The 56290-nt window shown below is 74.2% G+C and carries 50 protein-coding genes and 4 tRNA genes (2 of these 54 cut by a window edge); 31 read left to right on the forward strand and 23 right to left on the reverse strand.

Annotated features, from left to right (window positions below; genetic code table 11):
• The 8 genes from FJR00_RS02260 to FJR00_RS02295 form a co-directional block, all read right to left on the reverse strand.
• A protein-coding gene (locus FJR00_RS02260) for an ABC transporter ATP-binding protein (protein ID WP_141337376.1) crosses the window boundary here: on the reverse strand, positions 1 to 150 show its 5' end (the start). 951 nt of this gene lie to the left of the window's left edge; only the first 150 of its 1101 coding nucleotides appear in the window; its start codon is at positions 148 to 150; its stop codon lies off the left edge, out of view.
• An 8-nt stretch (positions 151 to 158) separates the two neighbouring features.
• The gene (locus FJR00_RS02265) at positions 159 to 1736 is read right to left on the reverse strand and encodes an ABC transporter permease (protein ID WP_141337283.1); all 1578 of its coding nucleotides are present in this window, start codon (positions 1734 to 1736) and stop codon (positions 159 to 161) included.
• 38 nt (positions 1737 to 1774) lie between these two features.
• Positions 1775 to 2887, reverse strand: coding sequence for an iron ABC transporter substrate-binding protein (locus FJR00_RS02270; RefSeq protein ID WP_141337284.1), 1113 nt, complete (start codon positions 2885 to 2887; stop codon positions 1775 to 1777).
• 226 nt (positions 2888 to 3113) lie between these two features.
• Positions 3114 to 3187: transfer RNA gene (locus tag FJR00_RS02275), tRNA-Phe, on the reverse strand.
• A gap of 59 nt (positions 3188 to 3246) precedes the next feature.
• A tRNA-Asp gene (locus FJR00_RS02280) sits at positions 3247 to 3320 on the reverse strand.
• 22 nt (positions 3321 to 3342) lie between these two features.
• A tRNA-Glu gene (locus FJR00_RS02285) sits at positions 3343 to 3415 on the reverse strand.
• 111 nt (positions 3416 to 3526) lie between these two features.
• Positions 3527 to 4222, reverse strand: a complete 696-nt coding sequence (locus FJR00_RS02290; RefSeq protein WP_141337285.1) for an NAD(P)H-binding protein — start codon at positions 4220 to 4222, stop codon at positions 3527 to 3529.
• Between the two features lie 37 nt (positions 4223 to 4259).
• A complete protein-coding gene (locus FJR00_RS02295; protein ID WP_141337286.1) occupies positions 4260 to 5315 on the reverse strand; it encodes a PHP domain-containing protein in 1056 nt (351 codons plus the stop codon).
• Positions 5316 to 5368: 53 nt separating this feature from the next.
• On the opposite strand from FJR00_RS02295, the gene FJR00_RS02300 reads away from it, so the two are divergent.
• Positions 5369 to 5824, forward strand: coding sequence for a GNAT family N-acetyltransferase (locus tag FJR00_RS02300; RefSeq protein WP_075956718.1), 456 nt, complete (start codon positions 5369 to 5371; stop codon positions 5822 to 5824).
• Position 5825: 1 nt separating this feature from the next.
• Here the strand turns inward: FJR00_RS02300 and FJR00_RS02305 are convergent, their stop codons facing one another.
• Positions 5826 to 7271 (reverse strand): NAD(P)/FAD-dependent oxidoreductase, encoded by a 1446-nt coding sequence (locus tag FJR00_RS02305; RefSeq protein ID WP_141337287.1) that lies wholly within the window; start codon positions 7269 to 7271, stop codon positions 5826 to 5828.
• Positions 7272 to 7374: 103 nt separating this feature from the next.
• Between FJR00_RS02305 and FJR00_RS02310 the strand changes: the two genes are divergently transcribed.
• Both FJR00_RS02310 and pabB read left to right on the forward strand, forming a co-directional pair.
• Entirely contained in the window at positions 7375 to 8349 is a 975-nt protein-coding gene (locus FJR00_RS02310; protein ID WP_141337288.1) for a pirin family protein, read from the forward strand.
• Between the two features lie 9 nt (positions 8350 to 8358).
• A complete protein-coding gene (gene pabB / locus FJR00_RS02315; protein WP_141337289.1) occupies positions 8359 to 10470 on the forward strand; it encodes an aminodeoxychorismate synthase component I in 2112 nt (703 codons plus the stop codon).
• A gap of 54 nt (positions 10471 to 10524) precedes the next feature.
• Here the strand turns inward: pabB and FJR00_RS02320 are convergent, their stop codons facing one another.
• Both FJR00_RS02320 and FJR00_RS02325 read right to left on the reverse strand, forming a co-directional pair.
• Positions 10525 to 11439: an HNH endonuclease gene (locus FJR00_RS02320; protein ID WP_181409459.1), complete on the reverse strand. Its 915-nt coding sequence runs from the start codon at positions 11437 to 11439 to the stop codon at positions 10525 to 10527.
• Between the two features lie 21 nt (positions 11440 to 11460).
• Positions 11461 to 12003: a YceI family protein gene (locus FJR00_RS02325; protein ID WP_141337290.1), complete on the reverse strand. Its 543-nt coding sequence runs from the start codon at positions 12001 to 12003 to the stop codon at positions 11461 to 11463.
• A gap of 90 nt (positions 12004 to 12093) precedes the next feature.
• On the opposite strand from FJR00_RS02325, the gene FJR00_RS02330 reads away from it, so the two are divergent.
• Both FJR00_RS02330 and FJR00_RS02335 read left to right on the forward strand, forming a co-directional pair.
• On the forward strand, positions 12094 to 12597 hold the full coding sequence (locus FJR00_RS02330; RefSeq protein WP_141337291.1) for a MarR family winged helix-turn-helix transcriptional regulator: 504 nt from the start codon (positions 12094 to 12096) through the stop codon (positions 12595 to 12597).
• Between the two features lie 89 nt (positions 12598 to 12686).
• Positions 12687 to 15521 carry an FAD-binding and (Fe-S)-binding domain-containing protein gene (locus tag FJR00_RS02335; RefSeq protein WP_141337292.1) on the forward strand — a complete coding sequence of 945 codons (2835 nt, stop codon included), beginning with the start codon at positions 12687 to 12689 and terminating at the stop codon, positions 15519 to 15521.
• 9 nt (positions 15522 to 15530) lie between these two features.
• On the opposite strand, the gene FJR00_RS02340 is transcribed toward FJR00_RS02335, so the two are convergent.
• From FJR00_RS02340 to FJR00_RS02350, 3 genes are read right to left on the reverse strand one after another with little or no spacing between them, the layout of a single operon-like run.
• Positions 15531 to 17345, reverse strand: coding sequence for an alkaline phosphatase D family protein (locus tag FJR00_RS02340; protein ID WP_141337293.1), 1815 nt, complete (start codon positions 17343 to 17345; stop codon positions 15531 to 15533).
• Between the two features lie 23 nt (positions 17346 to 17368).
• Complete coding sequence (locus FJR00_RS02345) at positions 17369 to 17785, reverse strand: helix-turn-helix domain-containing protein (RefSeq protein ID WP_238330260.1); 417 nt, start codon at positions 17783 to 17785, stop codon at positions 17369 to 17371.
• Complete coding sequence (locus FJR00_RS02350; RefSeq protein WP_141337294.1) at positions 17782 to 19380, reverse strand: peptide chain release factor 3; 1599 nt, start codon at positions 19378 to 19380, stop codon at positions 17782 to 17784. The genes FJR00_RS02345 and FJR00_RS02350 overlap by 4 nt, the downstream gene beginning before the upstream one ends.
• 140 nt (positions 19381 to 19520) lie before the next feature.
• Between FJR00_RS02350 and FJR00_RS02355 the strand changes: the two genes are divergently transcribed.
• From FJR00_RS02355 to FJR00_RS02370, 4 genes are read left to right on the forward strand one after another with little or no spacing between them, the layout of a single operon-like run.
• A complete protein-coding gene (locus FJR00_RS02355) occupies positions 19521 to 21083 on the forward strand; it encodes a SulP family inorganic anion transporter (protein ID WP_141337295.1) in 1563 nt (520 codons plus the stop codon).
• 37 nt (positions 21084 to 21120) lie between these two features.
• Positions 21121 to 22410: an MFS transporter gene (locus FJR00_RS02360; RefSeq protein ID WP_238330261.1), complete on the forward strand. Its 1290-nt coding sequence runs from the start codon at positions 21121 to 21123 to the stop codon at positions 22408 to 22410.
• The gene (locus tag FJR00_RS02365; protein ID WP_141337296.1) at positions 22407 to 26072 is read left to right on the forward strand and encodes a hypothetical protein; all 3666 of its coding nucleotides are present in this window, start codon (positions 22407 to 22409) and stop codon (positions 26070 to 26072) included. Before FJR00_RS02360 ends, FJR00_RS02365 begins: the two co-directional genes overlap by 4 nt.
• Positions 26069 to 26266, forward strand: a complete 198-nt coding sequence (locus tag FJR00_RS02370) for a hypothetical protein (RefSeq protein ID WP_141337297.1) — start codon at positions 26069 to 26071, stop codon at positions 26264 to 26266. Before FJR00_RS02365 ends, FJR00_RS02370 begins: the two co-directional genes overlap by 4 nt.
• A gap of 85 nt (positions 26267 to 26351) precedes the next feature.
• On the opposite strand, the gene mscL is transcribed toward FJR00_RS02370, so the two are convergent.
• From mscL to FJR00_RS02385, 3 genes are all read right to left on the reverse strand, one after another.
• Positions 26352 to 26756, reverse strand: a complete 405-nt coding sequence (mscL, locus tag FJR00_RS02375) for a large conductance mechanosensitive channel protein MscL (protein ID WP_141337298.1) — start codon at positions 26754 to 26756, stop codon at positions 26352 to 26354.
• Positions 26757 to 26907: 151 nt separating this feature from the next.
• A complete protein-coding gene (locus tag FJR00_RS02380; protein ID WP_141337299.1) occupies positions 26908 to 27564 on the reverse strand; it encodes an SAF domain-containing protein in 657 nt (218 codons plus the stop codon).
• A gap of 40 nt (positions 27565 to 27604) precedes the next feature.
• On the reverse strand, positions 27605 to 27967 hold the full coding sequence (locus FJR00_RS02385) for an FmdB family zinc ribbon protein (RefSeq protein WP_141337300.1): 363 nt from the start codon (positions 27965 to 27967) through the stop codon (positions 27605 to 27607).
• Between the two features lie 60 nt (positions 27968 to 28027).
• Here FJR00_RS02385 and FJR00_RS02390 point away from each other — a divergent pair, with 60 nt between their 5' ends.
• The gene (locus FJR00_RS02390) at positions 28028 to 30727 is read left to right on the forward strand and encodes a penicillin acylase family protein (RefSeq protein WP_141337301.1); all 2700 of its coding nucleotides are present in this window, start codon (positions 28028 to 28030) and stop codon (positions 30725 to 30727) included.
• Between the two features lie 17 nt (positions 30728 to 30744).
• Here the strand turns inward: FJR00_RS02390 and FJR00_RS02395 are convergent, their stop codons facing one another.
• Positions 30745 to 31410: a 5-formyltetrahydrofolate cyclo-ligase gene (locus FJR00_RS02395; RefSeq protein ID WP_141337302.1), complete on the reverse strand. Its 666-nt coding sequence runs from the start codon at positions 31408 to 31410 to the stop codon at positions 30745 to 30747.
• Positions 31411 to 31473: 63 nt separating this feature from the next.
• Here FJR00_RS02395 and FJR00_RS02400 point away from each other — a divergent pair, with 63 nt between their 5' ends.
• The 9 genes from FJR00_RS02400 (at position 31474) to FJR00_RS02440 (ending at position 38688) form a co-directional block, all read left to right on the forward strand.
• On the forward strand, positions 31474 to 32760 hold the full coding sequence (locus FJR00_RS02400) for a molybdopterin molybdotransferase MoeA (RefSeq protein WP_141337303.1): 1287 nt from the start codon (positions 31474 to 31476) through the stop codon (positions 32758 to 32760).
• Positions 32757 to 33236 (forward strand): cyclic pyranopterin monophosphate synthase MoaC, encoded by a 480-nt coding sequence (moaC, locus tag FJR00_RS02405; RefSeq protein ID WP_075957496.1) that lies wholly within the window; start codon positions 32757 to 32759, stop codon positions 33234 to 33236. The genes FJR00_RS02400 and moaC overlap by 4 nt, the downstream gene beginning before the upstream one ends.
• Positions 33233 to 33901 (forward strand): GNAT family N-acetyltransferase, encoded by a 669-nt coding sequence (locus FJR00_RS02410; RefSeq protein WP_141337304.1) that lies wholly within the window; start codon positions 33233 to 33235, stop codon positions 33899 to 33901. Before moaC ends, FJR00_RS02410 begins: the two co-directional genes overlap by 4 nt.
• A 45-nt stretch (positions 33902 to 33946) precedes the next feature.
• Entirely contained in the window at positions 33947 to 34909 is a 963-nt protein-coding gene (locus FJR00_RS02415) for a hypothetical protein (RefSeq protein WP_075957494.1), read from the forward strand.
• 62 nt (positions 34910 to 34971) lie between these two features.
• Positions 34972 to 35044, forward strand: a tRNA-Ala gene (locus FJR00_RS02420).
• Between the two features lie 146 nt (positions 35045 to 35190).
• Positions 35191 to 36195 (forward strand): ornithine carbamoyltransferase, encoded by a 1005-nt coding sequence (argF, locus tag FJR00_RS02425; protein ID WP_141337305.1) that lies wholly within the window; start codon positions 35191 to 35193, stop codon positions 36193 to 36195.
• 26 nt (positions 36196 to 36221) lie between these two features.
• A complete protein-coding gene (locus FJR00_RS02430; RefSeq protein ID WP_075957492.1) occupies positions 36222 to 36737 on the forward strand; it encodes a PH domain-containing protein in 516 nt (171 codons plus the stop codon).
• Positions 36734 to 38302, forward strand: coding sequence for a PH domain-containing protein (locus tag FJR00_RS02435; RefSeq protein WP_141337306.1), 1569 nt, complete (start codon positions 36734 to 36736; stop codon positions 38300 to 38302). Before FJR00_RS02430 ends, FJR00_RS02435 begins: the two co-directional genes overlap by 4 nt.
• Before the next feature lie 8 nt (positions 38303 to 38310).
• Positions 38311 to 38688, forward strand: a complete 378-nt coding sequence (locus tag FJR00_RS02440) for a tetratricopeptide repeat protein (protein ID WP_238330262.1) — start codon at positions 38311 to 38313, stop codon at positions 38686 to 38688.
• A 13-nt stretch (positions 38689 to 38701) separates the two neighbouring features.
• Here FJR00_RS02440 and FJR00_RS02445 read toward each other — a convergent pair whose 3' ends face one another.
• Positions 38702 to 40306 carry a dolichyl-phosphate-mannose--protein mannosyltransferase gene (locus FJR00_RS02445; protein ID WP_141337307.1) on the reverse strand — a complete coding sequence of 535 codons (1605 nt, stop codon included), beginning with the start codon at positions 40304 to 40306 and terminating at the stop codon, positions 38702 to 38704.
• 66 nt (positions 40307 to 40372) lie between these two features.
• Here FJR00_RS02445 and FJR00_RS02450 point away from each other — a divergent pair, with 66 nt between their 5' ends.
• From FJR00_RS02450 to rsmI, 5 genes are all read left to right on the forward strand, one after another.
• A complete protein-coding gene (locus tag FJR00_RS02450) occupies positions 40373 to 41071 on the forward strand; it encodes a succinate dehydrogenase cytochrome b subunit (protein ID WP_141337308.1) in 699 nt (232 codons plus the stop codon).
• Positions 41072 to 41084: 13 nt separating this feature from the next.
• Positions 41085 to 43055: a fumarate reductase/succinate dehydrogenase flavoprotein subunit gene (locus FJR00_RS02455; protein WP_141337309.1), complete on the forward strand. Its 1971-nt coding sequence runs from the start codon at positions 41085 to 41087 to the stop codon at positions 43053 to 43055.
• Positions 43052 to 43792: a succinate dehydrogenase/fumarate reductase iron-sulfur subunit gene (locus FJR00_RS02460; RefSeq protein WP_141337310.1), complete on the forward strand. Its 741-nt coding sequence runs from the start codon at positions 43052 to 43054 to the stop codon at positions 43790 to 43792. Before FJR00_RS02455 ends, FJR00_RS02460 begins: the two co-directional genes overlap by 4 nt.
• Positions 43793 to 43886: 94 nt before the next feature.
• A complete protein-coding gene (locus FJR00_RS02465) occupies positions 43887 to 45899 on the forward strand; it encodes an acyltransferase family protein (protein ID WP_141337311.1) in 2013 nt (670 codons plus the stop codon).
• Positions 45900 to 45957: 58 nt separating this feature from the next.
• Positions 45958 to 46794, forward strand: a complete 837-nt coding sequence (rsmI, locus tag FJR00_RS02470) for a 16S rRNA (cytidine(1402)-2'-O)-methyltransferase (RefSeq protein WP_141337312.1) — start codon at positions 45958 to 45960, stop codon at positions 46792 to 46794.
• Positions 46795 to 46818: 24 nt separating this feature from the next.
• Here the strand turns inward: rsmI and FJR00_RS02475 are convergent, their stop codons facing one another.
• A complete protein-coding gene (locus FJR00_RS02475) occupies positions 46819 to 47322 on the reverse strand; it encodes a DUF427 domain-containing protein (RefSeq protein ID WP_141337313.1) in 504 nt (167 codons plus the stop codon).
• A 117-nt stretch (positions 47323 to 47439) separates the two neighbouring features.
• Here FJR00_RS02475 and FJR00_RS02480 point away from each other — a divergent pair, with 117 nt between their 5' ends.
• Positions 47440 to 47919, forward strand: a complete 480-nt coding sequence (locus FJR00_RS02480) for a GyrI-like domain-containing protein (protein WP_141337314.1) — start codon at positions 47440 to 47442, stop codon at positions 47917 to 47919.
• A gap of 3 nt (positions 47920 to 47922) precedes the next feature.
• On the opposite strand, the gene FJR00_RS02485 is transcribed toward FJR00_RS02480, so the two are convergent.
• Positions 47923 to 48531, reverse strand: coding sequence for a DUF4126 domain-containing protein (locus FJR00_RS02485; RefSeq protein WP_141337381.1), 609 nt, complete (start codon positions 48529 to 48531; stop codon positions 47923 to 47925).
• Between the two features lie 206 nt (positions 48532 to 48737).
• Between FJR00_RS02485 and FJR00_RS02490 the strand changes: the two genes are divergently transcribed.
• Positions 48738 to 49232 (forward strand): SigE family RNA polymerase sigma factor, encoded by a 495-nt coding sequence (locus tag FJR00_RS02490; RefSeq protein ID WP_202876574.1) that lies wholly within the window; start codon positions 48738 to 48740, stop codon positions 49230 to 49232.
• On the forward strand, positions 49219 to 51498 hold the full coding sequence (locus tag FJR00_RS02495) for a hypothetical protein (protein ID WP_141337316.1): 2280 nt from the start codon (positions 49219 to 49221) through the stop codon (positions 51496 to 51498). The genes FJR00_RS02490 and FJR00_RS02495 overlap by 14 nt, the downstream gene beginning before the upstream one ends.
• A 6-nt stretch (positions 51499 to 51504) precedes the next feature.
• Here the strand turns inward: FJR00_RS02495 and FJR00_RS02500 are convergent, their stop codons facing one another.
• Positions 51505 to 51948 carry a VOC family protein gene (locus tag FJR00_RS02500; protein ID WP_141337317.1) on the reverse strand — a complete coding sequence of 148 codons (444 nt, stop codon included), beginning with the start codon at positions 51946 to 51948 and terminating at the stop codon, positions 51505 to 51507.
• A gap of 10 nt (positions 51949 to 51958) precedes the next feature.
• Positions 51959 to 52420, reverse strand: coding sequence for a helix-turn-helix domain-containing protein (locus FJR00_RS02505; protein ID WP_141337318.1), 462 nt, complete (start codon positions 52418 to 52420; stop codon positions 51959 to 51961).
• Between the two features lie 55 nt (positions 52421 to 52475).
• Between FJR00_RS02505 and metG the strand changes: the two genes are divergently transcribed.
• The 4 genes in view from metG to FJR00_RS02525 are tightly spaced (at most 9 nt apart) and all read left to right on the forward strand, a layout consistent with a single transcriptional unit that may run on beyond the window.
• Entirely contained in the window at positions 52476 to 54293 is a 1818-nt protein-coding gene (gene metG / locus FJR00_RS02510; protein WP_141337319.1) for a methionine--tRNA ligase, read from the forward strand.
• Positions 54290 to 55135, forward strand: coding sequence for a TatD family hydrolase (locus FJR00_RS02515; protein WP_141337320.1), 846 nt, complete (start codon positions 54290 to 54292; stop codon positions 55133 to 55135). The genes metG and FJR00_RS02515 overlap by 4 nt, the downstream gene beginning before the upstream one ends.
• Positions 55132 to 56037 (forward strand): 16S rRNA (adenine(1518)-N(6)/adenine(1519)-N(6))-dimethyltransferase RsmA, encoded by a 906-nt coding sequence (gene rsmA / locus FJR00_RS02520; RefSeq protein ID WP_141337321.1) that lies wholly within the window; start codon positions 55132 to 55134, stop codon positions 56035 to 56037. The genes FJR00_RS02515 and rsmA overlap by 4 nt, the downstream gene beginning before the upstream one ends.
• Positions 56038 to 56046: 9 nt before the next feature.
• Positions 56047 to 56290, forward strand: partial view of a 4-(cytidine 5'-diphospho)-2-C-methyl-D-erythritol kinase gene (locus FJR00_RS02525; RefSeq protein WP_141337322.1) — the start only. 767 nt of this gene lie beyond the right edge of the window; 244 of the gene's 1011 nt are visible here — the first part of the coding sequence; the start codon lies at positions 56047 to 56049; its stop codon lies off the right edge, out of view.

Genomic DNA, 56290 nt, shown 5'->3' on the forward strand with positions numbered 1-56290 from the left:
GAGGACGGCGAGGAACTCGCCGGAGTCCAGCTGCAGGGAGACCTCGTCCAGGGCCGTGACGTCGCCGAACCGCTTGCTCACGCCCACGATCTCGACGGCGTGCGCGGCCGCGCGGGCCTGCGTCGGCTTACGGGTGGTGGACGTCGTCATGGTCAGGTTCATGGTTGCATGCCTCTCACGAGATCGACCTCGGGCTCCTCGAGCTCGGCCACCTCGACGGCCGGCCCGTCGGCCGCGGCCGCCGGCAGGATGCCGCTGCGCCGGGTGATCAGCCAGGTCGGGATCGCCGCCAGCGCCACGAGGACGAGGGCGTAGGGGGCAGCCTCGGCGTAGCGGCCGATCGCCGTGGCGCTCCACAGCCTGGTCGCCAGGGTCTCGGTGCCGGTGGGTCGCAGCAGCAGGGTCGCCGGCAGCTCCTTCATCGCGGTGAGGAACACCAGCGCCGCGCCCGCGCCGATCCCCGGCAGGGTCAGCGGCAGGGTGACCCGGCGGAACACCGCCGCCGGGCTGGTGCCCAGCGCCTGGGCGGCCTCCTCCAGCGAGGGCGGCGCCTGGCCGGCCGCCGAGGCCACGGCGCTGACGCCCAGCGGCAGGAAGAGGGTGGCGTAGGCCAGCGCCAGCAGCCAGGTCGTCTGGTAGAACGGCAGCGCCACGGTGACGCCGAAGAACACCAGCGACAGGCCGACGACGACGCCCGGCAGGGAGTGGGCCAGGTATGCCGCCCGCTCCAGGGCCGCGGACAGGCGCCCCGGGTGCCGGGCGGCGAGGATGCCCACGGGCAGGGCGAGGGCCATGGTCAGCAGCGCCCCGGCCCCGGCGGCGGTCAAGGACCCGACCGCGGCCTCCCCGAGCCGCTCCCACGCCTGGGAGCCCGAGGTGCCGTCGCCGATCCACCGGACCAGGGACAGGGCGGGCACGCCCAGGGCAGCGAGGACCACGGCGACCAGACCTGCCAGGGCGGGCCAGCGCCATACCCCCAGGTGGAGGGCGCGGGCCGGGCGCACGACCCGCGGGGAGGAGAACCGAGCCCCCGCCCGGCGGGTGCGGCCCTCGCCCCACAGGATGACCAGGGTGATGAGCACGAGGAGGGTGGCGAGGGTCAGCGCCATCGTCCGGTTGAAGCCGGCGTTGAACGCGGTGAAGATCGCCCGGGTGAAGGTGTCCACCCGCAGGATGGACACGGCCCCGAAGTCGGCCAGCACGTAGAGGGAGGCGAGCAGCGCGCCGCCGGCGATCGCGGGGCGCACCTGCGGCAGGGTGACCGTGGTCAGGGTGCTCCAGGGGCCGCGGCCCAGCGACCGGGCGACCTCCTCCTGGCCGGGGTCCACGCGCACGAGCGCCGCGGCGACGGGCAGGTAGACGTAGGGGTAGGTGTAGAGGGTCAGCACCACGGCGGCGGCGGTGAATCCCTCGAACCGGGTCCCGGGGTCGGCGGACCACAGGTCGGCCACCGAGACCCAGGTGAAGGCCGCGACGTAGCTGGGCACCGCGAGGGGCAGGGCCAGCAGGACGGCGAGGAGCCGTCGGCCGGGGACGTCGGAGCGGGTGACCAGCCACGCACCGGCCACCCCGATGGCCAGGCAGGCGAGGGTGACCACGGCGGCGAGCAGCAGGGAGGTGCTCGCCAGCGTGGCGGTGCGGGGGGTGACGACCGTGTCCCACCAGGACGACAGGCCCCCCTGGGCCGTCCGCAGCAGCAGGTAGCCCAGGGGGATGAGCGCCACCGCCGTGGCCACGAGGGCCCCGGCGGTGAGCGCTGGGTGCGGTCGTCGGGTCAGAGCAAGCCTGCCTCGGAGATCATCTCGATCGTCGTCTGGAGGTCGTCGAGGTCGTTGAGGTCGATGTCCGGCACGTCCAGGCTGTCCAGCGGGGGCAGCGAGGCGTCGGGCTCGACGCCCTCGACCATGGGGTACTCGTGGGTGTTCTCCACGAAGTAGGTCTGCCCCGCCTCGGAGAGCAGGTAGTCCACGAGCGCCTGGGCCTCGCCGTCCGGCTGCTCGTCGACCAGGCCGATGCCGGAGATGTTGACGAGGGCACCGGTGTCGCCGTCGGGGAAGAAGTGCAGCGCGGCGGAGAGCTCCTCGGCCGGCACGCCCTGCTCCTCGGCGAGCTCGTAGAGGTAGTAGTGGTTGACCAGGCCGGTGTCGATCGCGCCGGAGTCGACGTCGGCGACGATAATGCCGTTCTTCTCCCGGACCTGCGGGTCGTTGGCGGCCATGTCGGTGAGCCACTGCCGGGCGGTTTCGTCGCCCTCCTGGACCCGCATCGCGGTGACGAAGGACTGGAAGCTGGCGTTGGTCGGGGCGATGCCCACGCGGCCGGCCCACTCGTCCTCGGTCAGCTCCTGGACCGAGCTGGGCAGCTCGTCCTCGGCGACGGCGTCCTTGTTGTAGACCAGCACCCGGGCCCGGCCGGTGAGGCCGACCCAGTCGCCGTCCTGGGAGCGGTAGGTCTCCGGCACCAGGTCGAGGGTCTCCTGCGGCAGCTCGAGCAGACGCCCCTCCTTGGCGACGGCCCCGAGGGCGCCGGCGTCCTGGGCGAGGAAGGCCTCGGCCGGGGAGTTGTCGCCCTCCTCCAGGATCTGGGCGGCCATCGCGGCGGTGTCGGCGTAGCGGACCTCGACCTCGATCCCGGTCTCGTCCGTGAAGGCGTCGAGGACGGGCTGGACCAGGTCCTCGTTGCGGCCGCTGTAGAGGGTGACCGTCCCGTCACCCTCGGCGGGGGCGCTCGCGGCGGCGTCCTCGGTCGTGCCGTCGGTGCCGTCGGCGCCGTCCGTGCCGGTGGCGTCGGACCCGGCGGGCTCCTCGGCGTCGGAGCCGCAGGCGGTGAGGCCGAGCGCGGCGAGGGCGGCGAGGGTGGCGACGGTGCGCGGTGCGCGGAGGGTCATCGGGTCTCCCGAGGTGTGATGCGACAGGGTCTGCTTGCGCAACATCGTTGAGGCAAGGCAACCCTTACTTCACCACAGGGGCGGGTGGGGATGCAATTGGGCAAGGCCCACGTGCGCTAAATCACATCATGCCGGGGTGTCGTCACCGGACGCGCCGGGCGTCGTCACCGGCCCCGGACGCGCGAAAGCCGCGGGGGTCTCAGGGGCGCCCCGCGGCTTGTCGCCGTGGCCAGGGGCGGGGTCGAACCGCCGACCTTCCGATTTTCAGTCGGACGCTCGTACCAACTGAGCTACCTGGCCCGAGTAGTGCACCGGCGTGACCCCCGGTCCTTGGACCAGGAGCCACGCCGCACTCTCTGCGACCCCGACGGGACTCGAACCCGCGACCTCCGCCGTGACAGGGCGGCGCGCTAACCAACTGCGCCACGGGGCCTCGTAACAGGACGAGACCTGTGCATCCCCAACGGGATTCGAACCCGTGTTACCGCCGTGAAAGGGCGGGGTCCTAGGCCACTAGACGATGGGGACCCGTCCTGCCCGGTCCCTCGCTCAGAAGCCCTGCTCGGTTCCGTTGAGGACAGTGAGAGAGCATACGGGATGCCGGGCCGGACGCCAAAATGCGGTGCGGCCAGGGTCCCGTCAGGCGTCCGGCCGGCCGTCGAGGACCGTGTCCAGGGCCGCGTCCACGGGGACGTCGCCACCGTTGAACACCAGCGTGGTGCCCGCCAGCCGGGGCCGCTCGACGACCGCGGCGAGGACGGCGGCCACGTCGGCCCGGGGCACCTCGCCACCCTCGAACCCCTCGGCGGGCCGCCCGGAGCCGTCGGCCGTGACGAGCTCGACCGCCCCCGTGCCGGGGTCGTCGGTCAGGCGGCTCGGGCCGAGGATCGTCCATCCCAGGGAGCTCTCGCGCAGGTGCATGTCGGCGGCGGCCTTGGCGTCGGCGTAGGTGGCGAACGGGTTGTCCTGCGGCACACCGTGGTCGGGGCGGGAACCGGCGTAGGACACCATGACGTAGCGCTCGGCGCCGGCCGCCTGGGCGGCGTCCATCGAGCGGATCGCCGCGTCCCGGTCGACGGCCAGCGTGCGCTCGGGGTTGCCGCCGCCGGCCCCGGCGGACCAGACGACGAGGTCGTGCCCGTCGAGGAGGCGGGTGAGGCCGCCGACGTCGAGCTGCTCCACGTCGGCGACGACCGGCTCCATGCCGGCCTCGCGGACGTCGGTCTCGTGGTCGGGGTTGCGGACGATCCCGCTGACGGTGTGGCCGGCCTGCTGGAGCAGGGGTCCGGCGAGGCGGGCGATGTGGCCATGGGCTCCGACGAGTGCGATACGCATGTCAGGGCCAACAGGCGGACCCCGGGGCGGCATTCCGTCAGGGGCGGGCCCAGTCCACCAGACGGTCCACCGGCCAGGTGTTGACCACGCGCTCGACCGGCACGCCCAGGCGCTGCGCCCGTTCGCACCCGTAGGCCAGGAAGTCGAGCTGGCCGGGGGCGTGCGCGTCGGTGCTGACCGCGAACAGGCAGCCCAGCTCCAGCGCCAGCGTGATCAGCTCGTCGGGCGGGTCCTGCCGTTCGGGCCGGGAGTTGATCTCCACCGCGGTCCCGGACTCGACGCACGCGGTGAACACGGCCTCGGCGTCGAACTCGCTCGGCGGCCTGGTGCGCCCGCCGCTGCGCCCCTCCCCGCCCCGGTCGCCGGCCCGCGGCATCACCCGCCGCCCGGTGCAGTGCCCGAGCACGCTCGTCAGCGGGTCACGGACGGCGGCGACCATCCGGCGGGTCATCGCCGCCCGCTCCATCCGCAGCTTGGAGTGCACGGAGGCGACCCGGACGTCGAGCCGGGCCAGCAGGTCGCGGTCCTGGTCGAGCTCCCCGTCGTCGAGGATGTCCACCTCGATGCCCTTGAGGAGGGTGAACGAGGCGCCCGTGTGCGCGTTGACCGCGTCGACGACCTCGAGCTGGCGCCGCAGGCGGGCCGCGGACAGGCCGTTGGCCACCGTCAGCCGGGGGGAGTGGTCGGTCAGCGCGAGATACTCGTGCCCCGCCTCCATCGCCGAGGCCACCATCTCCTCGACCGGGGAGCCGCCGTCGGACCACGACGAGTGCGTGTGCAGGTCGCCCCGCAGCCGGGCCCGCAGCGCCTCGCCGCCCTCGACCAGCGGGCCGCCGTGCGTGCGCTCCAGCTCGGCGAGCTTGTCGGGCACCGCCCCGGTGACGGCCTGCTCGACCACGGCCGACGTGGAGGCCCCGACCCCGGGCAGCTCGCGGAGCGTGCCCTCCCGGACCCGGCGGCGCACCTCGTCCTCGCCGAGCGGCAGGATCGCCGCGGCCGCCGTGCGGTAGGCCTCGACCCGGTAGGTGGACTCGCGGTGCCGCTCCAGCAGGTAGGCGATCCGGCGCAGGGCGTCGACGGGCTCGATCGGCATGGCAGCCACGGTAGGCCGCGCCCGCCCCTGGCGCGACGGCATACCCTCCCTGCATGGCTCCCGACGTGCGCGCCGCCCGCCTGCGCGACCTCGACCCGACCACCCTGCACGACCTGCTCCGTCTGCGGGTGGACGTCTTCGTCGTCGAGCAGGAGTGCGCCTACCCCGAGCTGGACGGCCGTGACGCGGACGCCACGACCGAGCACCTGTGGGTGGAGGTCGGGGGCACCCCGGTGGCGACCCTGCGGCTGCTCACCGACGAGGGCGGCACCCGCCGGATCGGGCGCGTCGCCACCGTGCGGGGACACCGGGGGCAGGGGTATGCCGACGCGCTCGTCCGGGCGGCGCTGCGCCGGTCCGGGCAGGCCCAGGTGGTCCTCGACGCGCAGACCTACCTGGAGGGGTGGTACGCCCGGTTCGGGTTCGTGCGGTCCGGCCCCGACTTCGTCGAGGACGGGATCCCGCACCTGCCCATGGTCCTGCGGCCGGGCGGGGCGGGGCAGGGCTGACCTAGGAGCTCTGCCCGCCCGGCTCCTCGTCGACGGACGTCTCGTCGGACGGGTGGCGGGTCAGCGTCCGGCGCTCCACCGGCTCCTTGCGCAGGGACGTGCGCAGGAAGTCCTCGCCGAGGTACTCCATCGCCAGCCGGGCCAGCACCTGCTGCTCGGTGACGGTGCGCTCGGAGCGGTCCCGGCCGACGAAGCTCACGGCCCAGTGCATGAGCGTGGTGACCTGGGACTTGAAGCCGATGATGTAGAAGAGGTGCACCGCCAGCCAGGCCACCCACGCGGGCACGCCGGTCAGCTCGATCCGGCCGCGCTTCATCACCGCGCGGAAGCGGGAGATCGTGGCCATCGAGCCCTTGTCGAAGTACTCGAACGGCTGGCCCGTCTCCTCCCCGCGCAGGCGGCGCAGGACCTGGTCGGCCGCGTGCCGGCCCATCTGGATCGCGCCCTGGGCCACGCCGGGGACATCCTCGAGGGCCACCATGTCGCCGACCGCGTAGACCTCGGGGTGGCCCGGGAGGGTGAGGTCGGGGTTGACGGCGATGCGCCCGGCCCGGTCCAGCTCGGCGCCGGACTGCTCGGCCAGCGTCCTCGTCAACGGGTTGGCCTGCACGCCGGCGGCCCAGACCTTGGTGGTCGCCTCGATCCGCTCGGTCGAGCCGTCCGGGGTGCGCACCTCCAGCCCGCCGGCGTCGACGTCCACCACCATGGTGTTGAGCCGGACCTCGACGCCGACCTTCTCCAGGTCCCGCTTCGTGCGGGTGGCCAGCCCCGGGCCGAAGCTGCTGAGGACCGCGTCCGCCGCGTCGAGCAGGATGATCCGGGCCGAGCCGGGCTCGATGTGGCGGAACTCCTTGGTCAGGGTCCGGCGGGAGAGCTCGGCCAGCTGGCCGGCCATCTCCACGCCCGTCGGCCCGGCGCCGACGACGACGAAGGTCAGCAGCCGGCGGACCGCGTCGTGCCGGCCGGCGGCGGCGGCCACCTCGGCCATCTCGAACGCGCCGTAGATGCGGCCGCGCAGCTCCAGGGCGTCGTCGATGGTCTTCATGCCGGGGGCGAACTCGGCGAAGCTGTCGTTGCCGAACCACGACTGGTTGGCCCCGGCGGCGACGATGAGGCTGTCGTAGGGGTAGACGGTCTCCTGGCCCACGGTGCCGGCGGTCACGGTGCGTGCCTCGAGGTCGATGCCGGTGACGTCGCCCAGCATGACCTGCACGTTGTCCTGGCTGGCGAGCACGTCCCGGGTCGTGGGCGCGATCACGCCCTCGGACAGGATCCCGGTGGCCACCTGGTAGAGCAGCGGCTGGAAGAGGTGGTGGCTGGTGCGGGCGACCATCGTCACGGCCACCTCCGGCTCGTCGAGGGCCTTGGTGGCGAACAGGCCGCCGAAGCCGGAGCCGACGACGACGACGCGGTGGGTCGAGGCGGGCGTGGGCGTGGGCGCAGTCATGGGGTGGACAGCGCCCTGGCGACCCGGATTCTTCCCTCCGGCGGCCACCTACGACGGGATGACGTGGGTCACGTGGGCGGAGGCGCCCTGCCACACTGGGGGGATGAGCACCCTGGAGAAGGACCCTCCGGAGCGGGTCTGCGGCGAGGAGGCGCACGACCGGCCCGAGCTGGTCCCGCCCCGGGAGGTGCCGCTCGGCGGTCCCCGGGCGATGCGGGTGCGGCGCACCCTGCCCGCCCGCGGACGCACGATGGTGGGGGCGTGGTGCTTCGTGGACCACTACGGGCCGGACGACGTCGCCGACACGGGCGGCATGGTCGTGCCGCCCCACCCGCACACCGCCCTGCAGACGGTGTCCTGGCTGTTCCAGGGCGAGATCGAGCACCGGGACAGCACCGGCGTCCACGCGATGGTGGTCCCGGGGGAGCTGAACCTCATGACCGCCGGCCACGGGGTGTGCCACAGCGAGGTGTCGACGTCCTCGACGACGGTGCTGCACGGCGTGCAGCTGTGGACCGCGCTGCCGGCCGAGCACGCCGACGTCGAGGCGTCCTTCGTCCACCACGTCCCCGGGCCGGTCGAGGTGGACGGGGCGGTGGCCAGCGTCTTCCTCGGGAAGCTGGGCCTGGCGGGCACGCGGGCGGTCAGCCCCGTGACGACATACTCCCCGCTGCTGGGGGCCGAGATCGTGCTGCACCCGCACGCGTCCCTGGTGCTGGACCTGGACCCGACCTTCGAGCACGGGGTGCTGCTGGACCGCGGCGAGGTGCGGGTCGCCGACGAGGACGTGCCGACCGCGCACCTGCTCCACCTGCCCCCCGGCCGGGACACCCTCGAGCTGGCCGCCGGGGCCGACGGCGCCCGGGTGGTGCTGCTGGGCGGCACGCCGTTCGGCGAGGAGATCGTCATGTGGTGGAACTTCGTCGGCCGCAACCACGACGACGTCGTCGAGGCGCGCGAGCAGTGGCAGGCCGAGCTCGGCCATGCCGAGGACGGCAGGTTCGGCGCGGTCGACTACCCGGGGGACTCCCTGCCCGCGCCGGCGCTGCCCCACGTCCGGCTCCGACCGCGGGGCTGAGCCGGGCGCGTGGACCGGCCCGTCCTGCTCGTCGACAACGTCGACAGCTTCACCTACAACGTCGCCGACCTGCTCCACCGGGTGCTCGGGCGGCCGCCCGTGGTGTGGGGCCACGACCACCCGGCCACGGCCGAGGACCTGAGGAGCTTCGCGGCGGTCGTCGTGGGTCCCGGGCCGGGGCGGCCCCAGGTCGCGACCGACATGGGTCTGTCGGAGCTGGCGCTGCGGCAGCGGGAGGTGCCCGTGCTGGGCGTGTGCCTGGGCCACCAGGGGATGGCGCACCGCGCAGGGGACGTCGTGCGGCAGATGGCGGTGCCGCGGCACGGCATCGTCAGCGAGGTCACCCACGACGGGACGGGGCTGTTCGCGGGCGTGCCCGACCCTGTGCGGGTGGTGCGCTACCACTCCCTCGACGTGGCCGAGCCCGTGTCCTCCGGCCTGCGGGTCACCGCGCGGGCCCTGGACGACGGGTCGGTCATGGCGCTCGCCGACCCCTCCGCCCCGCAGTGGGGCGTGCAGTTCCACCCCGAGTCGGTCCTGTCCGAGCACGGCGGGCTGATCCTGGCCAACTTCCTGCGGCTGGCGGGCGTTCCGCTCGGGCCCGCCGGGCAGAACGCCGGCACCGTGGCCGTGGGGGACGCGCTGGCGCCGCACCCCGACCCGGGCGGGGGGCGGCGCGTGCGGGTCGAGGTATGCCGCGTGCCCGGCCCGGTGGACCCCTGGCGCCTCCGGGAAGGGCTCGTCGGAGAGGCGCCGACGTCGGTCTGGCTGGACGCCTCGGACGGCAGCGGATGGTCGGTCGTCGTCGACGGCGAGGGGCCGTTGGCGCACGAGCTGGTCCACCGGGTGGGGGAGGGGGAGCTCCTCCTGGACCGGGTCGACACCGAGCTCTCCCGGTGGGAGCTGGTCGGGCCCGTGCCGGACGTGCCCTTCGGGTGGCGGCCGGGCTACGTCGGCTACCTGGGCTACGAGCTCAAGGCGGAGACCGGTGGGACGTCGGCGCACCGGTCGCCGTGGCCGGACGCCTGGCTGCTGTTCGCCGACCGGGGGGTCGTGCTCGACCACGCGTCGGGCGACGTGTGGGCGGTGTGGCTCGAGGACGATGCTCACGGGTCGGGGTCGCCGGCGCGGCAGCAGCGGGACTGGGTGGGGCAGGTGCGACGGGTGGTGGAGCGGTCCCGGCCGGTGGCGGGCCCGGGTCCCGACGTGCGACGAGGACCGGGAGGCCCGGGGGAGGTCGCTCCAGGGACGGGGACGGTGCCGGCCGCACCCCGGGAGGACGCGGCGGCCTACCTGGACCTGATCCGCCGCTGCCAGGAGGAGATCGCGCGGGGGGAGTCCTACGAGATCTGCCTGACGACGACCTGGTCGGCGCCGGACGCGGGGGTGGGCGAGGCCGAGCTGTACCGCGCGATGAGGAGCGTCAGCCCGGTGCCCCACGGCGTGTGGCTGCGCTCGCCGCACGTGAGCGTGCTCGGATGCTCCCCGGAGCGGTTCGTCTCCGTGGACGCCGACGGAGGCGTCGAGGCGCGGCCGATCAAGGGGACCCGCCCGCGCGCGGCCGACCCGGTCGAGGACGCGGCGCTGGCCGCAGACCTCGCGACGGCGGAGAAGGACCGTGCGGAGAACCTCATGATCGTGGACCTGCTGCGCAACGACCTGCACCGGGTCTGCCGTCCGGGGAGCGTGCACGCGCCGGAGATCTTCACCGTGGAGAGCTATGCGACGGTGCACCAGCTCGTCTCGACCGTGCGGGGACGGCTGGTCGACGGGATGGGGCCGACGGACGTGCTGCGTGCCTGCTTCCCCGGCGGCTCGATGACCGGGGCGCCCAAGGTGCGCACGATGGAGATCATCGACCGGCTGGAGGGGGCCGCACGGGGGGTGTACTCGGGCGCGGTCGGCTGGATCGGCCTCGACGGCTCCATGGACACCTCGATCGTCATCCGGACGGCCACCTGGCACGACGGCGACGTGACCTTCGGCGTCGGCGGGGCGATCACGGCCCTGTCCGACCCGCAGGAGGAGCTGGAGGAGACGGTGACCAAGGCAAGGTCAGTCCTGGCGGCGCTGGCCCTGGCGCGAACCGGCGACGCGTCGTCCTCCTCCCTCTCCTCCTGAGGAGGGCTGGACCTGCCGGCCCCCGGGGGCACGAGACCGCGGGGAGCCGGACCCTCAGGCGCTGCGTGGGAGGGGGTCGTCCTGGTCGTCGGCCTGGCCGTGGTCGCTGTCGTCGGTGGGGTGGGTGCGGGGTGGTGGTGCGGTGGTGGGTGGTCGGCCGTGGAAGGTGTCCAGGAGCGGTGGTGGGTCCTGGTAGGACTGTGGTGGTGGGTCGGCGTGGCGGGGGTGCTCGCGGGCCAGGTTGCAGCGGGCGCACAGGCCGCGGGCGTTGTCGGTGGTGGTGGTGCCGCCGTGGCGGTAGCGGGTGATGTGGTCCAGGTGGCGGATCGGGGCTCCGCACCAGGGGGTGGCGCAGTAGCGGCCGCGGGCGATGAGGGTGGCGCGCAGGTTGCCGGTGAAGGCCCGCCGGCGGGGGTCGCGCACGGTCAGGGTGCCGGTGACCGGGTCGGTGTAGAGCCGGCGCAGCCAGACCTTGGCCGCCCGGACCAGGCCCGGGTCCGGGACGGCCCGTTCCCCGGGGCCGGCGGTGCCGGTGGGCGGGGTCGAGCTGGCCGTACCGGCCGGCGGGGTCGCGAGGGGTGGTCCTGGGGGTGTGCCGCCGTGGACGGCGGTGCAGGCTGCGTCGGTGCACCGGCCTCCGGCCGGGCACGGCACGGGAGCCGTCCCGGTGCTCCTCTGCTCCTCGCCGGGGCCGTCCTGGGGGCCGGCGCCGGCCTCGTCGTCGACGTGGGGGTCGTCCTGGGGGTCGGTGGGGGTGAGCAGGTCGCGGGCCAGGTCGGCGGGCAGGGGCCCGTACCCGGTCAGGTCGGCCGCGGCCGGGTCGCCGGCGAGCGGATGTTCGCCGACCCGAGGACCGCGGACTTCACGCAGTTCCGCTCCTGAGGGGGTATGCCGTCGCGCTCCTGACGCACGACACCCCCGCGCCGGCGGACCGGTGCGGGGGTGCGGCTCACCCGGGGCAGGGGACATCCCCGGGGAGAGGGGGTGGAGTCAGGCCGCCTTGATGAGCGAGATCTCGAACTCGAGGGTGGCCTTCTCGGAGACGAGGACCCCACCGGTCTCGAGCGCGGCGTTCCAGGTGAGGCCGAAGTCCTTGCGGTTGACGACGGTGGACCCCTCGAAGCCGACCCGGTCGTTGCCGAACGGGTCCTGGGCAGCACCGGCGTACTCGAAGTCGACGGTGACCGGGCGGGTCACGTCCTTGATGGTCAGGTCGCCGGTGACGCGCAGGGTCTCGGCGTCGGGGGCGGTGACCTCGGTCGAGCGGAAGGTCATCTCGGGGTACTGCTCGACGTCGAAGAAGTCCGCCGACTTCAGGTGGCCGTCCCGGTCGGCGCTGCGGGTGTCCACGGAGCCGGTCTGGATGGTGACCTCCACGGAGGCGTCCTCCAGGTTGGGGCCGGTGGTCGCCTGGCCGGTGACCTCGTTGAAGGCGCCCCGGACCTTGGTGACCATCGCGTGGCGGGTGGAGAAGCCGACACGGGAGTGGGACGGGTCGATGGTGTAGGTGCCGTTGAGCTCGGTGACCGACATGGGAGGTCCTTTCGCAGAGGGTTGTTGTTGATGTGTCACCGACACTACCCGATCATGGATGACGCGTCAAGCAACTGGTAGGGTGGAGTCATGACGAAGGCCGAGACTCCCTGGTTGGACGACCGCGAGCAGCAGCTGTGGCGCCGGTGGCTGCGCGTGCAGACCGAGCTGCCGGCGGCGCTCGGTCGCGCCCTGTCGCGGGACAGCGGCCTGTCCATGCAGGACTTCGAGACGCTGGTCTGGCTGTCGGAGGCGCCGGGGGAGCGCCTGCGCATCTCCGTCCTCGCCGAGCAGATGCACTGGGAGCGCAGCCGGCTGTCGCACCACCTGCGGCGGATGTCCAACCGCGGTCTCGTGGCCAAGGAGGACTGCACGGAGGACGGGCGCGGCTCCTTCGTGCGGCTCACCCCGGCCGGCCGGGCGGCCCTCGAGGCGGCCGCGCCCGGGCACGTCCGCACCGTCCGCTCGATCTTCCTCGACGCGATGGACGACGGCGACCTCGACACCCTCGACGCCCTCCTCGTCAAGGTGCTGGCCCGGGCCGAGGAGCAGCCGGGTGCCGAACGTCCCGCCCAGGAGGAGCTCCAGGCCTGACCTCGTCCCGTGCGCGGGCCCCTCCTTCCCGCTGGCGGTCGCGGCTGTCATGATCGACCCAGGGCCGCCGGCCCGGTCGAGGAGGCGTCATGGAGACCCTGCGCAACGAACTGACCCGGGTCCTGGGACCGGACCGGGTCTCGGACAGGGCGATCGACCGCCATGCGCTGGCCCACGACGCCTCCCACTACCTGCTGGTGCCCGACCTGGTCGTGCGCCCCTCCGACCAGGCCCAGGTCGCCGCGGTGATGGCCGCCTGCCACCGTGCCGGCACGCCGCTGACGTTCCGGGCCGCGGGCACGAGCCTGTCGGGGCAGGCGGTCACCGACACCGTCCTGGTCGACGTGCGCCGGCACTTCCGCGGCGTCGAGGTGCTCGACGACGGGCATCGGGTGCGCGTGCGCCCGGGCACCACCGTCGGCATGGTCAACGCCCATCTGGCGCCCTACCGCCGACGCCTGGGCCCGGACCCCGCCAGCGAGGCTGCCTGCACCGTCGGCGGGGTGGTGGCCAACAACTCCTCCGGCATGCAGTGCGGCACCGAGGCCAACACCTACGCCACCCTGGAGTCGCTGGTCCTGGTGCTGCCGTCGGGCACGGTCGTGGACACCGGTGCCTCCGACGCCGACGCCTCCCTGCGCGCGGCGGAGCCCGAGCTGCATACCGGGCTGCTGCGCCTGCGCGACCGGGTGCGCGGCAACCCGGAGTCCGTGGCCACGGTCCGGCGGCTGTTCGCGATGAAGAACACCATGGGCTACGGCGTCAACGCCTACCTGGACCACGACGACCCCGTGCAGATCCTGGCCCGGCTCATGATCGGCAGCGAGGGCACGCTGGGGTTCGTCTCCTCGGCCACCTTCCGCACCGTGCCGGTCCGGTCCCAGGTGGCGACCGGGCTGCTCGTCTTCGACGACGTCGTCACCGCCACCGGCACCGTCCCCCGGCTGGTCGAGGCGGGCACCGCGACCGCCGAGCTGCTCGACGCGGCGTCCCTGCGCGTCTCCGCGCTCGACCCCGCCTGCCCGCAGCTGATCCGCGACCTGGACGTCGTCGACCACGCCGCCCTCCTCGTGGAGTGGCAGGCCGACGACCCCGCGGAGCTCGCCGACGCGGTCGACCGCGCGGGCCGGCTGCTGACCGACCTGCCGGTGAGCACCCCCTACCGGCTCACCCGGGAGACGGCCGAGCGCGCCGGGCTGTGGCGGGTGCGCAAGGGTCTCTACAGCGCGGTCGCCGGGGCCCGGCCCAGCGGCACGAACGCCCTGCTCGAGGACGTCGTGGTCACCGTCGACCGGCTCGGGGACACCATCATGGCGCTGACCGGCCTCTTCGACCGGCACGACTACCCCGAGTCGGTGATTTTCGGCCACGCGCGCGACGGCAACGTGCACTTCCTGCTCAACGAGCGGTTCGAGGACCCGGCCTCGCTGGAGCGCTACGAGGCCTTCACCGAGGACATGGTCGACCTGGTCCTGTCCGAGGGCGGGTCGCTGAAGGCCGAGCACGGCACCGGGCGGATCATGGCGCCGTTCGTACGCCGGCAGTACGGCGACGAGCTCTACGCCGTGATGTGGGAGACCAAGCGGCTCATCGACCCCCGCGGCCTGCTCAACCCGGGGTCGGTCCTCTCCGACGACCCCACGTCATACCTGCTCCACCTCAAGACCGCCCCCGAGGTCGAGGAGGAGGTCGACCGGTGCGTGGAGTGCGGGTTCTGCGAGCCGGTATGCCCCTCCCGGGACCTCACCACGACCCCGCGGCAGCGGATCGTCGCGCGTCGCGAGATGCGCGCCGCGCAGCTGCGGGGCGACGAGGCGCTGGCGGCGGAGCTGGCGGAGCAGTACGAGTACGACGGCACGCAGACCTGTGCCGTCGACGGGATGTGCCTGACGGTCTGCCCGGTGCAGATCAACACCGGGGACCTGACCCGGCGGCTGCGGGCCGAGTCCTCCGGCCCGGTCGGGGAGGTCGCGTGGCGGGGGGCGGCGCAGGTATGGGGTGCCGGCACCCTGGCGGCGTCCGCCGCCCTGACGGTGGCCGAGCGGGTGCCGCGGCTGGCCGAGGCGGCGACCGACGTGGCCCGCCGGGTGCTGCCGCACGAGCAGGTGCCGCGCTACGACCGGCGGCTGCCCGGCGGCGGGCCACGCCGGGGGAGCGGCGCCGAGACCGCCGCACGTGCCGTGGGGGCCGACGGGAGGAGAACCGCCACGACCGCGGTCCACTTCGCCCCCTGCGTCGGGACCATGTTCGGGGCGGCCGGTGACGGTGGCGACCCGGGAGCGGGTGCGGAGCGCTCTCTGCGGCTGCTCGCCGACCGCGCCGGTGCCGTGCTGGTCGACCCGCCCGGGCTCGGCGGTCTGTGCTGCGGCACGCCCTGGAAGTCCAAGGGGCGCACGTCGGGGTACGCCGCGATGATGCGCCGGGTGCTGCCCGCCCTGTGGGAGGCGACCGACCACGGACGGCTGCCCGTGGTGTGCGAGGCGTCCTCGTGCGCGGAGGGCCTGGTGCAGATGATCGGCCGGGACCCCGACCGTCCGATGCACGTCGTCGACGCCACCCGCTGGGTCGCCGAGCACCTGCTGGACCGGCTGCCGGTGACCGCCCCCGTGGGTCCGGTCGTGGTGCACCCGACCTGCTCGGGCGTGCACCTGGGGTCGACGGACGCCCTGGTCGCCGTGGCCCGGCACGTCAGCGACGACGTCACCGTCCCCCTGGCCTGGGGCTGCTGCGGCTTCGCCGGCGACCGGGGGATGCTGCATCCGGAGCTGACCGCGTCCGCGACCGCCCCCGAGGCGGCGGAGGTGGACCGCAGGCCCTACGCGGCCTACGTCTCGGACAACCGGACCTGCGAGATCGGGATGAGCCGGGCGACCGGCCGGCCCTACCAGCACGTGCTCGAGGTGCTCGTCGCGGCGACGGGCTGAGCGCCGGGGTCAGCCGGCGGGATCCGCGTCCCGGCCCCGCCGGTCGGCCCGTCGCTCCAGCCAGCGCAGCACCCGCCCCCGGGTACCGCCGACGACCCCCGGGTGGACGCGTGCCACGGCCGGACGGTGCTGCGAGCCTGCCGGTGGCACGTCCAGCTCGAGGTCGGCGACGGTGGTCAGCCGCGGGCGGTCGTCCTGCCCGCCCAGCACGCGGCCGGCCACCCAGGCCGCACGCAGGTGCCCGTCGTCGATCTCGAGCAGGGCCAGGTTGTTGTCGAACCAGGGACCGGCCACCCCGTGCCACGACCACCGCGGGTCGGGCACCTTGGCAGAGGCGGCCAGCAGCCGGCCCAACGGACGGGCCGCGTGCGACATCCCGGAGACCAGGGCCCGCATCGCCCGGGGCAGGGGGTTGCGGATGGGGGAGCAGACCAGCTGCAGGATGCGGGAGCCCGTCGTGCGCTCGACCTCGGTCACGTAGGAGTGGTGCACGTCGCCGGAGAGGAAGACGACCGAGGATGGTGCCTGCCCGCGCCGCCCGTCGGCGACCTCGTCCACCATGGCGGCGACCCGGTCGAAGGACTCGCTGAACGCGCCCCAGTGCTCCAGGTCCAGGCCCTGCCGCAGCCGCTCGCCGACGACCGCGGGCCACCGCCCCCAGCGACCGTCGACCAGGGCCTCGTTCCACGACTCCAGGTGGTGCAGGCCGCGCGGCAGCAGGAAGGGCAGGGACGTCGCCACGACGAGGTGGTCGTGACCGCCGGTGAGCTGCTCGTCCGCCCAGGCCATCTCGGGCCCGTCGAGCATGGACCGGCTCCCCGGGGTCAGGTCGCGGGCGGCGCGGGAGTCGAGCACCACCAGGTGCGACCCGCCGAGCGGGTGGGTGTAGCTCCAGCGGTAGGTCGTCGGGTCGGCGTCGACCTCGCCGGCGAAGGCGTCGACGGCCGCGGTGAGGTCGACCTCCCGACCGTCGGCGTCCCGCTCCCGCCGGAGGAGCTCCTGCCAGAGCGGGTCGCGAGCCCGGGACCCCGGCGAGAGGTTGCCCAGGTGCTGGTAGACCCAGTAGGAGCCGAGGGCGGCCACGATGCGCCCGTGCCACCACGAGGTCGCCTCCATCTGCTCGCGCCACTCCGCCGAGGTGTTCCAGTCGTCCCGGACGTCGTGGTCGTCGAAGATCATCAGCGAGGGGAGCCACGACAGCAGCCAGCGCAGCGCCGGCTCCCCCCAGGCCAGGCCGTACAGGTGGGCGTACTCCTCGAAGTCGGCCAGCTCGGGGCCGGGCTCCTCGTCCAGGTCCCTGCGCGAGGCGATGAACTCGCGCATGGCCGCGCTGGTCGAGTCGGCGTAGACCTGGTCGCCGAGCAGGAGCAGCAGGTCGGGCCGTCGCCCCATGGGGCCGGTCCCGCCGTCGGCGACCTCCAGGGCGAAGGTGCGCAACGCGTCCACCCCGTGGGTGAGGTGGTGCAGCGCGTCGTGGGGAACGCTGGTGCGGCAGGACCCGAAGGCCATCCGCACGGCACCGTCGCCCGTCGTGGTGGACAGCGTGCTCGGCGGGAACGGCGTGCCCGGCTCGGGCCAGCAGACCTCCTCGTCCACGAGCACCTGGTATGCCGTGCGCCACCCCGGGGTCAGGTCCGTCACCTCGACGAGGGCGTAGTGGTGGTCGTGGACGGCGAACGTGGGCCGATGCCACTCGGTGCGCCCGGTGGGGTGGTCCTCGAGCCGGACTGTGACCGTGGCCGCCCGGTCGGTCTCGACCCAGACCGCCGCGGAACGGTCGTCGACGTGGCGCAGCACGGGACCGAGGCGCAGCGGGCCAGCCATGTGTCCCAGTGTGCCCGGCCGGGTCAGCGTCCGGGGACCGACCGGGACACCTCGCGGCCGAGCCGGTCGGCGAACGACTCCGCCCGTGCGGTGGCCTCCTTGAGGTCGCGGATGCGCTGGGCCACCCCGGCGTGAGCCTCGTCCAGGACCGTCCGTGCCCGCTCGCGGTCGGCCGGGTCCGCCTCCGGGTCCGCGGTGGTGTCCAGCGCCCCGAGCAGCTCGCCGATCTGCTCGATGGAGAAGCCCAGCGGCTTCATCGGGGTGATGAGCAGCAGGCGGGCGATGCCGGCCTCGTCGTAGAGCCGGAATCCGCCCTCGGTGCGGCCCGCGGGGCTGACCAGGCCCATCTCCTCGTAGTAACGGATCGTGCGGTGGGACAGGCCGGTGCGCTCGGCGACCTCGCCGATGTGCACGAGCCCGTCCGCCCCGTCGGTGGTCACGGGGCGACCCCGTCCTCGGTGCCGAACAGCGGCAGGAGGCTGCCCTCGGGCAGGTCCGCCGCGATGGTCCCCATGCGCCAGCGGTCGGAGAAGAGCGCCACGAGGGTGCCGTCGGTGCGCTCCAGCACCTCGGCGCCGTGCTTGGCGTCGATCGTGGGGACCGCCGCGCGCGTCGTCCGGCGCGCCTCCGCATACCCGAGCGGTTCCAGGACCGACTGCGCGTTGAACTCGTGCTCGAGCCGGTGGGTGGCCACCTCGAACTGCATCGGGCCGACGGCGGCCAGGACCGGGGACTGGGCGCCGCGGCGGTCGGAGACGAGGACCTGGACGACACCCTCCTGGTCCAGCATCTGGATGCCCCGGCGGAACTGCTTGGACCGGCCGGTGTCCCGGGGCCGGACCACGGCGAAGTGCTCGGGGGCGAACCGGGGGAGCGGCGGGAAGGTGACCTTGTCCTCGGCGTAGAGGGTGTCGCCGACGTTGAGGGACTGGGCGTTGACCAGACCCACGACGTCGCCGGGGTAGGCCTCGTCGATGGTCTCGCGCTCGCGGCCGAAGACGGACTGGGCGTACTTGGTCTGGAACGGGCGACCGCTGGCGGCGTGGGTCAGCACCGAGCCCCGTTCGAACCTGCCCGAGCAGACCCGCATGAACGCCAGCCGGTCGCGGTGGGCCCGGTCCATCCCGGTCTGCACCTTGAAGACGAACCCGGAGAACGGCCCGTCCACCGGTCGCGGCCGCCCCTCGACGTCGGTCCACGGCCCGGGCGGCGGAGCCATCGTGGTGACCGCGTCCAGGAGCTCGGCGACGCCGAAGTTGAGCACCGCCGCGGCGAACAGGACCGGGGTCGTCCGGGCCGCCAGGAAGGTGTCCTGGTCGTGCGACTGGCCCGAGGAGGTGAGCAGCTCGAACTCCTCGACCGCCTGCGTCCAGTCCGGACCGTGCCGACGCGCGGCCTCGTCCGCGTCGATCGACTCCCGTCCGGCCAGCGTGGCGCCGCCGGGGGTGCGGGTGAACTGGGTCATCCCGCCCGTCGTGGGGTCGATCACCCCGCGGAAGTCGCCGGCGATGCCCACCGGCCAGTTGACCGGGGTCGGGACGATGCCCAGCCGCTCCTCGATCTCGTCGAGGAGGGCCAGCGGCTCCTGCCCCGGGCGGTCCCACTTGTTGATCACCGTGATCACCGGGGTGCCGCGCACGCGGCAGGCCTCGAACAGCTTGAGGGTCTGCGGCTCCAGACCCTTGGCGGCGTCCAGCAGCATCACGGCGCAGTCGACCGCGGCCAGCACCCGGTAGGTGTCCTCGGAGAAGTCGGCGTGCCCGGGGGTGTCCAGGAGGTTGAGGACGACGTCGTCCACGGTGAACTGCAGCGCGGCCGAGGTGATCGAGATGCCGCGTGCCTGCTCCATGTCCAGCCAGTCGGAGACGACCCCGCGGCGGGAGCCCTTGCCGTGCACCGCCCCGGCCTCGGCGATGGCGTGCGCGTGCAGGGCGAGGGCCTCGGTGAGGGTCGACTTGCCGGCGTCCGGGTGGGAGATCACCGCGAACGTGCGCCGCCGCGCCGTCTGTGCGGCGACGTCTGCGTCGAGGGTCATGCGTCCTCCTGCGGCCGCACGGCGGCGGCCAGGTCGGTGGTGGGCATCCGCACCACTCTAACGTTGCGGTAGAGTTGTCCGGTGCAGCGACGGCGGGCCGCCGTCGCTTTCCTGTGTCCACGCGGTCCCCGAGGAGCCCCATGGCCGAGCCGACCAGCACCACCACCCTCCCGGGGCAGCCGCACCTCCACGTGGTCCCCGAGGCCGGGGAGCGCGAGACCTCCACCCGCGCGGCCCTGCGCAACCCCCGCCGTCTGCGCACCGAGGTGCTCGCGGGCCTCGTCGTCGCGCTCGCCCTGATCCCCGAGGCGATCTCGTTCTCGATCATCGCCGGGGTCGACCCACGGGTCGGGCTGTTCTCCAGCTTCGTCATGGCCGTCACGATCGCGTTCGTCGGTGGCCGCCCGGCCATGATCACGGCCGCGACCGGGGCGGTCGCCCTGGTCATCGCCCCGGTCGCCCGCGAGTACGGCCTGGACTACTTCATCGCGACGGTGCTGCTCGCAGGTGTCCTCCAGATCGTGCTGGCGGTCCTGGGGGTGGCCAGGCTCATGCGCTTCATCCCACGGATGGTCATGGTCGGCTTCGTCAACGCCCTGGCCATCCTCATCTTCATGGCGCAGGTCCCCTACCTCGTCGACGTCCCGTGGCTCGTCTACCCGATGGTCGCGCTGGGCCTCCTCATCATGGTCGGCCTGCCGCGCCTGACCACCGCCGTCCCCGCACCGCTCGTGGCGATCGTGGTCATCACGACCCTCGCGTGGGCGGCCGGGTGGCAGCTGCCGGACGTCTCCGACCAGGGCGAGCTGCCCACCTCCCTGCCCGAGCTGTTCGTCCCCGACGTGCCGCTGACCCTGGAGACCCTGCAGATCATCGGCCCCTACGCCCTCGCGATGGCGCTCGTCGGCCTGCTCGAGTCGCTGATGACCGCCAAGCTCGTCGACGGCGTCACCGACACCCACTCCGACAAGACCCGCGAGAGCTGGGGGCTCGGCGTCGCCAACCTCGCCTCCGGCTTCTTCGGCGGCATGGGCGGCTGCGCGATGATCGGCCAGACCATGATCAACGTCAAGGTCTCCGGCGCCCGCACGAGGATCTCGACCTTCCTCGCCGGTGTCTTCCTGCTCGCCCTGGTGGTCGGCGCCGGGCCGGCCGTCGGCATGATCCCCATGGCCGCGCTGGTCGCCGTCATGATCATGGTCTCGGTCGCGACCTTCGACTGGCACAGCGTCCACCCGGCCACGCTGCGTCGGATGCCGGTCAGCGAGAACCTCGTCATGCTCCTGACGGTCGTCGTCACCGTCGTGACGCACAACCTCGCGTACGGCGTCATCGTCGGCGTCAACGCCGCGATCATCCTCTTCGCCCGCCGGGTGGCCCACTTCGCCTCCGTCGACCAGGTCGTCGAGACCGACGTCGACGGCGACGGCGAGCCCGACGTGCGCACCTACAAGGTCTCCGGCGAGCTCTTCTTCGCGACCAGCAACGACCTCGTCTATCAGTTCGACTACGCCGGCGACGCGCACAAGGTCGTCATCGACCTGTCCGACAGCCACATCTGGGACGCCTCCACCGTCGCCGCCCTGGACGCCGTGCAGACCAAGTACGAGCGCCTCGGCAAGGAGGTCGAGATCGTCGGTCTCAACTGGTCGTCCGCCGCCCGGCACGAACAGCTGACGGGCCAGCTGGGGGAGGGCCACTAGTGCGGGAACGCTCGCCCCGCTCTGCGAGACTGCCCCGGTGACGCCCACGACCACCCCCCTGGCCGACCCGCAGAGCCAGCACGTCCAGTCGCGCACCGTGCTGACCCTCATGGGCAGCCAGACCCTCGGCGGCATCGGGGTCGCCAGCGGCATCGCGGTCGCCGCGATCGTGGCCGCCGAGGTCAGCGGCAGCGACGCGCTCTCCGGCCTGGCGACCACGACCCAGGTCCTCGGCGGGGCGCTCTTCACGATCCCGGTGGCCGCCGTCATGGCCCGGCACGGGCGCCGCCCCGGCCTGGTCATGGCCTACCTGCTCGGCACGGTGGGGGCCTTCCTGGCCATCACCGCCACCGCCACCGGCGCCTTCTGGCTGCTCCTGCTCGGCACCACCCTCTTCGGGGCGTCGACCACCGCCAACAACCAGGCCCGGTATGCCGCCACGGACCTGGCCACGCCGGAGCGCCGCGGGCGCCAGCTGAGCTGGGTCGTGTGGGCCACGACGATCGGGTCGGTGCTGGGACCCAACCTCATCGGACCCGGCCGGTGGATCGCCGGCCAGCTGGGCATGCCGCCGCTGGCCGGTGCCTGGGTGCTGTCGATGGCCGGGTTCGCCCTCGCCGCGCTGCTGCTCCAGCTGCTCCTGCGGCCCGACCCGCTCCGGCTCTCCCGCGAGCTCGCCGCGCGTGCCGCCCCCGCCCAGGAACACGCCATGCCGGTCTCGGCGCGGCGGGGGAACGTAGCCACCGGGCTGCGCCTGATCGCCGCGACCCCGGTGGCGCTGTGGGGGACCGTCGCGCTCACCGTCGGCCACGTCGTCATGGTCGCCGTCATGGTGATGACCCCCCTGCACATGCGGCACGGGGACGCCCAGATCGAGATCATCGGCCTGGTCATCTCGCTGCACATCCTCGGCATGTACGGCCTCGCGCCGGTCGCCGGGCAGCTCACCGACCGGTTCGGCGCGGACCGGGTGGTCCTGCTGGGGGTGGCGATCCTGCTGACCTCCACGGTGCTGGCCGGCCTGTCCGCCGTCGGCTGGTCCGCCGGGCTCACCGCCGGGCTCGTCCTGCTCGGGCTGGGCTGGTCGTGCACGATGGTCGCGGGGTCGGGCACGATCGCCGGGGCCGTCCCCGTGGCCGAGCGGGCCGCGGTGCAGGGGGCGGCCGATCTCGTCATGGGACTGTCCGCCGCGGTCGGCGGTGCCCTGGCCGGCGTGGTCATGGACCTGTGGGGATACGGGGTGCTCAACGCCGCGGCCGCGGCGGCCGCACTCGCCCTGGGCGCCTTCACGGTGGCGCGTCGTCGAGTCGTTAGCCTGGGAGCGTGACCCCGGCCCATCCCTCCCACGCCCTCGACCCTGCCCGGGTGGAGGCCGTCCAGCGCGCCCGCGGACGGTGGCGGCGGGAGGTCGCCGAGCTCGGCGGGCCGAACACCCTGCTGTGGCACCGGACATCGCTGACCGGCACGTTCGACCTCAACCTGGCCCACCCGGGCGGGGTGGCCAAGCTGCTCTCCGGCCGACCCACGCTGCTGTCCGAGCTGGTCCGCGAGCACGTCGCCTTCCTCGACGCCTCCCGCCGGATCGGGGCCATCCGCGACAAGACGTCCGAGCTGCGCCGCGAGCACGGGATGGAGACCGGGTTCCTGGCGATCGGACTGGCCACGTGGAGCCTGCAGCGCGTGCCCGTGCCGCCCCGGGCCCCGGTGCTGCTGCGCAGCTGCCGCATCCGGCCGGTGGACGCGGCCCACTCCGACCACGTCCTGGAGCTGCACGAGGACGTCGTCTTCAACCCGGTGCTGGAGCACTACCTGCGCAGCGAGATGCACCTCGACCTGGACCCGGTGGGCCTGGCCGGGCTCTCGGCCCAGCACCACGGGTTCGACCCCCGGATGACCTACCAGGCCCTCGAGCAGCTCTGCGTGGAGCTGACCGGCTTCGCGATCGGGCCGCAGATGGTGCTCGGCACCTTCCCGTGGGCCAAGCTGCCGCTGGTCACCAGCTTCACCGGGGACCCGCACTCGCTGGCGGGCCACGACGTGGCCGCGGCCCTGGCGGGGGTCGACGTCTCCTTCCCCGGTGACGGGCCGGACCCGTCGCGGGCCGACGACCCGGCGCAGGAGCTGTCGGCGCTGGACGCGGACCGGGCCCAGCGGCTCGTCGTCGACGAGGCCTCCCGGGGGGCCGACCTGGTGCTCGACACCCCGGCCGGCACCGGCGCCACCCAGACCGTGGCCAACGTCGTCGTCGCGGCCCTCTCCGAGGGGCGCAGCGTGCTCGTCTGCTCCGAGGAGCGCGCCGCCCTGGAGTCGCTGCAGCGTCGGCTGGCGCACGTCGGCCTCGGGGACCTGTGCCTGCACCTGGCCGAGGACCCCGCGTCGATGCGCGCCGGGCTGGCCGCGGTGCGCCACGCCCTGGAGCACCTGCCCCGGGAGGTCCCTCCCGAGCCGGGCCCCGACCCGCTGCCGGCCCGGGCCGACGCGCTGGCGGTGCTGCGACGCGAGCACGACGTGCTGCACCACCGCCACGAGCCGTGGGGACTGTCCCTGGCCGGCGTCGAGGACGACCTGGCGGCGCTGGCCGCGCTGGAGACCCCGCCCGGCTCGCGGGTCCGGCTCTCCGCCGGGGAGCTGCAGGCCCTGGGCGAGGACGAGCTGTCCGCGGTGTCCGACGCGCTCGTGGAGGCCGCCGCGGCGGGCGCATGGACGCGAGGACGTGGCGACGACCCCTGGTACGGCGCCCGGCTGTCCACGGCCGACGAGGCCTCCCGGGCCCAGGAGATCGTGGCCCGCATGGTGTCGGGCGCCTTCGGGACCGCCCGCGAGCAGGCCGAGCGGGTCTGCCGGGCGGCCGGGATGCCGGTGCCGGTCACCCTCGAGCAGTGGGCCCACCGGCTGACGCTCGTGGCCCGGGCGAGCGAGACGCTCGACGTCTTCTCGCCGCAGATCTACGACGCCCCCCTCGACGACATGGTTGCCGCCACCGCGGCCCGCGACGAGGTGACCGGTCGGCCCGGCGCGGTGACCCGCGCCCGCCTGCGCCGACAGGTGCGCTCCCTGCTGCGGCCCGGTACGCCCCCGAGCGACCTGCCGCAGCGGGTCCGGCGGGCCCGCGACGAGCGGGCCGAGTGGGAGGAGGTGGCCGGCCGTGCCGCCCGTCCTGCGGCCCCCGAGGGCTGGGAGGAGGCCCTGGCGGCCCACGCCCCGGTCGGGGAGGACCTGGCCTGGCTGGCGCAGGTCTTCGCGTCCACCCCGGTTGGTCAGGACCTGACCACGGTCCACCTCGACACGGTGCTCGAACGGCTCGTCGGGCTGGACGCGCGGGCCGACCGGGCCCCCGTGGCGGCGGTGGCCCACCCGCTGCTGCAGCCGGTCCGGGAGCAGGGTCTCGGCGAGCTGGTCGACGACCTGGCCCGCCGGGGGGTGCCGCCGGAGCGGGTGTCCGCCGAGGTGCGCTACGTCCACCGCTCCTCGGTCCTGCTGCACCTGCGCTCCGACGCCGTCCCCCAGCAGCTGCCGGCCGCGACCGTCCGGGACGCCGAGCGGGCCTTCCGCCGGGCCGACCGGGCCCACCTGCGGCGCAACGCCGCACGGGCACGGGTGGCCGTCCTGCGCCGCCTGGGCAGGGCCCGCGAGGCCCACGCCTCTCAGCTGGCCGCCTGGGAACGGGCCGTCGACGAGGCCGCGGTGGGGGCCATCGACCTGCGCGACCTCATCAGCCGGGCCCCCGACGTGGTCCGCGCGGCCCAGCCGGTGGTGCTCGCCTCGCCGCTCGCCGTGCCGGCCGTGCTGCCTCCCGACACCACCTTCGACCTCGTCGTCGTCGAGCGGGCCGGGCGCACGACGACCGCCCGGTCGGTGCCCGCGCTGTCCCGTGGCCGGCAGGTGCTCGTCGTCGGGGACGGCGGAGGGCCCGGGCCCGTCCCCTTCTCCGTGGTCGCCGACCCCCGTGCCGAGGGGGAGGCCGGACGGGAGGAGCCGGCCCGTTCGCTGCTCGAGGAGGCCTCGGCGGTGCTTCCCGTCCGGCACCTGCAGACCCAGTACCGCGCCCTCCACCAGGGTCTGGTCGCCCCGCTGGCCCCGCTCATGCCGGTGCCCGTGCACAGCTTCCCGGGGGTATGGCGTGCTCCCGCCGCCCGGTCCGTGGTCGCCGAGGGCAACGTCGGCGCCCAGGTCGCCCAGGCCGTCGACCTGGCCGTGGGGCAGGCCCGGCGGGACCCCGACGGCAGCCTGCTCGTGGTCACCGAGGACGACGCCACCGCCGAGGACGTGGGCATCGCGCTGCGCGCCGCGCTGGCCCGGTCGGCCTCGGAGGCCGGTGCGCCGCCCGACCCGGTGCTGGCCGGGGTCCTGGGCGACCTCGACGACCGGCCGGAACCGTGCCTGGTCCGGCCCGTCCACCGGGTGGCCGGCGAGGTGCGGGACCACGTGCTGTGGGTGACCGGCCCGCAGGCCGCCCACGACGCCCGGCGGGCGGGTGCGGTGCTGGCCGCGGCGCGGCACGGGGTCGCGGTCGTCACGCCGGTCCCGGTGGACCGGTGGCCCGCCGGACCGGGGACCGACGTCGTGCGTCAGGCGGTCGGCGCCACCGACCAGCCGCACCGGGGGTACCGGTCGGCGGTCCTGGCGGAGCTGACCCGGCGGCTGCGCGACGAGGGCCTCACCGTGGTCGAGGGCATGGGCCACGGGCCGCACGCCCTCGACCTGGCCGTGGCCGAGGACGACCGGGACGGCGCAGCGGCACGCATGGTCGTGGCCGTCGACGGTGACGTCTCGCCGCAGGCGGCCCGCACGGAGCCGGGCCGGGACGACGTGCGGCTGCGGCACGAGCAGCTCACGCGGATGGGGTGGGTCCCGCTCCGGGTGCGGGGGACCGACGTCTTCACCGACCCCGCCCGCGAGGTCGCCCGGGTCCTGGAGGCCCTCCGCGCGGCCGGTCGGCGGACGCCCCGCGACGGGGCCGCGGCCGGCGAGGGACCGGACGGCTCGTGACCGGCCCCCGTCCGCCCGCCGACCGTCCGCGCCCCCGCCGGCACCGCCGGGTCGATGCGCCGGCGACCGCCGCGGGGACGGATCCGGCGGACGACCTGCCGTCGTCGGCGGGCACGGCGGACGTCGCCACCGCCCCGCAGGACGGCGGACGGGACGCCTGGATCGTGGACCAGCGTCCTCCGCACTGGGACTGACCGGCCCGCCGGACGCACGGACGCCCCCGGCCGAGGGCCGGAGGCGTCCGTGGCGTGGGGGACATCCCCTGCGGGTGGCTCTGGGTCAGAGCGTCCCGTCGCTGCGGCGGGCGGCGAGCAGGTCGCGGATCTCGCGCAGGGTGGCGATCTCCTCGGAGACCTCCTCCGGCTCCTCCTTGCCACGCATGCGCAGCTCGTTGAACTTGTTCATCGGCACGACGAGGACGAAGTAGACGACGAGCGCGGTGAGCAGGAAGACGATGACGGCGTTGATGATCGCCGCGAAGTCCATGTAGGTGGCCGGGTTCCCGTCGATGATCTCAAAGCCCAGCCCCTGGGCCTCGGCGCCGCCCATGGCGTTGAGCAGCGGGGTGACCAGGCTCGAGACGACCTGCTCGACGACGGCCGCGAACGCGGCGCCGATGACGACGGCGACGGCGAGGTCGATGACGTTGCCGCGCATGATGAATTCCTTGAAGCCCTTCAGCAAGGCCTTCTCCTTCCGTGCGGACGCAGGGCAGCGGCCATGGCGTCCAGGGTCATTGGGGGGTCGGCGGGGCGCAGCCCTCGCGCCTCGGTCCGCGGGGCAGCCTAGCAGCCCAGGGGAGGTACCCCCCACCCGTAGGGGTGTGCCGAGAGGATCACGGACGGTGCAGGGCCACGTGCGCCGCACCTCCCAGGGGATCGGCCCGCTGGGTCGCCAGGAAGCGCGCCTGCTCGGCGTCGACGGCCACCCACGCGCCGCCCGTGCCGTCCCGCTCCGGGCCCCCCGGCCCCGCCGCGAGCACGAGGACGTCCCGGGCCAGGAACGACCCGTCCCCGGGCGACCTCAGGTCGACGCGGTCACCACCGGCGAGCGCGGCCGTGACGGCCGGCTCGGCGACCGGGACCCACACGGCGACGGTCCCGGGCTCGAGCCCGGACACGAGGTCGGCGGCCCGCACGTCGTGGCGGGTCAGCACCTCGCCCGCAGCGAGGACGGAGGACGCCGGTCGGCCCACGGCCTCGTCCAGACCGCCCAGGGCCGCCTCGGGCACGGCGGTCCGCGGGACCTCCCGGACCGTGAGCAGGCCGTCCGTCAGCTCCGTCCCGACCGCCACCTCCCGGACCGCCACGACGACCCGGACGCCGTCGGGAACCGGACGGGACGCCGCCAGCTGGGCCACGATCCCCACGCCCAGGGCCGCCAGGGCGGCCGAGACGAGCCGCCGCGCCCGCGACCCGGACGGCCGACGGGGGCGGTCGCTGCGCCGTGCGGGCGGGGGCTGTCGGCCGGGACCGGGGAAAGCATCGAGCACGCGCCGAGACTAGGCGCGGGAGGGAATGGTCCCGGGCGGTTCAGGCCGCGCCGGTGGAGGAGGACCCCGACCCGGTGGACGATGTGGACGACCCGGTGCTGCCGGCGGAGGGCTTCCCCGCGGCGGCGGTCGACCCGGCGGCCGCGGACCCGGTCCCCGTGCCGGCGGCCGTGTCCTTGGCCGGGCCCGACCCGGACGAGGAGCCGCCCGAGCCCTTTCCTCCGCCGGAGCGGGAGTCGGTGCGGTAGAAGCCCGACCCCTTGAAGACGACCCCGACCGCGCTGAAGACCTTGCGCAGCGAGCCGCCGCAGCTGGGGCACTCGGTCAGGGCGTCGTCGCTGAACGCCTGCTGGATGTCGAAGGCGTGACCGCAGTCCTTGCACGCGTACGAATAGGTCGGCACGAGCGCCCATTCTACGGGTCCTCCCGCCTGCCCCGGTACGCGTGACCTAGTCTGGAGCCCGTGTCCCGACCCGTGTGGCAGCGCGTGGCCGTGCCCCTGGTGGCGATCCTCGTGGTCGTCGTCGTGGCCACGGCCGTGCTGGGCGTCGGCCTGACCCGCAGGGCGTTCCCCCAGACGACGGGCGAGCTGGAGGTGGCCGGGCTCTCGGCGCCGGTCGAGGTCGTCCGCGACGAGCTGGGGGTCACCCACCTGTACGCCGACACCGCGGCCGACCTGTTCACCGCCCAGGGGTTCACCGCGGCCCAGGACCGGTTCTTCCAGATGGACCTGCGCCGGCACGTGGTCAGCGGCCGGCTCTCCGAGCTCGTCGGGGAGGCGGGGGTGGAGACGGACAAGGTCATCCGCACCCTCGGCTGGCGCCGGGTGGCCGAGCAGGAGCTCGCCCTGCTGGACCCGGACGTACGGGGCTACCTGCAGGCCTACGCCAACGGGGTGAACGCCTACATCGACCAGCAGGGCTCCCCGTCGCGGATGGGGCTGGAGTACGTCGTGCTCGCCCGGTCGGCGCCGGACTACCAGGTGCGGCGGTGGGACCCGGTCGACTCCCTGGCCTGGCTCAAGGCCATGGCCTGGGACCTCCGCGGGAACTACGAGGACGAGCTGACGCGCGGGCGGCTCGTCGGCCAGGTACCGCTGCCCCAGCTGGGCGAGCTCTACCCGGACTACCCCGTCGCCGACCACCCCCCGATCCTCAGCCCCGGCGAGTGGTCGCCCCCGGCCCGGCGCACGGGTCCGGACGACGCCGACTCCCGAGGAGGGACCGCGGGGGCCGTGCGCGCACCGGCGCCGGGGGAGACCGTCGACCCGGCGGAGCGGGCCCGCCTCGGCGAGGCCGTCGCCCCGCCCGGGCCCACCGGGGGGCTGACCCGCGACTGGCTCGCCGACGGGGAGGCGGCGGAGGCCCTGGTCGCGGCCGGGGCGACCCTGGACGCCGTGCCCCGGCTGCTGGGGGCCGGCGAGGGCATCGGCTCCAACTCCTGGGTGGTCTCCGGCGAGCACACCGCCTCCGGGGCGCCGCTCCTGGCCAACGACCCGCACCTGGAGACCAGCCAGCCGGGCATCTGGCTGCAGGCCGGGCTGCACTGCCGCGAGGTCTCCGAGGCGTGCCCCTTCGACGTCACCGGGTTCACCTTCGCCGGGCTGCCGGGCGTGGTCATCGGGCACAACCAGGACATCGCCTGGGGCATCACCAACCTCGACCCCGACGTCACCGACTTCTACCTCGAGGACGTCGACGGCGACCGGGTGCTCCGGGGGGACGCCTACGTGCCGCTGGACGTGCGGACCGAGACGATCGAGGTCGCCGGGGGCGAGGACGTCGAGCTGACCGTGCGCGAGTCCTCGCACGGACCGATCGTCTCCGACGTCCTCGACCCGGTCGCCGCCGTCGGGACCGACGCCCCGCTGGGCGGGGTGGAGACGTCCGACGACTACGAGGTCGCCCTGGCGTGGACCGCGCTGGAGCCGGGCCGCACCGTCGAGGCGGTCTTCGCGATCAACCGGGCCGCGGGGTGGGAGGAGTTCCGCGACGCCGCCCGCCTCTTCGCGGTCCCGTCCCAGAACCTGATCTACGCGGACACCGAGGGCAACATCGGCTACCAGGCGCCCGGGCTGGTGCCGGTCCGCAGGTCGGCCACGCACGGGACGCCCCCCGGGTTCTACCCCGCGCCGGGCTGGGACGAGGCCTACGCCTGGACCGGCTGGGTGGACTTCGAGGAGATGCCGCACGCGCTCAACCCGGAGGACGGGGTGATCGTCGCGGCCAACCAGGCGGTCGCCCGGGGCGCCACCCCCTTCCTCACCAGCGAGTGGGACAAGGGCTACCGCTCCACCCGGATCCTGGAGCTGCTCACGGACCGCATCGAGGCCGGGGAACCCCTGGACGTCCAGGCCATGGTCCAGGTCCAGCTGGACGACAACAACGCCTTCGCCGAGGTGCTCGTGCCCCACCTGCTCCGGCTGGACCTGGACAACGACTTCTACGCCGAGGCCCAGGACCTGCTCCGGGACTGGGACCTGACGGCGCCGGCGGAGGGTGCGCAGTCCGCCGCGGCCGCCTACTTCTACGCCGTCTACGCCAACCTGCTCGAGACTGTCTTCGACGACGAGCTGCCGCCGGACCTGGCGGCCACCGGCAACTCCCGGTCGATGCTGCTGCTGGAGGACCTGCTCGCCCGTCCGGACAGCCGCTGGTGGGACGACCGGCGCACCCCCGGCGTCGTGGAGTCGCGTGACGAGGTGATCCGCACCGCGATGGAGCAGGCCCGCCTGGACCTGACCCGGGACATCTCCAAGGACGTCGAGGACTGGACCTGGGGTCAGCTGCACCAGGTGCGGCTCGAGCACGAGGTGCTCTCCGGGGACGACGTGCCGGCGCTGGTCCGGGGGGTCTTCGGCCAGCCGGCCCGCCCGGCGGCCGGGTCCAGCGCCGTCGTCAACGCGATGAACTGGGACGCCTCGACCGGCAGCTTCGAGGTCACCTCGGCCCCCTCGATGCGGATGGTCGTCGACCTCGGGGACCTGGACGCCTCCCGGTGGGTCAACCAGACCGGCAACTCGGGTCACCCGTTCCACCCCAACCACACCGACCAGAGCAGGACCTGGCTGGAGGGCGGGACCTACCCGATGGTCTCTGGCCGCGACGCGGTGCTGGAGCGGGCCCACCACACGCTGACCCTCACGGCGGCCCCGCCCGGCTGACCGGCGGGGTCACCGCATCACCGGCAGTCGAGCCAGGTCACCCCGGTCCCCGGCCGCAGCACGCCGTCCACCCTGGCGTCGTGCGCCGCGGCCGGCACCCGGGGCACGAGCTCGTGGTCGTGCAGCACCGCGACGACGGGGGCACCGGGAGCCAGCTCCCGCAGCCGGGGCAGCGTCGTGTCGTAGTAGCCGCCCCCCTGGCCCAGGCGCACCCCGTCGCGGTCCACCGCCAGGGCGGGCACCAGGGCCACGTCCACGCCGGCGAGGACCTCCTGCCCCAACGGTGTGCGCGCCGGGTCGGCCAGGTCGGCCCACTCGAGCCGGGGCCGGGCCAGCGTGACCGGCACGAGCACGCGCACGCCGGCAGCCTGCAGGCGCGCGACCAGCAGGTCCACGGGCGGCTCGGTGCGCATCGGCTCGAAGGCGGTCACCGTGGCCCGGGCGGCGCAGGCGCCGGCCCCGCAGGCGCCGGCCCCGCCCGTCCGCCCGACGTGCTCGGTCACCACCGCCAGACCCGCCGCGGCGAGACGTCCGGCGGCCAGGTCCCGTCCCGGTCCGCCCCACCCCTCGACCAGCTCGCGCCGGGCCGCCCGCACCGCCGAGCGCCACCGCGCCTTCTCCTCCGCCACGTCCGCCCCGGGGCGGTGCTCGGGCAGGGACGGGACCTCCGGCGGGATGTTCACCAGGCCATTGTGGACCGGCTGACTACGCTGGGCGCCAGACCCCGAGCAGAAAGGCGCGCACCCATGATCAGCGTCGAGGAGCACCTCGAGAACATCCTGGAGCAGGTCCACCCCGTCGAGACCCGGACGGTGCCGGTCCCCCGGGCCCACGGGCTGGTGACCACGGCCGACGCCCGCAGCCAGGTCGACCTGCCCCGTTTCGACAACTCCTCCATGGACGGGTATGCCGTGCGTCGCGAGGACCTGCGCGGCGCCTCGCCGGAGAACCCGGTCCTCCTGCCCGTGTCGGGCGACGTCGCGGCCGGCGACCCGCTCCCGCGCGAGCACGTGCCCGGCCAGGCCTGGCGGATCATGACGGGGGCCCCCATCCCGGTCGGGGCGGACGCGGTCGTCCGCGTCGAGGACACCGACGGGCACGTCCGGGAAGCCCAGTTCCGGGTCCAGCCGGAGGAGGGCGCGAACATCCGCCGGGCGGGGGAGGACGTGCGGGCGGGCGAGGTCGTGCTGCCCGCCGGCACCCGGGTCGGGGCCCCGCAGCTGGCCGCCCTGGTCTCGGCCGGGGTGGAGCAGGTGGAGGTCGTCGGCCCCGTCCGGGTCGTGGTCCTGTCCACCGGCGACGAGCTGGTGCCGGTCGGCGAACCCGTCGGCCCGGGCCAGATCGTGGACTCCAACGGGCCCATGCTGGAGGCGCTGGTCCGCGAGGCCGGGTTCTTCCCCGTCCACGTTGGCCACCTGCCCGACGACGAGTCCGCGACGAAGAAGGAGATCAAGCACCACCTCGACCACGCGGACGCCATCATCACGACCGGCGGGGTGAGCAAGGGGGCCTACGACATCGTCAAGAAGGTGCTCAGCGGGGAGGGCACGACCGAGTTCGTCGAGGTGGCCATGCAGCCCGGCAAGCCGCAGGGGTTCGGCGTCCTCGGCAAGCGCAAGGTCCCCGTCTTCACGCTGCCGGGCAACCCGGTGAGCGCCCTGGTCAGCTTCGAGGTCTTCGTCCGTCCCGCGCTGGAGCGCAGGGCCGGCCGGCGGGTCAGCGACAGCACCACCACGGGGCTGGTCACCACGGGCTGGCGCAGCGCCTCGGACCGCAGGACCTACACCCGGGTTCGGATCTCGCGCGACGTCACGGGGGAGTATGCGGTGGAGCCGGTCGGAGGGGCGGGGTCGCACCTGGTGGCCGGGCTGGCGATGGCCGACGCCCTGGCGGTCAGCGGGGCGGACGAGGAGGAGGTGACCGCCGGCTCCCAGGTCGAGCTGGTCCTGCTGCGGCCGCGCCGGGAGATCGACGGCCGGCTCTCGGCGGAGGAGTCCGACGCCGGCACCACCGGCGACGGGGGCGAGGCGTGACCGCCGACGGCCTGACCCACCTGCGCGCCGACGGGACGGCGCACATGGTCGACGTCACCGGCAAGGCGGTCACCGCACGTACCGCGAGCGCCGCCGGGCGGGTGCGTCTGGCGCCGGCCGCCGTCCAGGCCCTGCGCTCGGGCACGGTGCCCAAGGGGGACGCCCTCGGGGTGGCGCGGATCGCCGGGATCCAGGCGGCCAAGCGCACCCCCGACCTCGTGCCGCTGTGCCACCCCGTGGCCGTCCATGGGGTGGAGGTCGACCTCGCCGTGGACGACGACGGCGTGGAGATCACCGCGACGGTCCGCACCGCGGACCGGACGGGCGTGGAGATGGAGGCGCTGACCTGCGTCAGCGTGGCCGCCCTGGCGCTCGTCGACATGATCAAGGCCGTGGACCGGGCGGCCGTCGTCACCGACGTCCGGGTGACCGCCAAGTCCGGCGGCCGGTCGGGGGACTGGGTCCGGCCACGGTGACCTGGTCGTGGCCGGTCTCCCTCCGCACCGCCCTGCCCGGCGGTGCGGCGCTGGTCCTGCGCCCGCTCGCCAGGTCCGACCGGGGGGCCTGGGAGGAGGTCCGGGCGCGCAACGCCCGGTGGCTGGCCCCCTGGGAGTCGACGGTCCCGGGCCGCCCCGGCCCCCCCGCCACCTTCTCCCGCCTGCGGCGCAGCCTGGACCGCTCCGCCCGGGACGGCCTGCTGCTGCCCTTCGTCGTCGACGTGGACGGCCGCCTCGTCGGCCAGGTGCAGCTCTTCGACGTCCTCGGGGGTGCCCGCTCCAGCGGGCTGGCGGGCTACTGGCTCGACGAGCGCGCGACCGGGCACGGGTACGCCACCTGGGCCGTCGCCCTGCTGCTCGACCACGCCCTGGGCCCGGTGGGCCTGCACCGCGTCGAGGTGGCCATCCGGCCGGAGAACGAGGCCAGCCTGGCGGTCGCGGCCCGTCTGCGGCTGCCCGAGGAGGGGCTGCGCCGCGGCTTCATGCACGTCGACGGTCGGTGGGCCGACCACCGGTGCTTCGCGGTCGTGGCCGAGGACCTGGGGCCGGGCGGGTACGCCGACGGCGGCCTGGTCGGCATGCTGCGCCGGGAGCACGGTCCCGCGAGCACCACGAGAAACTTGCGCGACACTCCGCCCGCCTGACCCGCGGTCCGGGGACGGCCCCCTAGCGTGGCGCACGTGCCCAGCGTGAGCAGTCTGATCTTCGTCGTCATCCTGGCGGTGTGGGCTGTCTACCTGGTCCAGCACTGGGTCCGTCGCCGCGACCACCTGGCCACCGCGCGGTCGGTCGACCGGTTCTCCGAGGCGATGCGGGTGCTGGAGCGCAGGCGGGCCCTGCCGCGTCCCGAGACCGTCGAGGTGGCCCCCCGCGCCTACGACACCTCCCCGCTGCGCCCCGCGCGCCCCGAGGTCGTGGTCAAGCGCACCGACGCCCCTGGACGGGTCGCGCCCGCGGTCCACGGCGCCCGTGCCGTGGCGCCGCCGCCGGGCCTGCGGCGCGCTCGCTTCGCCAACCGTCTCCGGGGGACGGCCCTCCTGGTCTCCTCCGTCGTCCTCGTCGCCGCGAGCGGGCTGGCCATGGTCGGCACGCTGCCCCGGTGGTCCGCCCTGGCGGCGGTCGCCTTCCTCGGCCTGACCGTCGGCGTCGTGCGCTGGTCCGCCGCCCAGGAGCGCGCGGCCCGTCGTCGCCCGGCCCGGGAGTCGGCGCGGCCGGCGACGAGCCCGGACCGTCCGGGCCGTCCCGACCACGGTGCCCCCGGGCGCGGCGCCCCCGGGCACGTCCTGGCGGCGCAGTCGCTGGCGGTCACGACCCGGCCGGCGGCGCGCCGGTCGGGGGCCCGGCGCAGCGTCGTCGCGGCCGACCGCCGCCCGGCTCCGCAGCTCTACGACGTGGCGGCCGTCGAGGCCGACGCCGGCCCGGCGCCGGCCCGTGGCGACGCGCCTGCCGCCACCGGACGCGGGGCCACCCCGCGGGACGGTGCCGACGCCGGCACCTGGGACCCCGTGCCTGTCCCGCCGCCCACCTACGCGCTCAAGGCGAAGTCCTCGCGGACGGGGACGGCGGGGGAGTCGGCGCTGCCCGCCGACGGCACCGTCATGGCCCTGGAGGAGGAGTTCGAGGAGCTGCCGCACGTCGACCGCGTGGGCTGAGCCGCCCCTGGCCGCGGGTTGGGTGCCCGCTTCCGGCGGTGCTAGAGTATGGACCCGCACACGGGGCTGTGGCGCAGTTGGTAGCGCGTCTCGTTCGCAATGAGAAGGCCAGGGGTTCGAATCCCCTCAGCTCCACCGGACAGGGTCCGGTCCCTCCGCCCGAGGGGCCGGGCCCTTCGTCGTGCGGGGGCCGACCCGGCGCCGGCGGCGCGGGGTAGGCTCGGCTCTCCGGCGGACCCGGCCCGCCGGCCACCCCACCCGGCCCGAGCGAGGAGATGCACATGGCGGTCAACCTGCGGGGACGCAGCCTCCTGTCGCTGGTGGAGGAGAGCCCGGCCGAGATCAAGCACCTCGTCGACCTGGCGCACGACCTCAAGCGGGCCAAGACCTCGGGCCAGGAGCGTCCGCTGCTCGGGGGACGCTCGGTGGCCCTGATCTTCGAGAAGACCTCCACCCGCACGCGGTGCGCGTTCGAGGTCGCGGCCGCCGACCAGGGGGCGTCCACGACCTACCTGGACCCGCGCAGCACCCAGATCGGCCACAAGGAGTCGATCAAGGACACCGCCCGGGTGCTGGGCCGGATGTTCGACGCCATCCAGTACCGCGGCTCCAGCCAGGCCAAGGTGCAGGAGCTGGCCGACCACGCCGGGGTCCCGGTCTACAACGGGCTGACCGACGAGTGGCACCCGACCCAGATGCTCGCCGACGCGCTGACGATGACCGAGCACACCCACAAGCACCGGCACGAGACCGCCTTCGCCTACCTGGGCGACGCCCGCAACAACATGGGCCACAGCCTGCTGCTCCTCGGGGCCAAGCTGGGCATGGACGTGCGCATCGGTGCGCCCGACGGTCTCCAGCCGGCCGGTCCCGTCGTGGAGCTGTGCCGGGGGATCGCCGAGGAGACCGGCGCCCGCGTCACGATCACCGACGACCCGGTCGAGGCGGTCCGTGGCGTCGACTTCGTGCACACCGACGTGTGGGTGTCGATGGGCGAGCCGGTCGAGGCCTGGGGGGAGCGGATCGAGCGCCTGCTGCCCTACCAGGTCAACGCCGACCTCATGGCGGCCACGGACAACCCCCGGGCCCGGTTCATGCACTGCCTGCCGGCCTTCCACGACACGGACACCGACGTGGGCCGCGAGCTGATGGGGCGTCATCCCGAGCTCGCCGGCGGCCTGGAGGTCACCGACGAGGTCTTCGAGTCCTCCGCGAGCATCGTGTTCGACCAGGCGGAGAACCGGCTGCACACGATCAAGGCGCTCATGGTCGCCACCCTGACGTGACCGGGGCGGGCCAGGAGAGGGAGCACATGGGCACGGGGGAGCGGTCCGGCGGGCCGACCGCCCTGCGCGAGCCGGCGCACCGGGTCAGTCCGCGGGCGGTGCGCTACTGGGTGGTCAACGGGCTCGTCGGCGGGGTCCTCACCTGGGTGGTCCTCTTCACGATCTACTCCTTCCTGCCCGACTCCTGGGGCCGCTGGCTGGGTCCGCTGTTCGTGCTCGTCATGGTCGCCAACCTGGCCGACGTGACCCTGGAGCCGATCGTCCGCTACCGCCGGACCAGGTGGGAGGTCACCGGGGACAAGGTCTTCGCCCAGACCGGGTGGCTCTCCCGCGACCAGCGGATCGCGCCCCTGTCCCGGGTGCAGACCGTCGACACCCACCGGGGCGCGATCATGCGGCTGTACGGGCTGGCCAACGTCACGGTGACGACGGCCTCCGCGGCCGGCCCCATCACCCTGCCCTGCCTCGACAGCGACGTCGCCGACCGGGTGACCGCCGACCTGGCCCGGATCACCGGGCAGACGCGGGGCGACGCGACGTGAGCCTGTCGGACCTGCCGCCGCCGACCGGCGACCCGGTGGTGCCGGCGGTCGCGGGCGCGGAGTGGCAGCGGCTCAGCCCCCGGATGCTGCTGGTGCACCCGGTGCGCGGCCTGGGGTCGATGCTCGTCCCGCTGCTCATCGCCTTCTTCATCGGCCGGGGCGAGGACGGGTCCTGGTGGATCTGGCTCGCCGTCGTGGGTGGCGTCCTCGCCCTGGTCGCCGGCACGGTCTCCTGGTTCATCACCCGCTACCGGGTGACCGAGGCCCAGCTGCAGCTGCGCACCGGGCTGCTCAGCCGCCGCGTGCTCACGGCACCGCTCGACCGGGTGCGCAGCGTGGACATCGAGTCCACCCCGGTGCACCGCGTGCTCGGCCTGGCCACGGTCAAGGTCGGCACGGGCGTCGACAGCAGCCGGATCGAGCTCGACGGGCTGGCCCGAGACCAGGCCGCGGCCATGCGCACCTTCCTGCTCTCCCGCTCGGGCGTGGCCGCGCGCCCGGCGGCCGGCACGGCATACCCGTCCCAGCAGTGGGCGGACGGCGACCAGGGTGCACCGGTCGCCGACGGTGCCGAGGTCGCCCGGATCGACTGGGGCTGGCTGCGCTACGCCCCGTTCAGCCTCTCCAGCCTCGTCGTGGTCGCGGGCGTGGCCGGCGTCCTGGCCCAGTTCGGCGACGACGTCCCGGTCGACGAGGTCGCCGTGGCCCAGCAGGCCTGGGCGTGGGTGCTGGCCCAGGCGGTCGCCGTCCTCGTCGTCGCGGCCGTCGTGGGGGTCGTCGTCGGCTGGGTGGTGCTCTCGACGGCGAGCTACGTGCTGACCTGGTGGAACCTGCGCGTGGTCCGGGAGCCGGGCGGCAACCTGCGGGTGACGCGCGGCCTGCTCACCACGCACAGCCAGACGGTCGAGCGGGAGAAGGTGCGCGGGGTGCGGATGGGCGAGCCCTTCCTCCTGCGCTTCGTCCGCGGCGCCGAGCTGACCGCCATCGCGACCGGCATCGGCAGCGGCGGCACCACCCGGGTGCTGCCCCCCGCGCCCCGGACCGTGGTCACCCGGGTCGGGCACGACCTGCTGGAGGAGGACGGGCCGCTGACGACCGCCCTCGTGGGCCACGGCCCCCGGGCGCGCCGCCGGATCCACGTGCGCGGCCAGTGGGCGACCCTGGCGTTGACCACCCTGACCGCGGTGCCGACCTGGGGCGTCGACCGCTGGTGGTTCGCCGGGTGGCCGGACTGGCTGCCGGTCGCGGTGCTCCTGGGCGTGGGCGCCGCCAGCGCGCTGCTCGCCGAGGCCTCGTGGCGCAACCTCGGCCACGCGTTGACCCCGCGGCACCTCGTCGTCCAGACGGGCGCGGTCGTGCGCACGCGCGAGGTGCTCGAACGGGCCGGGGTCATCGGGTGGGTCGTCCACCAGAGCTTCTTCCAGCGACGCCGGGGTCTGTGCCACCTGACCGCGACCACGGCCGCCGGCTCCGAGCAGGTGGTCGTCCCCGACGTGCCCCTGGAGGTCGCCGTCCGGCTCGCGCGGAGGGCCACCCCGGGAATGCTGGAGGACGTCCTGGCGTAGTTCCTGCCATGGACGACATGGAGCGGATGCTGCGCGGCGTGGACGCCGTCGAGCTGCCCGCCGACGAGGACCTGGACGACCACGCGCGCTACGACCGGGCCGCCTTCCTCTTCGAGGCCAAGGCCTACTCGCGGGCCGTGGAGCTGCTGACGCCGCTGGTCGAGGACAACCCCGGCAACGCCGAGATCCGCCTGCTGCTGGCCCGGGCGCACTACCACTCCGCCGCCCTGGGCCGCGCCGAGGAGGTCCTGCGCGGCCTGCTCGAGCGGTGGCCGACCGACGCCTACGCCCACCTCCTGCTCGCGCGCACCCTGCAGCGGGCGGGCCGGGCGCAGGAGGGTGCCCCCCACCTGAAGATGGCCGAGGCGATGGGGCTGGAGGCCTGAGGGCGGCCGCCGCCTAGTTCCAGAAGTCGAAGAACATCCGCCAGTCCCACTGCTCGCGCGGCAGCACGACCGCCGCGTGCACCGGGTAGTACCAGGCGAACCAGGCCGCGGCGAGGGCGACGTAGCCGACGACGACCGCCGCCCCCCACCGGCGCCGCCGGGCCGGCGCGTCCGCGGGGCCCAGGACGAGCGCCAGGCAGGCGACGACGACGAGCACCAGCCACGGCACGAACGCCACCGCGTAGAAGCTGTAGATCGTGCGCGTCTGGTAGAGGAACCAGGGCAGCCAGCCGGCCACGACCCCGGACAGGGCCGCCCCGGCCCGCCAGTCCCGTCCCAGCAGCCACAGGAAGGCCACCACGAGCAGACCGGCGCTCGCCCCCCACCAGACCAGGACGTTGCCCAGGGACGCGACGTAGCTGACGCAGTCGGCCGCCTCGCAGCCCATCTCCCCCCGGGTGGGCCACTCGGCGTAGAAGAGCGTCGGGCGCCACTGGACCGTCCACCCCCACGGGTTGGAGCTCCACTTGTGCTCGTTCTGCAGGCCGACGTGGAAGGTCATCATCTCCACGTGGTAGGCCCACAGGGACCGCAGGGCGTCCGGGACGAGGGCAGCCGGGCTCCCGTCGGCGACCGGGTTCTGCGCCGCCCACCCCCGCTTCCAGCCACCCTCGGTGGCGAACCAGCCGGCCCAGGTGGCCACGTAGGTGACCAGGGCGACCGGCACCATCGACAGGAAGGCCGGTATGCCGTCGCGCACCACGGTCCCGGTCGCCCACCCGGGTGCGCCGGCGGCGCGCCGGGCACCGAGGTCCCACCACACGGTCATCAGCCCGAACACGGCGAGGAAGAACAGGCCGGACCACTTCGTGCCGACGGCCAGCCCCAGGCTGACCCCGGCCGCGACCCGCCACCAGCGCACGCCGAGGGAGGGTCCCCACCACCGGGCCCAGCGCCGCCACGGCGACCGGGGCACCGGCTCGGCCCGGGTCCGGGCCTCCCACCGCGGCCATCGGCGCGCGAGCCGGGACCGCGCCTGCTCCCGGTCCAGGAGCAGCAGGAGGAAGGCGAGCAGGACCCACCACATGAGGAAGACGTCGAGCAGCCCGATCCGGGACTGGACGAAGTGGTGCCCGTCCACCGCGAGCAGCGCGGCCGCGGCCACCGACAGCAGGGCGTTGTGCCACAGGTTCCAGGCCACCCGCCCCAGGACCAGGATGGACAGCGTGCCGACCACGGCCGAGGCCAGCCGCCAGCCGGCCGGGTCCTCCGGGCCGGTCAGCAGCTGGCCCAGGGCGATCATCCACTTGCCGGCCGGAGGGTGGACCACGAGGTCGGGCAGCGCCCCGAAGACGTCCGGGTCGCCGGCGTTCCAGAGCACGTCCGGCTCCTCCAGGCCCTCCCTGACCTCGCGCTCGTGGCCGTACCGGACCAGCGACCACGCCTGCTTGACGTAGTAGGTCTCGTCGAAGACCAGGCGTGCGGGCTGGTCGAGCCGGACGAAGCGCAGGACGCCGCCGACCAGGGTCGCCAGGAGGATCCCCACCCAGGCCCACCGGTCCTGCCTCCCCCGTCGGGGAGGGGCGGGCCCGAGCAACCTGGCCCGCAACGACTCCATACCGGCATCGTAGGTGCAGGGCGGGTCCGCGACCGGCCCCACGGACGGGGGTAGTAGCCTGCCCCCGTGGCCACAACAACTGCTCCCGCGCGCGAGGCCCGGACCGGGCCTCCCAGCATCCTGCTGAAGACCGTCATGGCCGTGACCGGCCTCGTGGGCATCGCCTACCTGCTGATCCACATGTACGGCAACCTCATGATCCTCGTGGGGCCGGAGGCGTTCGACGAGTACGCCCACCACATCCGGACCTTCGGCGAGCCGATGCTCCCCGAGAAGGGCCTGCTGTGGATCATCCGGGTCGCCCTGCTGGCCTCGCTCGTGCTGCACGTGTGGGCCGCGGCGACGATGTGGCACCGGGCCAACGCGGCCCGCAGCCAGCGCTACGTCATGACCCGCCGCGGCTACGGCAACTTCTACGCCAAGGCGATGAGGTGGGGCGGGCTGGCCATCCTGACCTTCATCATCTTCCACCTGCTGCACTTCACCACCCAGACCGTCACCATCGGCGAGGCGCACGCCTCCCCGGCCGCGCGCGTGCTGGACACCTTCAGCCACTGGTGGGGTGTGCTGATCTACCTGGCGGCGATGATCTTCCTGGGCCTGCACCTGCTGCACGGCTTCTGGGGGGCGGCCATGACGATGGGGCTGAACAGCTCGCTCAAGCGCGCCGAGCAGATCCGGTTCGCCTCCATCCTGGTGACCACCATCATCGTGGTGGGCTTCATGATCCCGCCGTTCGCCATCCTGTTCGGGCTTCTCGACTGAGGACTGCTGACCTATGACTGACATGCTGATCGAGGGCCTCTACCGCGAGGGTGAGCCGATCTCCGACACCAAGGCCCCGGCCGGTGACATCTCCCAGAAGTGGACCAGCCGCCAGTTCGAGGCGGCGCTGGTCAACCCCGCCAACCGACGCAAGCTGTCGGTGATCATCGTGGGCACCGGCCTGGCCGGTGCCGCGGCCGGGGCGACCATGGGCGAGGCGGGCTACAACGTCAAGTCCTTCTGCTACCAGGACAGCCCGCGCCGGGCCCACTCGATCGCCGCGCAGGGCGGGATCAACGCCGCGAAGAACTACAAGGGCGACGGCGACTCGGTCCACCGGCTCTTCTACGACACGGTCAAGGGCGGCGACTACCGCTCCCGCGAGACCAACGTCTACCGCCTGGCGGAGGTCAGCGCGAACATCATCGACCAGTGCGTGGCCCAGGGCGTGCCGTTCGCCCGCGAGTACGGCGGGCTGCTCGACAACCGTTCCTTCGGCGGGGTGCAGGTCTCCCGCACGTTCTACGCCCGCGGCCAGACCGGTCAGCAGCTGCTCATCGGCGCCTACCAGGCCCTCGAGCGGCAGATCGCGGCCGGCACCGTGCAGATGTACGCCCGGCACGAGATGCTCGAGCTCATCGTCGTCGACGGGGTGGCCCGCGGCATCATCGCCCGCGACCTGGTCACCGGGGAGATCGAGACCCACCTGGCCGACGCCGTCGTGCTCGCCTCCGGCGGCTACGGCAACGTCTTCTTCCTCTCCACCAACGCCATGGGGTCCAACGTCACCGCCAACTGGCGGGCCCACCGCAAGGGCGCCTACTTCGGCAACCCCGCCTACACGCAGATCCACCCGACCTGCATCCCGCAGAGCGGCGAGCACCAGTCCAAGCTGACGCTGATGAGCGAGTCGCTGCGCAACGACGGCCGGATCTGGGTGCCCAAGCGGGCCGAGGACTGCGACAAGGACCCCCGGGAGATCCCCGAGGAGGACCGCGACTACTACCTGGAGCGGATCTACCCCGGCTTCGGCAACCTGGTCCCGCGCGACATCGCCTCCCGGCAGGCCAAGAACATGTGCGACGAGGGCCGTGGCGTCGGCCCCGAGGTCGACGGCGTCCGCCGCGGCGTCTACCTCGACTTCGCCGACGCCATCGGCCGCCTCGGCGAGGAGGCGGTCCGGTCCAAGTACGGCAACCTCTTCGACATGTACGAACGCATCACCGGGGAGAACCCCTACGAGGTGCCGATGCGCATCTACCCGGCCGTGCACTACACGATGGGCGGCCTGTGGGTCGACTACGACCTGCAGTCGACCATCCCCGGGCTGTTCGTCACCGGCGAGGCCAACTTCTCCGACCACGGGGCCAACCGGCTGGGGGCCTCGGCCCTCATGCAGGGCCTGGCCGACGGCTACTTCGTGCTGCCGAACACCATCCGCGACTACCTGGCCAAGGGGCCGTTCGAGGCGATCGGCGAGGACCACCCCGCCGTCGTCGAGGCCCACCAGCAGGTCGCCGACCGGGTGGAGCGGCTGCTGTCGATCAACGGCAGCCGCACGGTGGACTCCTTCCACAAGGCCCTGGGCAAGATCATGTGGGAGAAGTGCGGCATGGAGCGCACCGAGGAGGGCCTGCGCGAGGCCATCGACGAGATCCGCGAGCTGCGCGCCGAGTTCTGGCGCGACGTGCGGGTCCTGGGCGCCGCGGACACGCTCAACCAGTCCCTGGAGAAGGCCGGCCGGGTGGCCGACTTCCTCGAGCTGGGCGAGCTGATGTGCATCGACGCCCTCCACCGGCGGGAGTCCTGCGGCGGCCACTTCCGGGCCGAGTCGCAGACCGAGGACGGCGAGGCGCTGCGCCACGACGACGAGTACGCCTACGTCGCGGCCTGGGAGTGGGGCGGGGACGACCAGCCCCCCGTGCTCCACAAGGAGGACCTCGTCTACGAATTCATCGAGCTCAAGCAGAGGAGCTACAAGTGAGGCTCGCCCTGAAGATCTGGCGGCAGGACCGCCCGCAGGCCAAGGGCCAGATGGTCCGCTACGACATCGACGGGGTCTCGGAGGACAGCTCGTTCCTGGAGATGCTCGACCTGCTCAACGAGCAGCTCATCGCCAAGGGCGAGGAGCCGGTGGCCTTCGACTCCGACTGCCGCGAGGGCATCTGCGGCCAGTGCGGCGTCGTCATCAACGGCGAGGCGCACGGACCTGAGCGGACCACGACCTGCCAGCTGCACATGCGCTCCTTCAAGGACGGCGACGAGATCGTCGTCGAGCCCTGGCGGGCCGACCCCTTCCCGGTGCTCAAGGACCTCGTCGTCGACCGGTCGGCCTTCGACCGGATCATCCAGGCGGGCGGCTTCATCTCGGCCAACACCGGGTCGGCCCCGGACGCGCACGCGACCCCGGTGCCCAAGGAGCACGCCGACCGGGCGTTCATGGCCGCCGAGTGCATCGGCTGCGGCGCCTGCGTCGCCGCCTGCCCCAACGGCTCGGCCTCGTTGTTCATGGGCGCCAAGATCACCCACCTCGGCGAGCTGCCCCAGGGCCAGCCGGAGCGGGACGCCCGGGTGGTCTCGATGACCGCGCAGCACGACGCCGAGGGCTTCGGCGGCTGCACCAACCTCGGCGAGTGCACGCGGGCCTGCCCCAAGGGCATCCCGCTCAACGTGATCTCGCAGATGAACGCCGACCTGCGGCACGCCGGCTACGGCCGCTGACACCTGACCCTCCACCCGGCGCCCGGCGGTCCGACCGCCGGGCGTCGCGCGTGTCACACCCGGTAGGCAGGTCCGCCCTCGCTACGGTCTGACCATGGCGACCGAGGTGGCGCAGGAACGGCGGTTCCGGGCCGACATCGAGGGCCTGAGGGCCGTGACCGCCCTGCTGGTGGCCGTCTACCACATCTGGCTCGGCCGGGTCTCCGGCGGTGTCGACGTGTTCTTCGTCGTCGCCGGCTTCCTCGTCACCGGCACCCTGCTGCGGCAGCTCCAGCTCACCGGACGGGTCCGCCCAGGACGCTTCCTCGGCCGGCTGCTCGTGCGGCTCCTGCCCAACGCCCTGACCGTCCTGCTGGCAGTGGTCCTGGCCACCGTGGTCGTCCTGCCCGTCACCCGGCGGGCCGAGGTGCTCACGGAGGTGGCCGCCTCGGCGCTCTACGTCGAGAACTGGCACCTGATGGCCTCCTCGGTGGACTACCTGGCCCGCGACCGGGAGAACTCACCGGTCCAGCACTTCTGGGCGATGTCCATCCAGGGGCAGTTCTACGTGGTCTGGCTGGCCGTCGCCCTCCTGACCGTGGCCCTGGGGGCACGGCGGGCCGCGCACCGACGGTTCACGGTGCTGGTGGCCGCCGTGACCGGCGTCTCGTTCGTCTGGTCGGTGCTGCACACCTGGATCGACCAGCCGGTCGCCTACTTCCACCCGGGCACCCGGGCCTGGGAGTTCGGTGTCGGTGCGCTCGTGGCCCTGGGAGCCGGGCGTGCCCTGCGGCTGACCGACCGCGGCGAGCGGGTGCTCGGGTGGGCAGGCCTGACGCTGCTGCTGCTCACCGGGGTGCTGCTCCCCGTGTCCACCGCCTTCCCCGGTGCCGCCGCGATCGTACCGGTCCTGGGCGCGGTCCTGATCCTGGTCACGGGGCGGCCGGTCCCCGGGTCGGCCGCGCGGGTGCTCTCGGCCCGCCCCCTCGTGTCGCTGGGCGGCGTCGCCTACGGCATCTACCTGTGGCACTGGCCCCTGCTCGTGCTCGTGCTCCACGTGCGGGGCGCGGACCGGGTCGGTGCGGTCGACGGGACGCTCGTCCTGGTCACGGCGGTCGCGCTCGCCTACGCCTCGACCCACCTGGTCGAGCGGCCCCTGCGGGCCCTGCGCTGGGAGCGGCGGGGCGAGTGGGTCGCCCCGCTCGCCGGTGCCGCCGCCGCCCTGCTGCTCGTCGGGACCACCAGCACCGTCAGCGCCGCGACGTCTCCCCGCATGCCGGTCGGGGACGACGTCCGCCTGGCCCACTGGGCCGACCCCGGCAGCCGCGCGGATCTGACGGTGCCCGCCAGCGCCGACCCCTACCCCGGGGTGGTCGCCGCCTCCCAGGACCACCCGACCGTGAGCCTGGACGGTTGCCACCAGGGGCTGCGGGAGGCCGAGCTCGTCCGCTGCGTCTACGGGGACCCGGACGGCTCCCGGACCATGGTGCTGGTCGGCGGCAGCCACTCGGCCCACTGGCAGCCCGCGCTGGACGAGATCGGTCGGCAGACCGGCTGGCGCGTGGAGACCATGACCAAGAGCGGGTGCCGGCAGGGCCTGAACCTGGTCGGCCCGGAGCACGCGCTCTACGACGACCCACGGATCAACGACTCGTGCCGGGCCTGGAACGCCGAGGTCCTCTCGGTCCTGCTGGCCGAACGGCCCGACCTCGTGGTCGCCAGCACGACGACCGTCGACGACGGGACGGAGACGCTGCCCGCCTACTACCGCGAGTTCTGGACCGAGCTGGACGCCTCCGGCCTCGACCTGCTGGGGATCCGGGCGACACCGCGGGCGACCACGGACCGCGTCGACTGCATCGCCGAGCACGGCCCGGCGGCGGCGGAGTGCGCGCTCGCCCGTCAGGACACCCTGGCCGCGGTCAACCCGGCGGAGGCGCTCGCCGACGAGCTGCCCGGCCTGACGCTGGCGGACCTGACCGACTGGCTGTGCGACGACTTGTCCTGCCCTCCCGTCGTCGAGGACACGGTCGTCTACCACGACGCCCACCACCTCACGGCGACCTTCTCCCGGGCCCTGGCCCAGCCCCTCTACCGGGCCGTGCCCCAGGTCTTCTCCACGTCGTGAGGCACCGGTCCGCAGGCGCCGGGGAGGGCGGCGGGGCGTCGCGGCATACCCTCCAGGTATGAGCTCCCCCGCCCTGGTCCTGGCCGCCACCCCCATCGGGGACGCGCGGGACGCCAGCCCCCGCCTGCTGGAGGAGCTCGCGGGGGCCGACGTCGTCGCGGCGGAGGACACCCGGCGCCTGCGCCGGCTGACCGAGCGGCTCGGGATCGAGGTCGGCGGTCAGGTGGTCAGCTACCACGAGCACAACGAGGGGACCAAGACCCCCGAGCTCGTGGCCCGGGTCGCCGGCGGGTCCCGCGTCGTGCTGGTGACCGACGCGGGCATGCCCTCGGTCTCCGACCCGGGCTACCGGCTCGTGTCCGCCTGCGTCGAGGCCGACCTGCCGGTCACCTGCGTGCCGGGCCCCTCGGCGGTCCTCATGTCGCTGGCCGTCTCCGGGCTGCCCGTCGACCGGTTCTGCTTCGAGGGGTTCCTGCCGCGGAAGGCGGGGGAGCGGGCCCGGGCGCTGCAGGCCCTCGCCGAGGAGCCGCGCACGATGGTCTTCTTCGAGGCGCCGCACCGGCTCGCGGCGACGTTGACCACGATGGCCGAGGTGCTCGGGCCCGACCGCCCCGCGGCCGTGTGCCGGGAGCTGACGAAGACGTACGAGGAGGTGCGGCGGGGTGGGCTCGCCGAGCTCGCGGGATGGGCGGAGGAGGGCGTCCGCGGCGAGATCACCGTGGTCGTCTCGGGCGCGGACCCGGCGGCCACGGCCGTGGGGGTGGACCAGGCCGTCGCCCAGGTGCTGGCCCGGGTCGAGGGAGGGGAGCGGCTCAAGACCGTGTGCCGGGAGGTGGCGGCGCGGACCGGGCTGTCGGCCAAGGTGCTCTACGACACCGCGCTCGGGTCCCGGTAGCGGGCCACCGGTCCTACCCGGCCCTCACCAGCCCCACGTCCCCGGCTCCCCCTTGAACGGGCCGACGACGGCCGAGGTGATCCAGCCGCCGTAGAAGCCGCCCGGCTGGGGCTCCACCACCTCCCCGTCCACGAGGCACCGGTCCACCAGGCCCGGGTAGAGGGCGACGTGGTCTCGCAGCGCCTCGAACCCGGGCGAGGGGTCCGGGTAGGTCCAGGCGGCGCGGGCCGCGGTCCGGCCGCCGGCCACCAGGTCCAGGTAGGACGCCGCCCCCTTCCACTCGCAGAACGAGCTGCCGTCCGTCGGGCGGAGCACGCCGGGGACGAACGCCGCCCGGGGCAGGTAGTAGGTCGGGGGGTGGCTGGTCTCCAGGACCCGCAGCGACCGGGTGGTCCGCGCGACGGTCGTCCCGCCGAGCTCGACCACCACGAGCGCCTCGCTGGGCTCCACACGTGGTGGCCGGGGGTAGTCCCACACCGACTCCTGGCCCGGACCGGGCCTCCCGGGGCGCGGGTGCCTGCGCTGCATACCGTCTCCTGCCGTCCGACCTCACCTCCCCAACGGTCGACCGTCGCAGGCCGTTCCCCCACGACCGGCCGAGGAGTAGCGTCGGACCCCGGAGACGGACCACGACGAGGAGCGACCATGAGCACCGAGCACACCCTCGAGGACCCCCGGATCGTCACGCTCGACCCGGTGACCACGGCCGCCGTCCGTGCGACCGTGCGGATGGAGGCGCTGCGGACCTTCTTCGACAACTCCTTCAGCCTGCTCTTCGCCACGCTGGGGGAGCAGCGGACGGAGCCCGCCGGTGCCCCGTACGCCCGCTACCGGGGCGAGCCCACCGAGACCGTCGACGTCGAGGTCGGGATCCCCGTGGGTGCCGCGATCACCGGGGACGGGGACGTGCGCCCCTCGGAGCTGCCCGGCGGGGAGGTCGTCACCGCCACCCACGTCGGCCCCTACGACGGCCTGGGGGACTCCTACCGACGGCTGGCGGGCTGGATCGGGGAGCAGGGCCGCACCCCGTCGTCCTCGATGTGGGAGGTCTACCTCACCGAGCCCGGGCCGGACGTGGACCCCGCCGGCCTGCGCACGCAGATCTGCTGGCCGCTGGAGGCCTGAGGGTCAGTAGCCCGCGTCGGCCATCAGCTCGTCGGTGCGCCGTCGCCGCCCCGACGCCCGGCGCCACAGGACCCACAGCCCCCACAGCAGCAGGAGCAGCAGGAAGATCACGAGCACGGGCAGGAAGACCGCCACCAGCGACAGCGTGACGGCCGCACCGTCCTCGGCCGCGGACACCACGGGGGTGCCCAGCCCGCCCGTCCCGACGTTGACGGCAGGACGGGTGACGGCCTTGCCCGTGTGCACGATGCCGGCGGTGACGATGCCCAGCAGCACCCCCACCCACGGGTTGTCCGTCATGAAGGTCGAACCCTGCTCGAAGTCCTCGGCCGCGGTCGTCGCGGCGAAGATCAGCCCGCCGGTGGCCGGCCGCACGAACGTGCCCACGGCGTCGTTGACGTGGTCGACGACGGCGATCTTGTCGAGGACCACCTCGGAGAGCAGGAGCGCCCCCGCGATGCCGATCGCCCACCACGACTCGATCCAGGCGTACTGGTGGGGCAGGTCGATCACGCCGGTGAACCGCGCGACGAGCGCGACGACGAGGAACGGGATGTAGGCGTTCAGCCCGGCCGCTGCGGACAGGCCGGCGCCGGTGAGGGCGGCGAGCACGTGGTGGCCTCCTTGCTCGGGCGCGCCCCGGGCGGGGCCGCGCTCGCCCCATACAACCACGGGGTATGGCGTTCATCCTCCCGTCCGTGGGCGCGAGGGCGCCCGTGGGCGGTCCCGGAGGACGCACCACAACCTTTGGACCCCCTGCGCCGTTGAGGACGGGTGCAGGGGACGATCGTCCGACCGACACGGGAGCAGGTGAGCAGGTGCGCATCACCGACGAGGAGGCGTTCGTCGAGTTCGCGACCGGGGCCAAGCCCTGGCTGCTGACCTCGGCCTGGATGCTGACGGCCGACCCGCACGCGGCCGAGGACCTGGTCCAGGAGACCCTCGTGCGGCTCTACGTGCGCTGGCCCCGGCTGCGGTCGGGGCAGCCCGCGGCCTACGCCCGGAAGGTGCTGGCGAACCTGCACACCGACCGGTGGCGCCGTTCGCACCGGGAGCTGCTGACCGACCATCCGCCGGAGGGCGGCGGACGCGGCACCGACCCGCAGACGGTGGACCTGCTGCGGGCGCTGCAGCAGCTGGCGCCCCGGGAGCGGGAGTGCGTCGTGCTCCGGCACTACCTCGACCTGTCCGAGCGGCAGACCGCCGAGGCGCTGGGCGTCAGCGTCGGGGCCGTCAAGGGCTACACCAGCAGGGGCCTGGCCGCGCTGCGGCCGCTGATGCAGGACCAGGAGGACCGCCATGTCCGACCGTGAGCTGACCACGCTGCTCGACCGGGCCGCCGCGCACACGCCGCCGATGGACGTGCCGGTGCAGGCCGTCCTGGCCACCGGGAGCCGCCGCGTCCGGCGCCGGCGGGCGACCGCCGGCGCCCTGGGCGTCGGGGCGTTCGCCCTCGTCGGCGCGCTCTGGCTCGGCGGTCCCGGTGGAGGGGCGCCGACCGGGACCCCCGACCTCTCCCCGGCCGGACAGGTCTGGGAGCAGGGCGAGCCGGTCGACGGGGTGCTCTTCACCGGTGTGACGACCTACGACGAGGACCGGGTCGAGCACGACTACCACGCCGAGCTTGCCCGGCCCGTCCCCGACGGCCCCGTGGTCCTGGAGCTCTCCGACCTCGGCCGGCAGGTCGAGTCGGTACCGGCGCGGACCGTGCTCCCGGGCCTGGACGTCTTCGCCGGGGACCGGATGACCGTCGCCGTGTGGCGGGAGCCCGAGGAGGCGATCACCTCGGTCCCGCTGGTCGGGCCGCACGACCCCGGGGGGCCGTCGGGCGTGTCCTACGTCGAGGTGGGCGGCGGGACGCTCGCCTGGGCCGCCTGGGAGGCCGACGTGCAGCCCCTGCCGGAGCAGATCCTCGACGTCTACCTCGTCGGGGAGAAGGATGTCGTGGCCCTCTCCGGCGCCCCGGTCGGTGCGGAGGTGCTCCGCGCCGGTGGCGAGCGGGCGGTCGCCTTCGCCGACGAGTCCCGGGGGGTGTGGGGCTACGCCCTGGACGACGACCGGCCGGAGCGTCAGGTGTCCGGGCTGCACCACCTCGGCGGGGCCCCGGCGCTGACCGGCTCCACCGGGCTGGGTGACGACGGGGGCCAGCTGGTGGTGGCGGTGCTTCCGGAAGGCGCCCAGGACGTGCAGGTCGCCCCTCCGGCCGGGGGTGAGGGGCAGGACGGGTCCGTGGACGCCGCGTCGGTCGTCCTGGCCGGGCGTCCCGTCGTCCTGACCGTCACCACCCCGGGAGAGACGGGCGACCCGGGCGGCGTGGAGGTGGCCTTCACGCTGGGCGGGGTCCGCACCGCTCTGGACCGGCACGCACAGGACCTCTTCACGCTGGAGGGCCCCTCCGGCCCGCTGTCGGTGGACCCGGACCCGGACGACCCTGGGACGGTGGTGCTCACGGCCCAGGAGGACGGGCAGGAGGTCGCCCGCGTGCCGGCAGGCCAGCTGGGCCGTGGTCCGACGACCACGACGGTCGACGGGTCGGTCGTCGTGCTCGCCGCCGGCTGGGAGCCCGGCGCCACCGTCCTGTCCGACGCGCGGGTCCAGGTCACCGGCGAGGACGGGCCGGAGTGGGTCCGGCCGCAGGACGTGGCGCAGCTGGTGCTCGGTGACGGCACCCTGGTCACCGCGCTCGCCCTCGACGTCGCCGACGCCGGGTCGGTCGTCGGGGTCGGGCGGTCCGTGGACGACCGGGTGGAGGCCTGGGAGCCCCCGGCGCTGGTCTCGTCCGGCGTCGAGCTGAGGCGGGACCCCGACGGGCAGCTCGTGCCCTTCGTCGGCGGGGATCCGCTGCCACGGGTCGACGACGGGGACCTGGGGGAGGTCCGGCACCACGCCGGACCGGGGTCGGAGGCCGGGCTCCTCGTCGTGCCCGACCTCGGGCCGGGCCGCACGGCGGTGCCCCTCGTCCGCGGCGACCAGGACCGCCTGGTGGCCGACCCCGGAGCCGTCCGCCAGGTCGACCGTCTCGAGATCGAGGACGCCCCCGGTGGGGGCGCGCGGTCCGAGGCCGTCCTGTGGCTGGACGCCTCCCTCGTCGGGGCAGGCGGCTCGCTCGTCGACGGACTGGCCGTGGCCGACGCGGAGGCCGACGAGGCCGCCAACAGCTGGTCCCTGCTGGGATCGACCCGCTCGGCCTCGGTGGCGTTCGAGCCCTCGGCCGTGGCGACCGTCTCGCCCGACCTCGGGCTGTGGCTGCTCTACCCCCTCGGCTCGGTGGACCCGGTGCTGCTCCAGGTCGGCCGGGTCGGGGAGTCCCTGCTCCAGCTGGCCGGGGACGACCCCGCCGCGGTGACCCTCGCGGCGGTGCTCCCCGTGGGTTCGACGGCGCGTCTCGTCGGCCCGGACGTCGAGGGCGGCGTCGGGGCCTCGGCCGTCCACGACCTGGGCGAGGGGGTGCCGCTGCAGCTGGCGGTCTGGACGGTCCAGGTGCCGGGCGGCGGGACGCCGACCGACCGGGGCGCCGGACTCGACACGGACGGGGACGGGACGGTCGACGTCCCCCTGACGCCCCCGTCGGCCGGGTGAGGAGCCTCAGGCCAGGTCGGCCTCGGTCATCGTGGAGGGGTCGAAGTCCCGGCGTTCCACGAGGACCATCCAGTTGCCCGAGTTGTCCCGCATGAGGGCCTCGACCCCGTAGGGCCGCTCGGTGGGCTCCTGGAGGAACTCCACGCCCTTGGCGACCAGCTCGGCGTGGGTCCGGCGGCAGTCGTCGACGGTCAGCCCCACGCCCGGCAGGCCGCCCTGGGCCTGGGCCCGGCGCATCGCCTCGACGAGCTCGGGGGAGAGCGGCTCCCCGGGGGTGGTCAGGTGCAGGTGGAGCTCGGGCTGCTCCGGGTGGACGACGGTCAGCCAGCGGAAGTCGGGGCCGAGCTGGACGTCGTCGCCCTTCTCGAAGCCCAGGACGTCGGTGTAGAAGGCGAGGGACTCGTCCAGGTCGGTGACCCAGACGCTGACGAGGGAGACGTTGGTGATCATGGCCCCGACGCTAGCCGGGGTCAGGTGGTCCCGGCTTCTCCTCGGTTGCGGCGTCCCGCCGCTCGGTCAGGCCCCGCATGAACACGTAGCAGCCGGGGATGCGTGGTGCGCCGTCCGCGGCATACCTGCGCTGGAACTGGCTCGGGCTCTCCCCGGTGATCTCCCGGAACCGGGTGCTGAACGAGCCGAGGCTGCTGAAGCCGACCGCGTGGCACACCTCCGTGACCGTGAGGTTGGCGCCGCGCAGCAGGTCCTGGGCCCGCTCGACCCGCCGCTCGGAGAGGTAGACCCCGGGGGTGCGGCCGTAGGCGCGGCGGAAGAGCCGCAGGAAGTGGAACGTGCTCAGCCCGGCGACGGCGGCCAGCGTCTCCAGGTCGAGCGGCTCGCGGAAGTGCCGGTCGACGTGGTCGCGGGCCCGGCGCAGGTGGACGAGGACGTCCTCCGGCACGCGCGACGTCCGGTCCTGGGCCATGATGCCCGCAGTCTCCCACCGGCAGGCCGGATCGGCACACCTAGACTGAGGCACCATGACCCACGTCCTGACCTCCGTCGCCTGGCCCTACGCCAACGGCCCGCGCCACATCGGCCACGTCGCGGGCTTCGGTGTGCCCTCCGACGTCTTCAGCCGCTACATGCGGATGGCCGGTCACGACGTGCTCATGGTGAGCGGCTCCGACGAGCACGGGACGCCGATCCTCGTGCAGGCGGACAAGGCCGGGATGAGCCCGCAGGAGTTCATCGACGTCAACCACCGGGCCATCGCCGAGGACCTCGTCGCGCTGGGGGTCTCCTACGACCTCTACACGCGCACGACCACGGTCAACCACCACTCCGTCGTGCAGCAGATGTTCCTGGCCTGCCACGCCAACGGCTACATGGTCGAGCGGACCCAGCAGGTCGCCATCAGCCCCTCGACCGGCCGCACCCTGCCGGACCGCTACATCGAGGGCACCTGCCCCATCTGCGGGTACACCGAGGCCCGGGGCGACCAGTGCGACAGCTGCGGCAACCAGCTCGACCCGGCCGACCTGCTGGACCCCCGGAGCAAGATCAACGGCGAGACGCCGGAGTTCACCGAGACCCAGCACTTCTTCCTCGACCTGCCCGCCCTGGCCGAGGCGCTCGCGGAGTGGCTCGACGGGCGCGAGGCCAGCGGGCTGTGGCGCCCCAACGTCATCAAGTTCTCGCAGAACATCCTCGAGGAGATCCGCCCCCGGGCGATGACCCGCGACATCGACTGGGGCATCACCGTCCCGCTGGAGGGCTGGTCGGACAACCCGACCAAGAAGCTCTACGTCTGGTTCGACGCGGTCATCGGCTACCTCTCGGCGTCCGTCGAGTGGGCCCGTCGCATCGGCGATCCGGACCGCTGGCGCGAGTGGTGGAACGACCCGGAGGCGCTGTCCTACTACTTCATGGGCAAGGACAACATCACCTTCCACTCCCAGATCTGGCCGGCCGAGATGCTCGCGCACAACGGGCAGGGCAGCCGGGGCGGGCAGGTCGGCCCGTTCGGCAGGCTCAACCTGCCGACCGAGGTGGTCTCCAGCGAGTTCCTCACCATGGAGGGCAAGCAGTTCTCCACCTCGCGCAACGTCGTCATCTACGTGCGGGACGTGCTGGAGCGCTACCAGCCCGACGCGCTGCGCTACTTCCTCTCCGCCGCCGCGCCGGAGACGGCCGACTCCGACTTCTCCTGGCCGGAGTTCGTCAAGCGCACCAACACCGAGCTCGTCGCCGGCTGGGGCAACCTGGTCAACCGGACCGCCTCGATGATCGCCAAGAACTTCGGCCAGATCCCGGCCGCCGGTCCGCTCGAGGAGGTCGACCGGGCCCTGCTGGACCAGGTCGCGGCCGGGTTCGGCACCGTCGGGCGGCTCATCGGCACGCACAAGCAGAAGGCCGGGCTGGCCGAGGCGATGCGCCTCGTCGGGGAGGCCAACGCCTACGTCTCGGCCACCGAGCCGTTCAAGCTCAAGGGGGAGGACCAGCGCGAACGCCTGGCCACCGTCCTGCACGTGCTCGCCCAGGCCGTCGTGGACCTCAACACGATGCTGTCCCCCTACCTGCCGCACAGCTCCAGCGCCGTCCACCGCGCGCTGGGCGGAGAGGGCACCTTCCAGCCGATGCCCGTCGTCGAGGAGGTTCCCGACCTCGACGAGCCCGACCGGGACCCCTACCCGGTCATCACCGGGGAGTACACCGCCACGCCGCGCTGGGAGCACCGTCCGGTCGTCGTCGGCTCCCCGGTCGCCAAGCCCTCCCCGATCTTCACCAAGCTCGACCCCTCCGTCGTCGAGGAGGAGCGGGCCCGGCTCGGCCTCGTGGACGAGGTCGGGGTATGACGCAGGCCGGGTCCGCGCAGCGGCCGCCGGCTCCCGACCGGCTGCCGGTCGCGGTCGTCGACAACCACTGCCACCTGGACGTCCAGCGCGACGACGCCCCCTTCGTCGGCCTGCAGGACGTGCTGGCGGAGGCGGCCGCGGTGGGCGTCGACCGGATCGTGCAGATCGGCTGCGACATCGAGTCGGCCCGGTGGACGCACGGGATCGTCGACGAGCACCGGTCGCTGCTCGGCGGCGTCGCCGTCCACCCCAACGAGGCGCCCAGGCACGCGGTGGCCGGCGACCTGGACGCCGTGCTCGAGGAGATCGCCTCCCTCGCGACGCATCCCCGCATCCGGGTGATCGGGGAGACCGGTCTGGACTACTACCGCACCGGCCCCGACGGCGTCCCCGCGCAGCAGGAGTCGTTCCGCCGCCACATCGCGCTGGCCAAGGAGCTCGACCTGGTCCTGCAGATCCACGACCGCGACGCCCACGACGACGTGCTGCGGATCCTGGCCGAGGAGGGCGCCCCCGCGCGGACGGTCATGCACTGCTTCTCCGGCGACATGGAGATGGCCCGGGAGTGCGTCCGCCGCGGCTACTACCTCTCCTTCGCCGGGACGGTGACCTTCCGCAGCGCCAGGGACCTGCGCAACGCCCTCGCCGTGACGCCGGTCGAGCACCTGCTCGTGGAGACCGACGCCCCCTACCTCACCCCCACCCCCCACCGGGGCCGGCCCAACGCGCCGTACCTGCTGCCGCTGACCGTGCGCGCCATGGCGGAGACGCTGAGCACGAGCGTCCCCGAGCTGTGCGAGGCGCTGTCCGCGACCAGCGAGACGGTCTACGGGCCCTGGTGACCGAGCACGAGGAGAGCCTGCTCGGCCCGGCGCAGGTCCGTCGGCTGGCCGAGCGGCTCGGCATCCGCCCCACCAAGCAGTGGGGGCAGAACTTCGTCATCGACAAGGGCACCGTGCGACGGATCGTCCGCGCGGCCGAGGTCGGTCCGCAGGACGTCGTCCTCGAGGTCGGCCCCGGCCTCGGCTCCCTCACCCTGGCCCTCCTGCCGGAGGTCGCCCACGTGACCGCGGTGGAGATCGACCCGGCCCTGGCGGACCAGCTTCCGCGCACCGTGGCCGACCTCGCCCCGCACCTGGTGGACCGGCTGACGGTCGTGCCCGCCGACGCCCTGCGGGTCCAGGAGCTGCCCGACCCCCAGCCCACCGCCCTCGTGGCCAACCTGCCCTACAACGTCGCCGTGCCCGTGGTCCTGCACCTGCTGGCGACCGTGCCGACCCTGCAGCGGGTCCTCGTCATGGTCCAGCTCGAGGTGGCCGAACGGCTCGCGGCCGGCCCGGGGAGCAAGGTCTACGGGGTGCCCAGCGTGAAGGCCGGGTGGTACGCCGAGGTCACCGGCGCCGGACGGATCGGCCGCACCGTCTTCTGGCCCGCGCCCAACGTGGACTCCGGCCTCGTCCGGATGGTGCGCCGGGACCCCCCGGCCGCCCGCGCCGGGCGGCAGGAGGTCTTCGCCGTGGTCGACGCGGCCTTCGCGCAGCGGCGCAAGACGATGCGGGCCGCGCTGGCCGGGTGGGCCGGCGGGGCCGAGCGGGCCGAACGGGTGCTGCGGGCCGCCGGGGTGGACCCGAGGGCCCGCGGCGAGGTGCTCACCGTGGCGGACTTCGCCCGGATCGCGGACGCCGCCCTGGACGACGGGGGGCAGCGTCCGGGCGGCCAGGAGGATCGGCGGCCGAACCCATAGGGTGAGGCCATGAGTCCAGGCGGGAGCACCGAGGCCGTCACCGTCCGGGTGCCCGGAAAGATCAACCTGGAGCTCGTCGTGGGACCCCTGCGCGAGGACGGCTACCACGAGCTGTCCACCGTCTTCCACGCCGTCAGCGTCTACGACCGGGTGACGGTGCAGCCCGCGTCCCGCTGGTCGGTGCACGTCACCGGCCCGTTCGCCGACCGGGTCCCGACCGGTCCGGACAACCTGGCCCTGCAGGCCGCCCGTG

The sequence above is a fragment of the Ornithinimicrobium kibberense genome (genome assembly GCF_006519705.1).
GTDB classification, from domain to species: domain Bacteria; phylum Actinomycetota; class Actinomycetes; order Actinomycetales; family Dermatophilaceae; genus Ornithinicoccus; species Ornithinicoccus kibberensis.

What these genes read in the sequence shown, in the direction of transcription:
- FJR00_RS02270 (WP_141337284.1), bottom strand. Translation starts at nt 2,887, where the DNA reads ATGACCCTCCGCGCACCGCGCACCGTCGCCACCCTCGCCGCCCTCGCC.
- FJR00_RS02290 (WP_141337285.1), bottom strand. Translation starts at nt 4,222, where the DNA reads ATGCGTATCGCACTCGTCGGAGCCCATGGCCACATCGCCCGCCTCGCC.
- FJR00_RS02295 (WP_141337286.1), bottom strand. Translation starts at nt 5,315, where the DNA reads ATGCCGATCGAGCCCGTCGACGCCCTGCGCCGGATCGCCTACCTGCTG.
- FJR00_RS02300 (WP_075956718.1), top strand. Translation starts at nt 5,369, where the DNA reads ATGGCTCCCGACGTGCGCGCCGCCCGCCTGCGCGACCTCGACCCGACC.
- FJR00_RS02305 (WP_141337287.1), bottom strand. Translation starts at nt 7,271, where the DNA reads ATGACTGCGCCCACGCCCACGCCCGCCTCGACCCACCGCGTCGTCGTC.
- FJR00_RS02310 (WP_141337288.1), top strand. Translation starts at nt 7,375, where the DNA reads ATGAGCACCCTGGAGAAGGACCCTCCGGAGCGGGTCTGCGGCGAGGAG.
- FJR00_RS02320 (WP_181409459.1), bottom strand. Translation starts at nt 11,439, where the DNA reads ATGTCCCCTGCCCCGGGTGAGCCGCACCCCCGCACCGGTCCGCCGGCG.
- FJR00_RS02325 (WP_141337290.1), bottom strand. Translation starts at nt 12,003, where the DNA reads ATGTCGGTCACCGAGCTCAACGGCACCTACACCATCGACCCGTCCCAC.
- FJR00_RS02330 (WP_141337291.1), top strand. Translation starts at nt 12,094, where the DNA reads ATGACGAAGGCCGAGACTCCCTGGTTGGACGACCGCGAGCAGCAGCTG.
- FJR00_RS02335 (WP_141337292.1), top strand. Translation starts at nt 12,687, where the DNA reads ATGGAGACCCTGCGCAACGAACTGACCCGGGTCCTGGGACCGGACCGG.
- FJR00_RS02340 (WP_141337293.1), bottom strand. Translation starts at nt 17,345, where the DNA reads ATGGCTGGCCCGCTGCGCCTCGGTCCCGTGCTGCGCCACGTCGACGAC.
- FJR00_RS02350 (WP_141337294.1), bottom strand. Translation starts at nt 19,380, where the DNA reads ATGACCCTCGACGCAGACGTCGCCGCACAGACGGCGCGGCGGCGCACG.
- FJR00_RS02355 (WP_141337295.1), top strand. Translation starts at nt 19,521, where the DNA reads ATGGCCGAGCCGACCAGCACCACCACCCTCCCGGGGCAGCCGCACCTC.
- FJR00_RS02400 (WP_141337303.1), top strand. Translation starts at nt 31,474, where the DNA reads ATGATCAGCGTCGAGGAGCACCTCGAGAACATCCTGGAGCAGGTCCAC.
- argF (WP_141337305.1), top strand. Translation starts at nt 35,191, where the DNA reads ATGGCGGTCAACCTGCGGGGACGCAGCCTCCTGTCGCTGGTGGAGGAG.
- FJR00_RS02430 (WP_075957492.1), top strand. Translation starts at nt 36,222, where the DNA reads ATGGGCACGGGGGAGCGGTCCGGCGGGCCGACCGCCCTGCGCGAGCCG.
- FJR00_RS02440 (WP_238330262.1), top strand. Translation starts at nt 38,311, where the DNA reads ATGGACGACATGGAGCGGATGCTGCGCGGCGTGGACGCCGTCGAGCTG.
- FJR00_RS02445 (WP_141337307.1), bottom strand. Translation starts at nt 40,306, where the DNA reads ATGGAGTCGTTGCGGGCCAGGTTGCTCGGGCCCGCCCCTCCCCGACGG.
- FJR00_RS02455 (WP_141337309.1), top strand. Translation starts at nt 41,085, where the DNA reads ATGACTGACATGCTGATCGAGGGCCTCTACCGCGAGGGTGAGCCGATC.
- FJR00_RS02465 (WP_141337311.1), top strand. Translation starts at nt 43,887, where the DNA reads ATGGCGACCGAGGTGGCGCAGGAACGGCGGTTCCGGGCCGACATCGAG.
- rsmI (WP_141337312.1), top strand. Translation starts at nt 45,958, where the DNA reads ATGAGCTCCCCCGCCCTGGTCCTGGCCGCCACCCCCATCGGGGACGCG.
- FJR00_RS02475 (WP_141337313.1), bottom strand. Translation starts at nt 47,322, where the DNA reads ATGCAGCGCAGGCACCCGCGCCCCGGGAGGCCCGGTCCGGGCCAGGAG.
- FJR00_RS02480 (WP_141337314.1), top strand. Translation starts at nt 47,440, where the DNA reads ATGAGCACCGAGCACACCCTCGAGGACCCCCGGATCGTCACGCTCGAC.
- FJR00_RS02495 (WP_141337316.1), top strand. Translation starts at nt 49,219, where the DNA reads ATGTCCGACCGTGAGCTGACCACGCTGCTCGACCGGGCCGCCGCGCAC.
- FJR00_RS02500 (WP_141337317.1), bottom strand. Translation starts at nt 51,948, where the DNA reads ATGATCACCAACGTCTCCCTCGTCAGCGTCTGGGTCACCGACCTGGAC.
- FJR00_RS02505 (WP_141337318.1), bottom strand. Translation starts at nt 52,420, where the DNA reads ATGGCCCAGGACCGGACGTCGCGCGTGCCGGAGGACGTCCTCGTCCAC.
- metG (WP_141337319.1), top strand. Translation starts at nt 52,476, where the DNA reads ATGACCCACGTCCTGACCTCCGTCGCCTGGCCCTACGCCAACGGCCCG.
- FJR00_RS02515 (WP_141337320.1), top strand. Translation starts at nt 54,290, where the DNA reads ATGACGCAGGCCGGGTCCGCGCAGCGGCCGCCGGCTCCCGACCGGCTG.